Source organism: Nocardiopsis lambiniae (assembly GCF_031845465.1).
GTDB classification, from domain to species: Bacteria; Actinomycetota; Actinomycetes; order Streptosporangiales; family Streptosporangiaceae; genus Nocardiopsis; species Nocardiopsis lambiniae.
Genome location: NZ_JAVREP010000005.1, coordinates 1 through 57302, shown reverse-complemented (window position 1 = coordinate 57302; position 57302 = coordinate 1). Strand labels below are relative to the sequence as shown.

At 72.5% G+C, this 57302-nt stretch carries 49 protein-coding genes and 3 tRNA genes (1 of these 52 running past the window's edge); 23 read left to right on the top strand and 29 right to left on the bottom strand.

The window, feature by feature from the left end; all coding sequences use genetic code 11:
* On the top strand, positions 1 to 1295 hold the 3' portion of the coding sequence (locus tag RM479_RS09410) for a hypothetical protein (protein ID WP_311511349.1). Its footprint begins 370 nt before the window's first position; the window shows 1295 of its 1665 coding nt (coding positions 371-1665); the start codon falls outside the window, past its left edge; its stop codon occupies positions 1293 to 1295.
* A gap of 48 nt (positions 1296 to 1343) precedes the next feature.
* Here RM479_RS09410 and RM479_RS09405 read toward each other — a convergent pair whose 3' ends face one another.
* The gene (locus RM479_RS09405) at positions 1344 to 1985 is read right to left on the bottom strand and encodes a TetR/AcrR family transcriptional regulator (RefSeq protein ID WP_311511348.1); all 642 of its coding nucleotides are present in this window, start codon (positions 1983 to 1985) and stop codon (positions 1344 to 1346) included.
* 179 nt (positions 1986 to 2164) lie between these two features.
* Here RM479_RS09405 and RM479_RS09400 point away from each other — a divergent pair, with 179 nt between their 5' ends.
* Complete coding sequence (locus RM479_RS09400; RefSeq protein ID WP_311511347.1) at positions 2165 to 3340, top strand: acyl-CoA dehydrogenase family protein; 1176 nt, start codon at positions 2165 to 2167, stop codon at positions 3338 to 3340.
* A gap of 75 nt (positions 3341 to 3415) precedes the next feature.
* On the opposite strand, the gene RM479_RS09395 is transcribed toward RM479_RS09400, so the two are convergent.
* The 3 genes from RM479_RS09395 to RM479_RS09385 form a co-directional block, all read right to left on the bottom strand.
* Positions 3416 to 3790: an FKBP-type peptidyl-prolyl cis-trans isomerase gene (locus RM479_RS09395; RefSeq protein WP_311511346.1), complete on the bottom strand. Its 375-nt coding sequence runs from the start codon at positions 3788 to 3790 to the stop codon at positions 3416 to 3418.
* Between the two features lie 115 nt (positions 3791 to 3905).
* Positions 3906 to 5099 (bottom strand): mannose-6-phosphate isomerase, class I, encoded by a 1194-nt coding sequence (gene manA / locus RM479_RS09390; RefSeq protein WP_311511345.1) that lies wholly within the window; start codon positions 5097 to 5099, stop codon positions 3906 to 3908.
* A 296-nt stretch (positions 5100 to 5395) separates the two neighbouring features.
* The gene (locus RM479_RS09385; protein ID WP_274810236.1) at positions 5396 to 5947 is read right to left on the bottom strand and encodes a TetR/AcrR family transcriptional regulator; all 552 of its coding nucleotides are present in this window, start codon (positions 5945 to 5947) and stop codon (positions 5396 to 5398) included.
* 176 nt (positions 5948 to 6123) lie between these two features.
* On the opposite strand from RM479_RS09385, the gene RM479_RS09380 reads away from it, so the two are divergent.
* Positions 6124 to 7734 (top strand): MFS transporter, encoded by a 1611-nt coding sequence (locus tag RM479_RS09380; RefSeq protein WP_311511344.1) that lies wholly within the window; start codon positions 6124 to 6126, stop codon positions 7732 to 7734.
* A gap of 48 nt (positions 7735 to 7782) precedes the next feature.
* Here the strand turns inward: RM479_RS09380 and RM479_RS09375 are convergent, their stop codons facing one another.
* Positions 7783 to 8994 (bottom strand): molybdopterin molybdotransferase MoeA, encoded by a 1212-nt coding sequence (locus RM479_RS09375; RefSeq protein ID WP_397221740.1) that lies wholly within the window; start codon positions 8992 to 8994, stop codon positions 7783 to 7785.
* Positions 8995 to 9148: 154 nt separating this feature from the next.
* On the opposite strand from RM479_RS09375, the gene RM479_RS09370 reads away from it, so the two are divergent.
* The 3 genes from RM479_RS09370 (at position 9149) to RM479_RS09360 (ending at position 9422) form a co-directional block, all read left to right on the top strand.
* Positions 9149 to 9221, top strand: a tRNA-Gly gene (locus RM479_RS09370).
* Between the two features lie 41 nt (positions 9222 to 9262).
* Positions 9263 to 9333, top strand: a tRNA-Cys gene (locus RM479_RS09365).
* A 15-nt stretch (positions 9334 to 9348) separates the two neighbouring features.
* A tRNA-Val gene (locus RM479_RS09360) sits at positions 9349 to 9422 on the top strand.
* A 434-nt stretch (positions 9423 to 9856) separates the two neighbouring features.
* Here RM479_RS09360 and RM479_RS09355 read toward each other — a convergent pair.
* Together RM479_RS09355 and RM479_RS09350 are read right to left on the bottom strand one after the other, a co-directional pair.
* Positions 9857 to 11290, bottom strand: coding sequence for an FAD-binding oxidoreductase (locus RM479_RS09355; RefSeq protein ID WP_311511342.1), 1434 nt, complete (start codon positions 11288 to 11290; stop codon positions 9857 to 9859).
* 375 nt (positions 11291 to 11665) lie between these two features.
* Complete coding sequence (locus RM479_RS09350; RefSeq protein WP_311511341.1) at positions 11666 to 12559, bottom strand: helix-turn-helix domain-containing GNAT family N-acetyltransferase; 894 nt, start codon at positions 12557 to 12559, stop codon at positions 11666 to 11668.
* 94 nt (positions 12560 to 12653) lie between these two features.
* Here RM479_RS09350 and RM479_RS09345 point away from each other — a divergent pair, with 94 nt between their 5' ends.
* From RM479_RS09345 to RM479_RS09335, 3 genes are read left to right on the top strand one after another with little or no spacing between them, the layout of a single operon-like run.
* Positions 12654 to 14111 (top strand): FAD-dependent oxidoreductase, encoded by a 1458-nt coding sequence (locus RM479_RS09345; protein WP_311511340.1) that lies wholly within the window; start codon positions 12654 to 12656, stop codon positions 14109 to 14111.
* On the top strand, positions 14108 to 15364 hold the full coding sequence (locus RM479_RS09340; RefSeq protein ID WP_311511339.1) for an MFS transporter: 1257 nt from the start codon (positions 14108 to 14110) through the stop codon (positions 15362 to 15364). The genes RM479_RS09345 and RM479_RS09340 overlap by 4 nt, the downstream gene beginning before the upstream one ends.
* 29 nt (positions 15365 to 15393) lie before the next feature.
* Positions 15394 to 16443 carry a flavin-containing monooxygenase gene (locus RM479_RS09335; protein WP_311511338.1) on the top strand — a complete coding sequence of 350 codons (1050 nt, stop codon included), beginning with the start codon at positions 15394 to 15396 and terminating at the stop codon, positions 16441 to 16443.
* 10 nt (positions 16444 to 16453) lie between these two features.
* Here the strand turns inward: RM479_RS09335 and RM479_RS09330 are convergent, their stop codons facing one another.
* The 13 genes from RM479_RS09330 to RM479_RS09270 all read right to left on the bottom strand — a co-directional run bounded on the left by RM479_RS09330 (position 16454) and on the right by RM479_RS09270 (position 28232).
* Positions 16454 to 17521, bottom strand: coding sequence for an ArsO family NAD(P)H-dependent flavin-containing monooxygenase (locus tag RM479_RS09330; RefSeq protein ID WP_311511337.1), 1068 nt, complete (start codon positions 17519 to 17521; stop codon positions 16454 to 16456).
* A 102-nt stretch (positions 17522 to 17623) separates the two neighbouring features.
* Positions 17624 to 18706, bottom strand: a complete 1083-nt coding sequence (gene arsB, locus RM479_RS09325) for an ACR3 family arsenite efflux transporter (protein WP_311511336.1) — start codon at positions 18704 to 18706, stop codon at positions 17624 to 17626.
* On the bottom strand, positions 18706 to 19014 hold the full coding sequence (locus RM479_RS09320; protein WP_311511335.1) for an ArsR/SmtB family transcription factor: 309 nt from the start codon (positions 19012 to 19014) through the stop codon (positions 18706 to 18708). Before RM479_RS09320 ends, arsB begins: the two co-directional genes overlap by 1 nt.
* Before the next feature lie 73 nt (positions 19015 to 19087).
* Positions 19088 to 19828 carry a GIDE domain-containing protein gene (locus RM479_RS09315; protein WP_311511334.1) on the bottom strand — a complete coding sequence of 247 codons (741 nt, stop codon included), beginning with the start codon at positions 19826 to 19828 and terminating at the stop codon, positions 19088 to 19090.
* A gap of 56 nt (positions 19829 to 19884) precedes the next feature.
* Positions 19885 to 20238: a cation:proton antiporter gene (locus tag RM479_RS09310; protein WP_311511333.1), complete on the bottom strand. Its 354-nt coding sequence runs from the start codon at positions 20236 to 20238 to the stop codon at positions 19885 to 19887.
* A complete protein-coding gene (locus RM479_RS09305; RefSeq protein WP_274810249.1) occupies positions 20235 to 20492 on the bottom strand; it encodes a monovalent cation/H+ antiporter complex subunit F in 258 nt (85 codons plus the stop codon). Before RM479_RS09305 ends, RM479_RS09310 begins: the two co-directional genes overlap by 4 nt.
* Positions 20489 to 20866, bottom strand: a complete 378-nt coding sequence (locus tag RM479_RS09300; RefSeq protein ID WP_311511332.1) for a Na+/H+ antiporter subunit E — start codon at positions 20864 to 20866, stop codon at positions 20489 to 20491. Before RM479_RS09300 ends, RM479_RS09305 begins: the two co-directional genes overlap by 4 nt.
* Positions 20863 to 22371, bottom strand: a complete 1509-nt coding sequence (locus tag RM479_RS09295) for a monovalent cation/H+ antiporter subunit D family protein (protein WP_311511331.1) — start codon at positions 22369 to 22371, stop codon at positions 20863 to 20865. Before RM479_RS09295 ends, RM479_RS09300 begins: the two co-directional genes overlap by 4 nt.
* Entirely contained in the window at positions 22368 to 22676 is a 309-nt protein-coding gene (locus RM479_RS09290; protein WP_311511330.1) for a sodium:proton antiporter, read from the bottom strand. Before RM479_RS09290 ends, RM479_RS09295 begins: the two co-directional genes overlap by 4 nt.
* The gene (locus tag RM479_RS09285) at positions 22673 to 25507 is read right to left on the bottom strand and encodes a DUF4040 family protein (RefSeq protein WP_311511329.1); all 2835 of its coding nucleotides are present in this window, start codon (positions 25505 to 25507) and stop codon (positions 22673 to 22675) included. Before RM479_RS09285 ends, RM479_RS09290 begins: the two co-directional genes overlap by 4 nt.
* A gap of 262 nt (positions 25508 to 25769) precedes the next feature.
* Positions 25770 to 26000, bottom strand: a complete 231-nt coding sequence (locus RM479_RS09280) for a hypothetical protein (RefSeq protein WP_311511328.1) — start codon at positions 25998 to 26000, stop codon at positions 25770 to 25772.
* 106 nt (positions 26001 to 26106) lie between these two features.
* On the bottom strand, positions 26107 to 27525 hold the full coding sequence (locus tag RM479_RS09275; protein ID WP_397221732.1) for a TrkH family potassium uptake protein: 1419 nt from the start codon (positions 27523 to 27525) through the stop codon (positions 26107 to 26109).
* A complete protein-coding gene (locus tag RM479_RS09270; RefSeq protein WP_311511326.1) occupies positions 27522 to 28232 on the bottom strand; it encodes a response regulator in 711 nt (236 codons plus the stop codon). Before RM479_RS09270 ends, RM479_RS09275 begins: the two co-directional genes overlap by 4 nt.
* A 414-nt stretch (positions 28233 to 28646) precedes the next feature.
* Between RM479_RS09270 and RM479_RS09265 the strand changes: the two genes are divergently transcribed.
* Positions 28647 to 31190 carry a sensor histidine kinase gene (locus tag RM479_RS09265; RefSeq protein ID WP_311511325.1) on the top strand — a complete coding sequence of 848 codons (2544 nt, stop codon included), beginning with the start codon at positions 28647 to 28649 and terminating at the stop codon, positions 31188 to 31190.
* A 10-nt stretch (positions 31191 to 31200) separates the two neighbouring features.
* Here the strand turns inward: RM479_RS09265 and RM479_RS09260 are convergent, their stop codons facing one another.
* Complete coding sequence (locus RM479_RS09260) at positions 31201 to 32481, bottom strand: glycosyltransferase (protein ID WP_311511324.1); 1281 nt, start codon at positions 32479 to 32481, stop codon at positions 31201 to 31203.
* A gap of 2 nt (positions 32482 to 32483) precedes the next feature.
* Positions 32484 to 33098: a TetR/AcrR family transcriptional regulator gene (locus RM479_RS09255; RefSeq protein WP_311511323.1), complete on the bottom strand. Its 615-nt coding sequence runs from the start codon at positions 33096 to 33098 to the stop codon at positions 32484 to 32486.
* 340 nt (positions 33099 to 33438) lie between these two features.
* Between RM479_RS09255 and RM479_RS09250 the strand changes: the two genes are divergently transcribed.
* The 6 genes from RM479_RS09250 (at position 33439) to RM479_RS09225 (ending at position 40096) form a co-directional block, all read left to right on the top strand.
* The gene (locus tag RM479_RS09250; RefSeq protein WP_311511322.1) at positions 33439 to 34038 is read left to right on the top strand and encodes a TetR/AcrR family transcriptional regulator; all 600 of its coding nucleotides are present in this window, start codon (positions 33439 to 33441) and stop codon (positions 34036 to 34038) included.
* Positions 34035 to 34889: an ABC transporter ATP-binding protein gene (locus RM479_RS09245; protein WP_311511321.1), complete on the top strand. Its 855-nt coding sequence runs from the start codon at positions 34035 to 34037 to the stop codon at positions 34887 to 34889. The genes RM479_RS09250 and RM479_RS09245 overlap by 4 nt, the downstream gene beginning before the upstream one ends.
* Positions 34886 to 36403, top strand: coding sequence for a fluoroquinolone export ABC transporter permease subunit (locus RM479_RS09240; protein ID WP_311511320.1), 1518 nt, complete (start codon positions 34886 to 34888; stop codon positions 36401 to 36403). Before RM479_RS09245 ends, RM479_RS09240 begins: the two co-directional genes overlap by 4 nt.
* Positions 36404 to 36719: 316 nt before the next feature.
* A complete protein-coding gene (locus RM479_RS09235; RefSeq protein WP_311511319.1) occupies positions 36720 to 37820 on the top strand; it encodes a winged helix DNA-binding domain-containing protein in 1101 nt (366 codons plus the stop codon).
* A gap of 194 nt (positions 37821 to 38014) precedes the next feature.
* On the top strand, positions 38015 to 38593 hold the full coding sequence (locus tag RM479_RS09230) for an SRPBCC family protein (RefSeq protein ID WP_311511318.1): 579 nt from the start codon (positions 38015 to 38017) through the stop codon (positions 38591 to 38593).
* Between the two features lie 282 nt (positions 38594 to 38875).
* On the top strand, positions 38876 to 40096 hold the full coding sequence (locus RM479_RS09225) for a PucR family transcriptional regulator (protein WP_311511317.1): 1221 nt from the start codon (positions 38876 to 38878) through the stop codon (positions 40094 to 40096).
* 102 nt (positions 40097 to 40198) lie between these two features.
* On the opposite strand, the gene RM479_RS09220 is transcribed toward RM479_RS09225, so the two are convergent.
* On the bottom strand, positions 40199 to 41164 hold the full coding sequence (locus RM479_RS09220) for an LLM class F420-dependent oxidoreductase (RefSeq protein WP_311511316.1): 966 nt from the start codon (positions 41162 to 41164) through the stop codon (positions 40199 to 40201).
* Between the two features lie 777 nt (positions 41165 to 41941).
* On the opposite strand from RM479_RS09220, the gene RM479_RS09215 reads away from it, so the two are divergent.
* The 3 genes from RM479_RS09215 to RM479_RS09205 all read left to right on the top strand — a co-directional run bounded on the left by RM479_RS09215 (position 41942) and on the right by RM479_RS09205 (position 44225).
* On the top strand, positions 41942 to 42967 hold the full coding sequence (locus tag RM479_RS09215) for an ATP-grasp domain-containing protein (RefSeq protein ID WP_311511554.1): 1026 nt from the start codon (positions 41942 to 41944) through the stop codon (positions 42965 to 42967).
* Positions 42964 to 43752: a 3'(2'),5'-bisphosphate nucleotidase CysQ family protein gene (locus RM479_RS09210; RefSeq protein ID WP_311511315.1), complete on the top strand. Its 789-nt coding sequence runs from the start codon at positions 42964 to 42966 to the stop codon at positions 43750 to 43752. Before RM479_RS09215 ends, RM479_RS09210 begins: the two co-directional genes overlap by 4 nt.
* A 65-nt stretch (positions 43753 to 43817) precedes the next feature.
* Positions 43818 to 44225, top strand: coding sequence for a DUF1707 SHOCT-like domain-containing protein (locus RM479_RS09205; protein WP_311511314.1), 408 nt, complete (start codon positions 43818 to 43820; stop codon positions 44223 to 44225).
* A 100-nt stretch (positions 44226 to 44325) separates the two neighbouring features.
* On the opposite strand, the gene RM479_RS09200 is transcribed toward RM479_RS09205, so the two are convergent.
* Positions 44326 to 44820 carry a DUF3145 domain-containing protein gene (locus RM479_RS09200; protein ID WP_274810268.1) on the bottom strand — a complete coding sequence of 165 codons (495 nt, stop codon included), beginning with the start codon at positions 44818 to 44820 and terminating at the stop codon, positions 44326 to 44328.
* 278 nt (positions 44821 to 45098) lie between these two features.
* Here RM479_RS09200 and RM479_RS09195 point away from each other — a divergent pair, with 278 nt between their 5' ends.
* The 3 genes from RM479_RS09195 (at position 45099) to RM479_RS09185 (ending at position 48253) form a co-directional block, all read left to right on the top strand.
* A complete protein-coding gene (locus RM479_RS09195) occupies positions 45099 to 45638 on the top strand; it encodes an RNA polymerase sigma factor (protein ID WP_311511313.1) in 540 nt (179 codons plus the stop codon).
* Positions 45635 to 46045: a hypothetical protein gene (locus tag RM479_RS09190; protein WP_311511312.1), complete on the top strand. Its 411-nt coding sequence runs from the start codon at positions 45635 to 45637 to the stop codon at positions 46043 to 46045. Before RM479_RS09195 ends, RM479_RS09190 begins: the two co-directional genes overlap by 4 nt.
* 279 nt (positions 46046 to 46324) lie before the next feature.
* Positions 46325 to 48253 (top strand): CHAT domain-containing protein, encoded by a 1929-nt coding sequence (locus RM479_RS09185; RefSeq protein ID WP_311511311.1) that lies wholly within the window; start codon positions 46325 to 46327, stop codon positions 48251 to 48253.
* 4 nt (positions 48254 to 48257) lie between these two features.
* Here RM479_RS09185 and RM479_RS09180 read toward each other — a convergent pair whose 3' ends face one another.
* From RM479_RS09180 to RM479_RS09165, 4 genes are all read right to left on the bottom strand, one after another.
* Positions 48258 to 48911, bottom strand: coding sequence for an MBL fold metallo-hydrolase (locus RM479_RS09180; protein WP_311511310.1), 654 nt, complete (start codon positions 48909 to 48911; stop codon positions 48258 to 48260).
* Between the two features lie 100 nt (positions 48912 to 49011).
* Positions 49012 to 49833 carry an enoyl-CoA hydratase-related protein gene (locus RM479_RS09175; protein WP_311511309.1) on the bottom strand — a complete coding sequence of 274 codons (822 nt, stop codon included), beginning with the start codon at positions 49831 to 49833 and terminating at the stop codon, positions 49012 to 49014.
* Positions 49834 to 50115: 282 nt separating this feature from the next.
* Entirely contained in the window at positions 50116 to 50688 is a 573-nt protein-coding gene (locus RM479_RS09170; protein WP_274810395.1) for a DUF5998 family protein, read from the bottom strand.
* Between the two features lie 106 nt (positions 50689 to 50794).
* Positions 50795 to 53509 (bottom strand): bifunctional acetate--CoA ligase family protein/GNAT family N-acetyltransferase, encoded by a 2715-nt coding sequence (locus RM479_RS09165; RefSeq protein WP_311511308.1) that lies wholly within the window; start codon positions 53507 to 53509, stop codon positions 50795 to 50797.
* A 290-nt stretch (positions 53510 to 53799) separates the two neighbouring features.
* Between RM479_RS09165 and RM479_RS09160 the strand changes: the two genes are divergently transcribed.
* Complete coding sequence (locus RM479_RS09160) at positions 53800 to 54735, top strand: carbohydrate kinase family protein (RefSeq protein WP_274810396.1); 936 nt, start codon at positions 53800 to 53802, stop codon at positions 54733 to 54735.
* 102 nt (positions 54736 to 54837) lie between these two features.
* Here RM479_RS09160 and RM479_RS09155 read toward each other — a convergent pair whose 3' ends face one another.
* Positions 54838 to 57006, bottom strand: a complete 2169-nt coding sequence (locus RM479_RS09155; protein ID WP_311511307.1) for a RecQ family ATP-dependent DNA helicase — start codon at positions 57004 to 57006, stop codon at positions 54838 to 54840.
* Between the last annotated feature and the right edge of the window lie 296 nt (positions 57007 to 57302).

The window sequence follows — 57302 nt, the reverse complement described above, 5'->3', positions numbered from 1 at the left end:
TGGCGGCAGCGCTGGTGGCGGTGCCGGCCGTACTGGCGTTGTGGATCTCGGTCATCGCCCTGTCCCGGTTGGTGTTCCGCGCGCTGGGCGCGGCCATGCTCTCGCGGCTGGGCATGGAGATCGCCTCGGTGCAGTGGGGGTTGATCATGGCGCTGCTCTTCTTCGGGTGGATGGCGGTGCAACCCGCGTTGGCGGCGACGCTCGCACTGCGCGCGAACGGTCTGGGCGAGGGGACTACGGGCGCGGTCCTGGCGGCCCTGCCCACGTCGTGGCCGGTGCACGCGGTGACGGCGGCTGCCGCGGGCGCGTGGGGACCGGCGCTGGGGTGGCTGGCCGCCTCGATACTGCTGGCGTCGGTGCTGGTGGTGGTCACGTCGGCGCTGTTGGCGCCGCGGGTGACGGCGCGCGGGATGCGTCGGCGTCGGCGCCCCCTGGGTGCGCGACCGCTCTCCCGTCCGGCCCGTTCCCTGCTGCCGGACACACCGTTGGGCGCGGTGATCGGCAAGGAACTGCGTCAGTGGTGGCGCGATCCGTGGCGGGGTCTGGAGGTCCGCGCCTCGTTGTGGGCGGGACTGTTCATCGGACTGCTGACGTGGTCGAGCGACCTGTACTCGTCCTTCGCGCCGTTCGCCGGGGTGACCTGCGCGTTCATCATGGCGTTGTCCACCGCGAACATGTACGGCCACGACGGGACGGCGCTGTGGTTGACGGTGGTGGGTCAGAGGCCCGACACGGCGCGGGCGGACGTGCGCGGGCGTCAGATCGCGATCCTGGCGCTGGGCGTGCCGGGCGCGCTGGCGCTGAGCGTGCTGTTCATCGGGCTCACCGGTGCGCACTGGGCCTGGCCGTACGTCCTGACCGGCCTGTTCGCGGTGTTCGGGGCGGGTGCGGGGCTGTCCCTGCTGTTGTCGGTGGTGGCCCTGTCCCCCGGTGTGGACCCGCGGTCGCGGGTGGATGCCAACGACAGCGGCGACAATCAGGTCCAGGTGTGGCTGTCCCTGGCCGCCCTGCCGTTGTCGTGCGTCCCGACGGTCCTGGCCGCGGTGTTCCTCGGTGTGGCCGGGGCGCCCTGGGCGGCGCTCCCGGTGGGCGTGGCCAACGGTCTCCTGGTGGCGTTGTGGCTGGGGTGGATCGCGCAGCGCAGGTTGGCGGGCCGGCTCCCGGAGACGTTCACCCGCATCCGTTACGGGAAGGAGATCGCGCTCCGGTCGTTACCGGAACGGGGCTCGCTGCTGGACCGGCTGGAGCGCACGGCCATCACGGGCAACGGGGAGACCAGGCCGACGGGTTCGTGACCCGAAGGGCGCGGGTCGGGGTCGGGACGCGGGCGGGTCCCGACCCCCTCAGTCCTCGGGAGCGCTCCGGACCCTCTCGTAGACGCCGGTGAGGCCGTCGAGGAAGGCGGACAGGGCCAGCTCGAAGCTGTCCTCGTCGATCTCGGCGGCGTGCTCGGCGAGCCGGTGGGCCTGCGACAGGTTGGGGTAGCGGTCGCGGTACACGCGCACGTCGTCGTCGAAGCCGCGGGCGAAGGAACTGGTGGCCGACCCCAGGATCAGGTACTTGGTGGAGGCGCCGATCATCGTGGCGTAGCGGGGCGGCCAGCCGGCGCCCACGAGCCCGCCGTGGATGGCGTCGGCCCGGCGCAGCGCCTCCTCGCGGCGGCCGGGACCGGCGGCGATCACCGGCAGCAGGTTGGGGTGGGCGGTGATCGCGTCGCGGTAGGAGCGCGCCCAGGCGGTGAGTCCCCCGCGCCAGTCGCCGCCCCCGAAACCGGAGACGTCGATGCCCTCGGTGACCTCGTCGGCCACCTCGATGAGCAGTTCCTCCTTGGTCCGGTAGTGGCTGTACAGGGAGGCGGCCCGCACGTCGAGTTCCTGGGCGAGTTTGCGCATGGACAACCCGTCCAGCCCGTCCCGGTCGATGAGCGAGAGCGCGGCGCGGCGGATGGCCGGTCGGCTCAGGATCGGCGTCTTGGGTCGGGCCACGGATGGGGTCCCCTCTCCGATGCGTCGGGCACCGGGCCCTCCGGCGTCCGGCCCGATCATCGCACGGTGTCGGGTCCGACGTGCCCGCCTCGGGACTTCGGGACCTCCCCTTGCGTCGGCGGCGGTGATCATCGTACCCTCACATAACCGAACACTGTTAGGTTACTTGGGAGCAGGCCGTGATCGATTTCTCGTTGAACGAAGAGCAGCGCGCCGTCCGCGACTGGGTGCGGACCTTCGTCGAGCGGGAGCTGATGCCGCTGGAGAACGAGGTCCTGCGGCGTGAGCGCGAAGGACATCCCCCGGGCCTGAACAGGGAGGAGCGCATCCGGCTGCGCGACCTCGCCCGCAAGTCCGACTTCTGGGGTGTGGAGACCCCCACGGAGTACGGCGGCATGGGCCTGGACCCGATCACCGCCGCGATCATCGAGATCGAGCTGGGCCGGACGTTCCTGACCTTCAAGTTCGGCGGCGAGGCCGACAACATCCTCTACCACTGCAACGAGGAGCAGAAGGAGCGCTACCTGCTGCCCACCATCAACGGTGAGAAGCGCTCCTGCTTCGCCATCACCGAGCCGGGCGCCGGTTCGGACGCCAAGGCCATCCGGGCCCGCGCCGTGCGCGAGGGCGACGAGTGGGTCATCAACGGTGAGAAGACCTTCATCACCGGCGGCCACGAGGCCGACTTCACCATGGTCTTCGCCATCACGGACCCGGAGAAGGGCGCCAACGGCGGCGTGACCTGCTTCCTCGTCGACCGCGACATGGGCTGGACCTCCGAGCCCATCGACACCATGGGCGAGCGCCGCCCGGCCGCCCTGATCTTCCAGGACGTGCGCGTGCCGCACGCGAACATCCTCGGCGAGGAGGGCAAGGGCTTCGCCCTGGCCATGCAGTGGATCGGCAAGGGCCGCTACCTGCTGCCCGCCCGCGCCATCGGCAGCTGCGAGCGGCTGCTGGAGATGGCCATCGAGTACGCCAAGACCCGGGAGACCTTCGGCGCGCCGATCGCCGACCGTCAGGCCATCCAGTGGATGATCGCCGACTCCCAGGTGGAGATCGAGGCGCTGCGCCTGCTCGTCCTGCACGCCGCGTGGCAGGTCGGCGCGGGCCTCGACTCGCGTCACGCGCAGTCCATCGCCAAGCTCTTCGGCGGCGTCAAGGCCAACGAGATCGTCGACCGCGTGCTCCAGATCCACGGCGGCATGGGGTACACGCGTGAGCTGCCCATCGAGCGGTTCTACCGTGACCTGCGTCTGCTGCGCATCTTCGAGGGCACCGACGAGATCCAGCGCCGCACGATCGCCCGCGATCTGCTCAAGGGCCACGTGAAGGTGGGCGCAACCTTGAGCTGATGGTGGGAGCAGGGGAAGGGGCCCGTGCCGGTCGGACGCGGCACGGGCCCCTTCTCCGTGGGATCCGTGGATCCCCTAGCGGACGGCGACCAGGTCGCAGACGAAGATCAGGGTCTCGTTCGGGCCGATCGCGCCGCCCGCGCCACGGGCGCCGTAGGCCAGGTGCGGCGGGATGACCAGCTTGCGCCGGCCGCCCACGCGCATGCCCAGGACACCCTGGTCCCAGCCCGGGATGACCTGACCCGCGCCGAGACGGAAGCCCAGCGGCGCGCCGCGGTTCCAGCTCGCGTCGAACTCCTCGCCGTTGGAGAAGGCCACGCCGACGTAGTGCACGTCGACGGTGTTGCCGTGCCCGGCCTGCTCACCCTCGCCGACGACGAGGTCGGTGATCTCCAGGTCCGCCGGCGGCGGGCCCTCGACGAAGTCGATCTCCGGACGCTCCAGAGCCATGGTGGTACCTCTCCTGTGACACGTGGGAACAGAGGGGCCCAGCGTATCGGCGTCGGAAAGCGACTCGGCGCGGACGCCCCGAACACGGGGGTGACCGGCCGCCCTCGGCCCTCGCTCAGTCCGCGGTCGGGGCGCCGACCGTGGCGGCGACGACGTGTCCCTGCCCCTCGACCTTGATCGGACCGCTGTCGGCCTGGACGAACACCGACTCGCCGCGCTGGAGCTCGATCCGGTGGCCGACCTCGGGGATCAGTTCCACCCGGCCGTTCAGGGCCAGCACCACCGCGGGCCCCTCCCCCGGCAGGTGGGCGGTGACCCGCCCCGGGCCGATCTCGTGGAGGGCGAACTCCGGCGCACCCGGACGGAACTCCCGGCGCCCGTTCTGGAAGGACGGCTGGGAGTAGGGCACCGGCAGGACCGCGAAGTCGACGACGTCGAGCAGTTCGGCCGGGTCCACGTGCTTGCGGGTCAGTCCGGCCCGCAGCACGTTGTCGGAGCCCGCCATCACCTCCACGGCCGTGCCCCGGAGGTAGGCGTGCAGGTTGCCGGCCGGCAGGAACAGTGCCTGACCGGGCCAGAGGGTCACCCTGTTGAGCAGCAGGGACGCCACCGCTCCCGGGTCGCCGGGGTAGCGGGCGGCCAGCTCGCCGACGATGTCGGCGTGGGCGCACAGGGGGCGGACCCGGTCCCAGTCGGCCACGAATTCCCCGATGAGCCGTTCGCGTTCCTCACCGGAGAGGGTGAGCAGGCGGGTGAGCGCCGATCTCAGCGCGACGCCGTCGTCGTGGTGCGACAGGTCCTCGCGCAGCAGTTCGGCCAGTTCACAGGACAGGTCCAGCAGGTCGCGGTGGGCGGCGGCGGGCTCGCGGAAACCGCACAGGGCCTCGCAGGGTTCCAGGGCCAGCAGCAGTTCCGGCTTGTGGTGGGGGTCACGGTAGTTGCGGTGGGACGCGTCGATCGGGATGCCCCGGCGTTCCTCGGCGGCGAACCCGGACCGGGCCCGTTCGGCGTCCGGGTGCACCTGGAGGGAGAGCGGCTCGTCGGCCGCCAGGACCTTCAGGAGGAAGGGGAGCCGGTCGCCGAAACGGTCGGCGACCTCCTCGCCGAGGACCCGGGCGGGGTCACCGGCGATGAGCTCGGGCAGGGGGAGGGGGCCTTCCTCGCAGTGAACGGTGCTGGGGGCGCCGTGGTGGGCGCCGAGCCACAGCTCGGCCTGGGGGGTGCCGTCCGGCTCCAGGCCCAGCAGCCGGGGAATGGCCGTGCGGGCGCCCCAGGCGTAGGGTCGGACCTGGTTGGTGAGCCTGTGCATCCGCTCCCCGCTTTCCCGTCTGCGTGTTCTCACCCCGTGGAGGCTCCGGCGAGGTGGGAACAGTCTTGCGAACCGACCGTTCCCCGTCGACCCGGCGCACTCCACGTCCCCAGGTGGTGCACACTTCACCTCACGAGGTGGGCAGGCACCCGACAGCCTCGGGGCCTGGTGGCGGCTACGAAGTTACCGGGAAGTAAATCATGACCCGGGACACATTGTCAGCACCGTGGGCCGTTCACCGGCCGACATCCGGACGGTGGTCGCCGACGGGTGCCGGCCCCTCCCCGGATCGGGGCTCACCGCTTTCGGCGGACCCGGTCGGACTCGGCCACCAGACGGTCGATCATCCCCTGCCGGAGTTCGGGGTCGGCGGGCGGGAGGCCGGCGAGGTCCGACAGGTACAGCCCGTCGCCCGTGCGCAGGATGATCTCGGCCAGGATCGGGTCCTCCAGTTCCTCGTGCAGCAGCCGCCGCCAGCGGTCGAACAGGTCCTGCACGTGCGCGAAGGCCTCTTCGGGCATGTCCTCCTGACCGCGCAGCGCGGCGATGATCGCCCAGTAGAGTTCGCGCTCCTCCGAACTCTGGGGCAGCGAGGTCCGCAGGAAGACGCGGACCACGCCCTCCTCGCCCTCCGCCGCCTCGCGGAACTCCTCCTCCGCCAGGACGGACAGGCGCTCGATGAGACCGGTCAACATGGCGGCCTTGGAGGGGAAGTGGTAGAGCAGGCCGCCCTTGGACACCGAGGCGTCCCGGGCGACCGCCCCCAGCGTCACGGACGAGTAGCCCTCCCGGATGAGGATCCCCTGGAGGGCGTCGAGAATGCGGTCACGGGTCTTGGAAGCGTTCACGATTGACACTGTACCGGCTGGACGGTACTGTACCGGCTGGACGGTTGAAGAGTCCCGCAGTGCGTCTGCCGGTCGACCACGCTTCCCGTCCCGACGTGAAAGTCCCGGCCCGGAGCCCGCCCTCCCGCCGGGCCCGTGCCCGCAGGGCACGAGAACAGCGAAACGAACGAGGAGAGATGACTTCCGCCACGGCCGGAAACGGCCACGACCACGCGCGCCCCGCCCCGACCCTCGCCGGTCCCCGCGAATGGGCCGCGCTCGCCGTGCTGGTGCTGCCGGTGATCCTGATCTCGGTCGACTCGACCGTGCTCGGCTTCGCCGTGCCCGAACTGAGCGAGCGGCTCCGGCCCACCGCCGGCCAACTGCTGTGGATCGTCGACGTCTACGGCTTCGTCCTGGCCGGTCTGTTGATCACCATGGGCTCGCTCGGCGACCGCATCGGGCGACGACGCCTGCTCATGATCGGTTCGGCCGCGTTCGGCGTCGCCTCTCTGCTGGCCGCGTTCTCACCGAACGCCGAGACGCTCATCCTGGCGCGGGCCCTGCTCGCCGTCGCGGGCGCGTCCCTGATGCCCTCGACCCTGTCCCTGCTGCGCAACATCTTCCTGGACCCGCGTCAGCGCCTGCTGGCCATCGCCCTGTGGGCGTCCGGGTTCTCCGGCGGCGCGGCGTTGGGTCCCATCCTGGGCGGCTGGCTCCTGGAGCACTTCTTCTGGGGGTCGGTGTTCCTCATCAACCTGCCCGTGATGGCCCTCATCCTGATCCTGGTACCGCTGCTGGTGCGCGAGTCCCGCAACCCCGAGCCGGGGCGGCTGGACCTGCTCAGCGTGGTGTTGTCGCTGACCGCGATGCTGCCCGCCGTGTACGGGGTCAAGAAGCTCGCCACCGAGGGCCTGTCACCGGTCCCCGTCGCCTCACTGGCGATCGGTCTCATCCTCGGTTACCTGTTCGTGCGCAGGCAGAAGAAGCTGGACGAACCGCTCATCGACGTGAGCCTGTTCCGTCACCGTGTCTTCAGCGTGGCGGTGGCCACCAACCTGATGATCGTCTTCTCGCTGGTGTCCTCGCTGTTCTTCCTGACGCAGTACCTCCAGCTGGTGCTGGGCATCTCACCGATGCGGGCCGGGTTCGTCCTGATCCCCGGGCTGGTGCTGTCGGTCCTGGCCGGCCTCGTGGCGGTGCGCCTGGCCCGCCACCTGAGCCTGGCCGCCGTGGTCGGCGGTTCCCTGCTGGTCACCGCCTCGGGGTTCGCGGTGCTGATCATCGCCCCGGTGAACGACGTCACCCTCGGCGTGACGGTGGTGGCGACCGGCTTCGCGCTCATCGCGACCGGCGCCGGGTTCGCCGAGACGCTCACCAACGGCGCCATCATGTCGGCGGCGCCGCCCGAGCGCGCCGGCGCGGCCTCGGCGATCTCCGAGACCGCCTACGAGCTGGGCGCGGCCCTGGGCGTCGCCCTGCTGGGCAGTGTGCTGACGGCGTCCTACCGTTCGCACCTGACCGGGGTCGAGGACGTACCCCCCGGTGCGGTGGACGCCGCCCGGGAGACGCTGGGCGGTGCCGCCAACAGCGCCGCCGACCTGGGCGGGGCGACCGGCACCGCACTGATGGACGCCGCGCGCGCGGCGTTCACCAGCGGTATGCACCTGACCAGTGTCATCGCCGTGGTCATCGTCACGGCGGCGGCCCTCCAGGCGTGGCTGCTGCTGCGCGGTCGGGGCAACCCGGCGGTGGAACCGCCGGAACCGCCCGTGCTCGCCACCCGCGAGGAACAGCGGATCGGCTAGCTCGCCTGCGGCCCCGGAGGGACGAGCCCTCCGGGGCCGCCGCGCGTGTCAGGGCAGGCGGACGAGCTCCGCCTCGCCACCGCGCCACCCGGGCGGGATCACGGCGTAGGCGTCGGCCAGGGCGGCGCCGCGCAGGTTGGCGGGCCGGTCGTGCCCCACGGGCAGGGCCCGCTCCCCCTCCAGCCGGACGGCGACCAGCCGGGTGTCCCGGGGGTGGGCGGTCACCTCGCCGACCACGGGGGCCGGCACCGGCTCCCGGCTCGGGTCGGGGCGCCCGGACATCGCGGACAGCAAGGGGACCAGCAGGGTGAGGGCGGCCACGAGCGCGGCCCCGGGGTTGCCCGGCAGCCCCACGAAGAGGGTGTCCCCGGACCGGGCCAGCACCTGCGGGTGTCCGGGACGGCAGGCCACCCCGTCCACGAGGACCTCCGCGCCCACCTCGGCCAACGCCGCGCGCAGATGATCGGCGGGGCCCTTGGAGGAGGAACCGCACACCACGACCACGTCGGCGCGGGCCCCGGTGATCGCCGTCACCAGCGCGTCCCGGTCATCGCCCATGTGGCGGATCCCCTCCACCCGGCCGCCCGCCCACGCCACCAGGCCGGGCAGCATCGGGCCGATGGCGTCGCGCACGTAGCCCTCTCCCGACAGCCCTGACGTGGTGACCTCCTCACCGGTGACGATCACCGCCACCCGGGGCAGCAGGACCGGCAGTGTCTCGTGACCCAGGGCCGCGGCCAGACCCAGGACGGCCGGGCCCACGATCGCGCCCCGGGTGAGCACCGTCTCGCCGGGGGTGATCTCCTCACCGGCCCAGCGCACGTGCCGCCCCGTCTCGGCCGGGCCGGTGACCCGGCCCCCCGAGCGTTCGGCCAGTTCGTAGGGCAGGACCGCCTCGGTGCCCTTGGGCACCCGAGCGCCGGTGGCGATCTCCACCGCCTCGCCCGGGGCCAGCCCGGCGCACGCGACGGGCGCGCCGGCCAACCCCACGCCCACCGGCGACCAGGGGCCGGGACCCGACACCGCGAAACCGTCCATGGCGGCGGCGTCGAACGCCGGAAGCCCGGTCAGGGCGCGCACGTCGGTGCCCAGAACGGCACCCGACGCCTCCTCCGACGGCAGTTCGCGCACGGCGACGGACGCCCGTTCACCCGCACGTCGTGCCAGGTCCCGGGCAGACGTCCAGCTCCGCTGCCCTCCGTGGCCCGACCCGCACCCGGCCATGCCGTCGCCTCCTGTGATCCGACACCCTCGCCCCATTGTCCACCCGGGTACGTGACGACGGAGTTACCTCTTCCTCCCAGTGTGTGCGGGGTCCCGTTCCGATTCGATTTGCCGTCTGCCGACTTTCCGCTAAAGTTCTTACCAGCGGCAGGGCGACGGCCAAGGGAACGAGGTCGGCGCCGAGCAGCAAGCGGACGTGGCTCAGCTGGTAGAGCATCACCTTGCCAAGGTGAGGGTCGCGGGTTCGAATCCCGTCGTCCGCTCGGAGGAGACGCGGGGGCGCTCAGGCGCCTACGTGGAACTCGGTGGAGTGGCCGAGAGGCGAGGCAGCGGCCTGCAAAGCCGTCTACACGGGTTCGAATCCCGTCTCCACCTCCCATCGCTTCACGCGGGCGGTTAGCTCAGTTGGTTAGAGCGCTACCTTGACACGGTAGAGGTCACAGGTTCGAATCCTGTATCGCCCACTTCACTCCGGAACGACCTTGCTCGGGGGACTTCGTCCGCCTCGCCAGGTCGTTCCGTCGTTTCCTCTGGGGCACCCCCAGCCCCCGGCGCGGCTCGCCTCGCGGGTTCGAGTGACGTCCCGTCAGGTTCACCGGTACGACCGGTTCAGGGCATGTTCCGGAGGGATCCGGCACATGCCCTTCGCTGTGTCCGACCGTCGCTCGACCATGGCACCGGTCGCCGCCCCGCGTCCACCGCGTCGAGGAGAAGCGAACGGACCGGGCGACCCCGGCTCAGGACTCCAAGGCCTGGACGGCATCGGCCCGAGAGCGCCCGCCCGCGTCGGAGGCCGCGCTCAGGGGGCACGACGGTCCCACGGAAAAGGACCGGGGCACGATGTCAGGGCCCACCGTCCGTCCGTGAAGCCGATCGCCCCGGATCGCGTCCGGACGGGTCAGCCCCGGCGCGGCGGCGGGGCCACGGCCGCGGGCATCGCGCGGGCGGGACGGATGTTGTGGTTGCGATGGAAGACGTTGTCCGGGTCGTACGCGGTCTTGACCGCGCTGAGCCGGGCGTAGTTGTCCTCGCCGAAGCCGCGGACCACACGGTCCTCACCCTCGTCCCCGGTGAAGTTGAGGTACACGTCTCCCGTGGCCCACGGACGCATGTCCGCGCGGACGTCCTTCACCCACTGGACGGCGCGGGCGTCGTCTGCGGGGTCCTCCCACATCGCGAGCGGGTGCACGGCCCACTGGGCGGATCGCCAGGGCAACGGGTAGTCGGTCGGGGCCCGCCCGACGGCGCCGCCGAGCCGCCACATGGCGTGGGCCGTCGGGGAGGGGACCACCATGCCGTCGGCCCGTGCGCAGAACACGTCGATCGCCGTGTCGGGCAGCGATTCCAGGTGCTCCACCGACCAGTGGTTGCGGTACCCGGGCGGGTCGTCGAGTGCCTTCTGCATCTCGGCGTAGGGCATGTCGGTGATCATCTCCGCCGCCGGCCCCAGTCGGAGCAGCGGCGCGGCCAGGTCGCGCAGCATCGCCTCCCCGCCCACACAGGTGATCACCACCCCGCACACCATCCGGCCGACCAGTTCCTCGGGGATGAACGGCTCCGGCTGTGCGACGAGGTAGATCAGGCCGCCGCCGATCTCGTCGGGTGCCTGCGCCATGAGGTTCCGCCAGGTGCGCACGACCTCGGGTCCCGCCTCGGGCAGGAAGAGCAGCAGGCCCAGCGAGAACTCCGGCAGTGGGTACAGCCGCAGGTCCAGGCGGGTGGCGACGCCGAAGTTCCCGCCGCCGCCGTGCAAGGCCCAGAACAGTTCGGGGTTCTCGTCGGCGGAGGCGTGCACGAGGTCGCCCTCGGCGGTGACCAGGTCGGCGCCCAGCAGGTTGTCGCAGGCCAGGCCGAACTTGCGCTCGATCCACCCCGATCCGCCGCCGAGCACGAAACCGCCGACCCCGGTGGACGACACCCGGCCCCCGGTCGTGACCAGGCCGTGCCGCGCGGTCGCCTCGTCCATCTGGCCCATCACCGCGCCGCCGCCGACGCCGACCCGCATCCCCTCGGGGTCGACCACCACGGTGTGCATCCGGCGCAGGTCGATGACCAGGCCCCCATGGGTGAGGGACATCCCGGCGACGCTGTGCCCGCCCCCGCGTACGGCGATCTCCAGACCCTCCTCACGGGCGCACTCGATGCAGCGGCGCACGTCGTCGGTGCCCTGGCACTGGGCGATCACGCCGGGTCGGAGGTCGATCATCGCGTTGAAGAGGGTGCGTGCCTCCTCGTACCCGTCGTCGGTGGCGGAGTACACCCGGCCCTCGAAGCCGGACCTCAGGCGCGCCAGGGCGGTGTCGGATACGGGTTGTACCTTGAGCTGGGCCATCGCTGTCTCCCTCGGTGACAAGGGGCCCTTCCGGACCGGGAGGGGTGACGGTGCCGTCGGAGCGGGAGGCACCGTTTCGGCTCCTTCTCGCAGCGTAGGACGGAAGAGCGGTGCCGATCAGCACGCTTTGGCGGTTCGTTGCCGGAAACTGTTCCGAACCTGTGCGCCCGGACCGGTCGTCCTTGCTCCGCACCGGTCGGCGGCGTCCGCGTCCCAACACCGCCTTTGCCCGCCCAGGGGTCCGCCGTGGAGAACGCGTGCGGTGGGCTCCGATGCGCGCGGCGAGTGGGCGCGCCGGGACGGGCTCGGCCCGAACCACCGGCTCCCACGGTCCTCGACCCCCGTGCGGGGGTGCCGCGTTGTGCGGCGGTCGGGTCAGCAGGTCGTGCAGGCAGGGTCGTCCGCGCAGGCCGCGGCGCCGGGGCCGAACTCCTCTCCGCGGCGTTCCAGCAGGACGGTGTCGCGCCAGCGGTCGTGGTGGCGGGCGACGCGCTCGCGCACCCCGACGGTGCGGAAACCGGCCTGGTGGTGCAGGGCGAGGGAGGCCCGGTTCTCGGGGAAGACCGAGGTCTGGAGGGTCCAGAGGCCGCCTCGGTCCGCCTCGGTGACCTGTCGGTACAGCAGGGCCTTGCCCACACCCCGGCCACGTGCGTCCTCGGCGACGTACACCGAGGTCTCGGCGACCCCGGCGTAGACCTCGCGGGTGGAGACCGGCGAGGCCGCGGCCCAGCCCACCACCGCCCCGTCGAGTTCGGCGACCCACCGGTGATCGGGGAGCCAACGGCCCTTGAGCGCCTCGACCTCGGGCGCCTCGGTCTCGAAGGTGGCGTCGCCGGTGGCGATGCCCTCGGCGTAGATCTCCCGGACCCGTTCGAGGTCCGCGTCGACCATGGGGCGGGTGGTGACGTCGGCGGGCAGGTCGGTGGGGCAGCACGGGCGGGCGGCGAGCAGGCCCATGACCGCGTCGGCGGCGTGCGGCAGCCCGGTGCAGCAGGCGGGGTTCACGGAGACCCGGGTGGAGGTGCCCACCTTCGTGAGGGTCACGAACCCGACGTCGGCGAGTTTGCGCAGGTGGTGGGAGACGGTGGGTTGGCTGACACCCACGGCGTCCGCCAGATCCCCCACGCCGATCGAGCCGGGACGCGCGGCGACGGCGTGCAGCAGGCGCACCCGCATGGGTTCGGCCAGGGAGGCGAACCACGAGGCGTAGGTCTCGGCCTCGGAGGCGAGGAGCGCGGGTTCTGCGTGTTCGGGTCGTGTCGCGGTCATGCTCCACATTATCGACCACGATCTATGGTTGCGTCCATAGACGAGTATCGATAAAGTCCCCTTCCATAGACATCCGTCGATGAAAGGACGTGTCATGAGCGAGGGACTTCCCGTCGTGGTGATCGGAGCGGGCCCGGTGGGGCTGGCCGCGGCGGCCGAGCTGGTCGGCCGTGACCTGCCGGTCGTGGTGCTGGAACGGGGCGACCGGGCCGGGTCGGCGGTGGCCGCGTGGGGGCATGTGCGGTTGTTCTCGATGTGGCGCGACCTCGTCGCCCCCGCGGCCGAGAAGCTGCTCGCCGCCACCGGCTGGCGGCGCCCGGACGACGGCGGCTATCCCACCGGCGCCGAGTGGGTCGACTCCTACCTGGCCCCGCTGGCCACCGTGCTGGGCGACCGGGTGCGCCTCGGAGCCGAGGTGACCGGTGTGAGCCGCCTGGGCCGGGACCGGGTGGTGGACGCCGGACGCGAGGAGCGGCCCTTCACCGTGCGTGTGCGCACCCGCGACGGTGAGGAGCGTCTGCTCGCCCGCGCGGTCGTGGACGCCTCCGGCACCTGGGACTCTCCCAACCCCCTGGGCGGCGACGGCCTTCCCGCCCTCGGGGAGGCGGACGCCGCGGAGCGGGTCTCCCACAGGATCCCCGACACAGCCGACCCCGCGACGCGGGCACGGTACGCGGGGCGGACCACGGCCGTCGTCGGCAAGGGGCACTCGGCGCTGACGGCGCTGGTGGCCCTGGCCGCGCTCGCCGAGCGGGAGCCCGGCACCCGCGCGGTGTGGGTGCTGCGGCGCGGTGCCGTGGGCGACGCCTTCGGCGGAGGGGCCGCCGACCAGCTGGTCGAACGCGGCGCCCTGGGGCTGCGGGCCAAGGCGGCGGTGGAGGCCGGGCACATCGAGGTGGTGACCGGGTTCCGCACCGCCGAGGTGCGCCCGGTCGAGGATCGGCTGGTCCTGGTGGACGACGACGGCCGGGAGACGGGGCCGGTCGACGAGGTGGTGGCCCTGACCGGGTTCCGCCCCGACCTGGGGCCCCTGTCCGAGATCCGTCTCGGCCTGGACGCCACCCTCCAGGCCCCGGTGGGGCTGGCCCCGCTCATCGACCCCAACGCGCACTCCTGCGGCACCGTCTACCCGCACGGCGTCGCCGAGCTGTCCCACCCGGAGAAGGGGTTCTTCCTGGCGGGGATGAAGTCCTACGGGCGCGCCCCCACGTTCCTGGCCCTGACCGGGTTCGAGCAGGTCCGGAGCATCGCCGCCCATCTGGCCGGCGACCACGAGTCCGCCGCGCGAGTGGAGCTGACCCTGCCCGAGACCGGGGTGTGCGGTGGCGCGGGCCTGTTCGAGGAGCCCGCCGCCACCAAGGCCGAGGCGGGTGGCTGCTGCGGCCCCGCGGAGCCCGCCGCCGAGGAGGGTGCCCGCCGGGGTGACCTGCTCCTCCCCGCGTCGCTCTCGATCTCCGCCGGCCGCGGCGCCGTCGCCCCGACGGTCTCCGCCTCCGAGGACGGCTGCTGCGGCGGCGTGTCCGAGGCCGGTGAGCCGGAACGGGTCTCGTGACGGCCGTGCACGGCCGGGTCCCCGGCGCGCCCGCCCCCGTGGTCGGCGCGCGTCGGGGCCTGGCGGCCCTGTGCGTCACCGTCACCACCGGTTACGGGGTGCTGTTCTACGCGTTCCCCGTTCTGGTTCCGAGCATCGTCGCCGATACCGGATGGTCGCCGGTCTCGGTGACCGCCTGGTTCTCGGCCTCCCAGCTCGTGGCGGGAGCGGTGGGGATCCTCGTGGGACGCTGGGTGCAGGCCCGGGGGCCGCGGCCGGCGATGACGGCGGCGGCCCTGGTCTCCGTTCCCGCGGTGGCGGCCATCGCGCTGGCCCCGGACCTGTGGACCTTCGCCGCCGCCTGGCTGGTGGCGGGGGCGGCGATGGCCGGGCTGTTCTACCCTCCGGCCTTCGCCGCGCTGACCCACTGGTACGGGCGGGGCAAGGTGCGGGCGTTGACCGCGCTGACCCTGGCCGCGGGACTGGCCAGTACCGTCTTCGCCCCGGTGACCGCCCTGTTGGAGGGGATCTGGGGGTGGCGGGGCGCCTATCTGGTCCTGGCCGCCGTTCTGCTCGTCGTGGTGGTGCCCTTGCACGCCTTCGCCCTGCCCCGGGAGTGGACGGCCGGAGACGACGGGCGCGGAGATGGGCGCGAGGGCGTGCGCGCGGTGGTGCGCGGCCGGGTGTTCTGGACCCTGACGGCGGCCCTGGGCCTGGGTTCCTTCGCCGTCTACGCGGTCGTGGTCACCCTGGTCCCCCTCCTGGAAGGGCGGGGGTTCGGTACGACGGAGGCGGCCTGGGCCCTGGGGGTGGGCGGAGTGGGTCAGGTGCTCGGCCGCCTGGTCTACGCGCCCCTGGAACGGTGGACCGGTCCGGTGTCACGGGCCGTGGCCGTGCTGGGCGCCTGCTCGGTGACCACCGTCCTGCTGGCCCTGGTGCCCGGTCCACTGATCCCCGTTCTGGCCATCGCGGTACTCGCCGGTATGGCGCGCGGCATCCTGACCCTCCTCCAGGCCACGGCCGTCGCCGACCGGTGGGGGACGGAACACTACGCGGTCCTCAACGGCATCATGCACACCCCGCTCATGCTGGCCATCGCGGTGGCGCCCTGGGCGGGTGCCGCCCTCGCCGGTCCCTTGGGCGGGTATCCGGCGGTGTTCGTGCTCCTGGGGGGTCTGGCGGCTGCGGGGGCGCTGATCGCCTCGGCCACCAGGGTCCGGGGGCGGACACCCCCCTTCCCCCTCCCGGCCTCCCCTCCGGAGCCCTCACGGTAGGGCGATTCCGACATCGAAGGAACACACCCATGGAAGACTCCCCCCTCATCGTCATCGGAGCCGGCCAGGCGGGCCTGGCCGCCGCGTGGGCCGCGCATCGCGCGGGCGTGCGGGCCCTGGTCCTGGAGGCCTCCGACGGGCCGGGCGGATCCTGGCCGCACTACTACGACGGCCTGACCCTCTTCTCCCCCGCCCGTTTCTCCTCCCTGCCCGGCCTGCCGATGCCGGGCGACCCCGACCGGTATCCGCGTCGCGACGAGGTGGTGGACTACCTGCGCGACTACGCCGCCCGCTCGGAGATGGACCTGCGCTGCGGGCGGCGGGTGGAGAGGGCCGAACGCGACGGGAGCGGATTGGTCCTGACCCTCTCCGACGGGTCGCGTGCGCGCTCCTCGGCGGTGGTCAACGCGACCGGCGGCTTCGGCCGCCCCCACCGTCCGGATCTGCCCGGACTGACGGACTTCACCGGAACCGTGCTGCACGCCGCGGAGTACCGCTCCCCCGGGCCCTTCGCCGGCCGGCGGGTCGTGGTGGTCGGCGGTGGCAACTCCGGGGTCCAGATCGCCGCGGAGCTGGCCGGGACGGCCAGGGTCAGCCTGGCCACCCGGGCGCCGGTGGCCTGGACGGAGCAGCGTCCCCTGGGGAGGGACGTCCACTGGTGGTTCGTCCGCAGCGGCCTGGACGTCGCGCCCCTGAGCCGGCTCTGGCGGAGGATCCCGGTCCTGGTCAACGACGACGGCCGTTACCGGGCCGCGTTCGCCACCGGGAACCCCGACCGGAGGGAGATGTTCACCCGGGCGGAGGGCGACAAGGTGACCTGGCCCGACGGCACCGTGGAGAAGGTGGACACCCTTCTGCTCGCCACCGGCTACCGGCCCGCGCTGGACCACCTCGCCCCGACCGGGGCCCTGGACGCCGAGGGACGCCCGCTGCACCGCGGCGGGGTGTCCACCACGGTCTCCGGGCTGGGATACGTGGGGCTGGAGTTCCAGCGGAGCTTCTCCTCGGCCACCCTGCGCGGAGTCGGCCGAGACGCGCGCCACGTCGTACGCCGGCTTCTGCGCGATGCGCGCCGGTGACGCGCGGTCCTCACCCCTCGCGGAGGGAACCGACGACCTCCGCGACGGCGGCCTTGGCCGTGCGGCCCGCCCCGATGAGGGTGGCCGAGGCGGGGCCGGTCCAGTCCCCGTAGCCCAGCAGGTGCAGTCGGGGTTCGGCGCGGGAGCGGGTGCCCACCACGGGGATCCGCCCCCGCTCGTCGACGAGCCCCAGCGGGGCGAGGTGGTCCAGCACCGGGCGAAAGCCCGTGCACCACAGGATCACGTCGCAGTCCATCGTGGTCCCGTCCGCCCAGGCCACCCCGGTACGGGTGAGGTGGTCGAACATCGGCTCGGCCTTGAGGGCGCCGCGCTCACGGGCCTCGCGCACGCTCGGGACGACCACGATGTCCCCCAGGTCCGCGATACCGGCGGGACCCGGCTCTCCCCGGTCGGCCGCCTTCCGGGCGCCGGTGGCGATGGCGAAGAGCGCCCGCCCGTCGACGTCGTCGGGCAGGAACCGGGGCCGTCGGGCGGTGACCCAGGTGGTGTCGGCGACCTCGGAGAGTTCGGCGAGGATCTGGGCGGCCGAGTTGCCGCCGCCCACCACCACGACACGCCGGCCGGCGAACCCGTCGGGCCGGCGGTGGTCCACGGTGTGGAGTTGCCCGCCCTCGAAGACGTCCCGGCCGGGGATGTCGGGGATGTACGGCGACCGCCAGGTCCCGGTGGCGCTGATGACGTACCGCGCCGACCAGGTGTCCCCGTCGGTGGTCAGCCGCAACCGGTCATCGGCCCGCTCGACCCGGCGCACCCGGACCGGCCGGCGGACGGGCAGGTCGTAGCGGTGCTCGTATGCGCCCAGGTACCAGGCCACGTGGGCGGCCGAGGGGTACTCCCTCCCCTCCTCCTCGGGCATCCACCAGCCGGGGAGCATGCTGTGCGCGGCCGGGGAGAACAGGCGCAGGGAGTCCCAGTACTCGGGCCAGGAGCCTCCCGGCCCGTTCCCGGCGTCCAGGATGACGAAGTCCGCCTTGGCCCGGCGCAGGAAGTATCCGGCGGCCAGGCCGGCCTGACCACCGCCGATGACGGCGACGTCGACCGTGTGCTCGGTGTGCATGTCCGTTCCTTCGGGGATGATCGATGGCCGCGTCCGGCGGGAGGCGCCGAGGCGACGGAGCGGGGGCCGCGCACCGGCGGCCCCCGTCCTGGGACGTGATCGTCAGCGGAGCGCGGGGGCGAAGCGTTTGCGCCAGGCCAGCGACACGTACACCAGCCCCACCAGCACGGGCACCTCGATCAGCGGGCCCACGACCCCCGCCAGGGCCTGCCCCGAGGTGACCCCGAAGGTCGCGATGGCCACCGCGATGGCCAACTCGAAGTTGTTGCCCGCCGCGGTGAACGCCAGCGTGGTGGTGCGCCCGTAGTCCATCCCCAGCGCCTTGCCCAACGCGAAGGTACCGAACCACATCAGGGCGAAGTAGACCAGCAGCGGGATCGCGATGCGCGCCACGTCCAGGGGACGGCCGATGATGGTGTCGCCCTGAAGGGCGAACAGCAGCACGATGGTGAACAACAACCCGTACAGCGCCCACGGACCGATCCGGGGCAGGAACGCCGACTCGTAGCGCTCCCGGCCCATCCTCTTCTCACCCAGGGTCCGGGTGAGGAACCCGGCCGCCAGCGGGATCCCGAGGAAGATCACCACGTTGAGCGCGATCAGCCACGGGGACACGTCCAACCCGCCGGTGTCCAGCCCCAGCCAGCCCGGGAGCAGGTCCAGGTAGAACCAGCCCAGTACGCCGAAGACCAGTACCTGGAAGATCGAGTTGAGCGCGACCAGCACCGCGGCGGCCTCACGGTTCCCGCAGGCCAGGTCGTTCCAGATGATCACCATGGCGATGCACCGGGCCAGGCCGACGATGATCAGGCCGGTCCGGTACTCGGGCAGGTCGGCCAGGAAGATCCAGGCCAGCGCGAACATCACCGCCGGACCGATCACCCAGTTGACCACCAGGGAGGAGACGAGCAGACGGGTGTCGCGGGTGACGGTGTCCAACCGGTCATAGCGCACCTTGGCCAGGACCGGGTACATCATGATCAACAGGCCCAGGGCGATGGGGAGGGAGATCCCGCCCACCTCCATCGAGGCCAGGACCCCGTTCAGCCCGGGGATCAGACGGCCCAACCCCAGACCGACGACCATCGCCAGCAGGATCCACACCGCCAGGAACCGGTCCAGGGTGGAGAGCCTGGCGACGACGGACCCGTCCGGGCCCTTCGTGACCTCCTCGGCCGAGACCATCAGCAGGCCCTCCTGTTCACGGTACCGGCGGCGCGCGCGGTGGCGGCGAGGTCTCCCAGGGCTCCGGCGAGATCCTCCAAGGACTCGGGGCGCAGCCGGTAGTAGGTGAACCGGCCACAGGGCTCGGTCTCCACCACGCCGGCCTCACGCAGGACCCGCAGATGGTTGGACAGGTTCGTCTGCTTCGCGCCCGTCTCCTCCATGAGGTGGGTGGTGCACAGGGTCTCATCGGCCAGAAGGGTCACGATGCGCATCCGCAGGGGATCCGCCAGCACCTTCATGAGGTCAGCATCGACTGATATCAGCATTGGCTGATGATACCCCACCGGCCCACTCCGCCGCATGGCCCCGCGGCCTCCTCCTCGCGGGTAGGCCGGGCGATCAGGTGAGGATCAGCCACACCAGAGACGCCGAGCACAGGAGGAACACCGCCGAACCGATGAACTCCATCGTCCGGTAGGCGTCGCGCAACTGCGGTGCCGTCCTGGTGGAGAACAGCAGCCGCCCCTCCGGAGAGGCCGCGATCACGACACCCCCGTCCCAGGGGTACACGGTGCCGTGCACCACCAGGGGGGTTCCCGGCGCGATGGACCATTCCTGGTAGGAGTGTTCGAGCGCCGTGGGCACCGTTTCGGCGTCCGCCTCCGTTCCGGCATCGGCGGGGGCCCGCTCCTCCCGGGCGGCGACCCGGGAACTGTGGGTCAGGGCGATGCGGTCCATGGTGACCTCTCGGGGATAACACCGCGCCGCCCCCGTGCGATCGCGCAGCACGAAAGGGACACCGCTCTGCTCCGAGGAGAGCATCCTCAGGCGCGGGCTCTCGTAACGGGTGCCCGGCTCGGGCCGACGCTCCCACACCTCGACGCGGTACCACACGCACCTGGTGCCGGAGTAGGGGGCGGTCAGACATCCGTCGGAGCCGGCCTCGGCGACCCCGCTCACCAGGACGGGTGTACCGGCCTCGGGCAGGTCGCGCAGGGGTGGGGAGACCGCCCGTCGCAGGTCCTTGAGCCACGCGTGCGCTCGGAGGGCCCGGCGGAGCAGGAACCCGCTGAGCACCGTGGCCAGTAACGCGAGAAGCTGGAACGCGGTGCGGGCCTCGCCTACGAACACGTCATCCATGATCTTCGCCTCCTTCCCGGGCCCGGCGGGAACGGCCGCCGAGGCACGGGAACACGTCAGTCCTCGTGCGTGGGGTCGTTCGGGTCGGCCTCGGCGAGCGCGTCGTACCGGGTGTTCGGCGCGGCCGGGGTGCCGACCAGATAACCGGCCCTGGCCAGGGCGTTGCCGCCCACCGCGACGGTGGCGAGTTGCACGATCAGGGCCAGGCCGATCTTGAGGACGTTCTCCGGTGTGGGGAACCACGACAGGAGTCCGAGCAGGAGCAGGGCCGTCCCCAGGCCGGCGGAGATCGAGATCCCTTGCAGGCGCCCGTAGAAGTCGGGCAGACGGAGCAGGCCGAAGGCGCCCACGGCGAAGATGAACGCCCCGGTGATCGCGCAGACGACGGCGAGGACTTCGTTCGGGGTCATCGCTTGCCTCCGGAGACGAGTCGGGCCAGGGAGAGGGCCGCGAGGAAGCCGACGAGCGTGCACACGAGCACGATGTCGACGACCAGGGCGGAGTCCAGGCGCAGCCCCAGGACCGCGACGATGCCGACGAACCCGAAGAAGACCATGTCGGATCCGACTCCCCGGTCGGCCTTGGAGGGACCGATGAGGATCCGGTGGACGGCCACGACCATCGAGACCCCCAGGAGCAGCAGGGCGAGATCGACGGGGTTCATCGGGGCACCTCCGTGTCCGTGCGTGCGGGCGCCCCGTGGGGGCGGGTGATGCCCAGCAGGTAGTCCTCCATCCGATGGATGTCGTCGAGGAAGTCCTGCTCGCGGGCGGTGTACAGGCCGTGGATCCACAGGGTCGGCGGATCCAGGCGGGTGGCCATCGTGAACGTCCCGGGTGTCAGGGAGATCATGTTGGCGATGGCGGTGATCTCCAGGTCGGTCCGGGCGTTCAGGGGCACTTCGACGAAGGCGGGCACCGCGGCGCTGCCGGGGGTGAGGATGTCCCAGGCCACCCGGAGCGAGGAGACCACCACCCGGAAGCCGTAGAAGAAGGGGAACCACACGATCAGCGCGGTCCTGCGGAGAAGATCGGTCATCGGTTCGTCACCGCCTCGACGTAGGCAGAGGTGTCCAGGAGATGGGCCGCCGCCTGGGCGCTCAGATCGAGCAGGACCTGGGCGCCCAGGCCGACGCACAGGGTGACGCCCGTCAGCGCGACGGCGGGCAGGACCAGGGCGGGGCGGATCCGCACCGCGGCGGGGGCGGTGACCGTCGCCGTTCCACCACCCGGACCTCCCACGCCGGGTTCCGGGCTCGGAGGACGGCCCCAGAAGACCGAACCCCAGATCTTGAGCATCGACATCAGCGTGATGAGGCTGACGGCGATGGCCACCACGGCGACGGTCCGGTGCCCCGCCTCGAAGGCCGCGGCGACCAGGGTGAGTTTGGCGACGAAACCCGAGAAGGGCGGTAGCCCGGCCAAAGACAGCGCGGCCCCCAGGAAGGCGAGGGCCAGCAGCGGTTCGCCGCGGGCCAGCCCGCGCAGTCGTTCCAGGTCACCGGTGCCGTGGACGTGCTCCACGGCGCCGGTGGAGAGGAAGAGCGACGCCTTGACCACCATGTGGTGGACCAGGTAGAAGATGCCGGCCATGAGGCCGAGTTCGGTGAACAGGGCGACGCCGAGCAGGATGTATCCGATCTGGCTGACCATGTGGAACGCCAGGATCGACCGGGTGGTGGTCTCGCCCACGGCACCGAGGACACCGATGGCCATGGTCGCGGTGAAAACGACCAGTCCGATCCACAGCAGCGACGCCTGCCCCTCGAAGGTGACCGCGTACAGGCGATAGATCGCGTAGATGGCGACCTTGGTGTGCAGGCCGGAGAACAGGGCGGTGACGGCGGGCGAGGGCGCGGTGTAGGCGCGCACGAGCCATCCGTGCACGGGCACCACCGCCGACTTGATCGCCATGGCCAGCAGGACCACGCCCATGGCGACGGCGATCGTCGGCGACCGGCTCGCGGCGCCGGCCAGTTCGCCCTGGTGCACGGTCCCGGCGGTCCCGTACACCAGGGCCACCCCGGCGAGGAAGATCGTGGAGGTGAGCAGGTTGACGGCGACGTAGGTGCGCCCGGCCCGCAGACCGCGCAGGGTCCCGGCGATGGCCATCAGCCCGTAGGAGGGCAGCAGCATCACCTCGACGAACACGAACAGGTTGAACAGGTCTCCGGTGAGCAGCGCGCCGTACACACCCGCCGAGAGGACCAGGACGAGGGGCGCGAAGTAGCGGCGGTCGGCCTCGCCGGTGGCGATGGCGAAGAACGAGCACACCAGGACCAGCAGGGCGGTGGTGGTCACCATCAGGGCGCTGAAGGTGTCGGCCACGAAGGGGATGGACACCCCGGCCGGCCACAGGCCCACCTGGTGGGCGAGGACCCGGCCGTCGGCGGTGGTCCGGAGCAGGGCCAACCCTGCGAGCAGCGCGAGGGCGGAGGTGCCCGTCAGGAGGGGCCGGGTCACGGCACGCGAGGTGAACAGGGTCGACAACGCGGCGCTGACGAGGGGGGCGGCGACCAGGAGCGGCAGGAGCGCAGAGGTCATGAGTCGTCCTCCGTGTCGTCTCCCTTGCCGGTGGCGGCGAGGGTGAGCATGTAGATGGTGATGGAGAAGGCGATGACGATCGCGGTGAGCACGAACGCCTGGGGCAGCGGGTCGGCCAGGGGCTCGCCGACCCCCCGGTCCAGCAGGGGCTCACCACGGTGGAAGATCCCGCCCGCCGACATCAGCAGGAGGTTGACGGCGTGGCTGAGCAGGACGAAACCCAGGACGATGCGGACCATGCCGCGTTGCAGGATCAGGTAGACGGCACCGGCGGTCAGCACGCCGATCGTGATGGCCAGGGTCATCGGGTACCTCCGGTGGCCGATTCGTGCCGGATCGACTCGGGAACGTCCTGTTCGTCGGCCTCGGGTCCGGACCCCTTGGGCAGGCCCAGCTGATTGAGCGCGGTCAGCATCACGCCGACCACGGTCAGGTAGACGCCGACGTCGAAGACGAGCGCGGTGGTGAAGTGGTAGTGACCGCCCCAGGGCAGGGCGACGTCGGCGTGCAGGGGTCGCAGGAAGGAGCCGTCGGCGAAGCCGAGAAGGCCGCAGACGAGCGCGACGAGGATCCCCGCGGCGATGATGGCCGGATAGGCCAGGCGGATGCGGGCCACCGAGGCGCTGGGCGCGGACAGGTAGGCCAGGGCGAAGGCGGAGCCGCCGACGAGTCCGGCGATGAACCCGCCGCCGGGGGCGTTGTGCCCCCGCATGAGCAGGTAGATCGACCACACCATCAGCAGCGGGATGAGCACGCGGGCGACGGTGCGCATGATGACGGTGTTGTCGTCGGCGTCCCAGATCGGATTGGTGCGCGACGCCGAAGGTCGGGTGCCGCCCATCGCGGTGAGCCCCGCCGAGTGCAGGACGGCGATGATGATGAGTCCGGCCACCCCCAGGACGGTGAGCTCCCCCAGGGTGTCCAGGGCCCGGTAGTCGACGAGGACGGTGTTGACGACGTTGGTCCCGCCGGTGTCCTGGACCGCGTTCTCCAGCAGGTGTTCGCTCACCGCCGAGGGTTCCCTGCGGCCGGTGAGGAAGTGGGCCCCCGCGCCCGCGGCGACACCGGCCGGGATGGCGATGGCGGCGGTGGCGACCGCCCGCGAGGGACGGGCCCGGTGGAACTCGGTGGGGAGCCTGCGCAGCACCAGCACCGCCACCACCACGGTCAGGATCTCCACGAGGAGCTGGGTGAGTGCCACGTCGATGGCCCCCAGGAACACGAACCACACGGCGGTGGCGAACCCGGAGAGCCCGATGAGCGCGAGGGCGGCCATCCGCGACCGGGTCACCACGGCCGTGAGCACGGCGGCCGTGATCAGCACGAGCGGCAACCAGTCCAGAGCACGGGAGGTCGGTCCCGCGGGCGGCCCGTGGCCCGGACCCACGACGGCCATCGCCGAGGCGAACACGATGATCAGCACGAAGGGGACGGCCAGGTGCCGGGTGGGTGCGTCGGTCCGGGTGGGATCGCCCACGCGCACGCCCAGCGCGATGACGACGGAGTGGATCCGCTCGAAGACCGCGGTGCCGCGCACCGGCGGGAAGCGGCGTTCGGCAAGGCGCTCACCGGCGGAGGAGACCCGGATCAGCAGGGCACCGAGGATCAGCGCGAGCGCCGACATGCCCAGTGCCGGGTTCAGGCCGTGCCAGAGCGCCAGGTGGGCCTCGGCGGCGGCATGGGTGGCGTCGGCTGCCGCCCTCTCGACCATGGGATCGAGCAGGGGCACGGAGAGGCCGAGGATCAGGCCGGCCGAGGCGGTGACGACCGGGGCGAACAGGAGGAGGGCACCCGCTTCGCGGGGTCGTTCCGTGGCGGGGTCCCGTCTCTGTGCCCCCCAGAAGGTTCCGTACACGAAGCGGAAGGAGTAGGCGACGGTCAGCGCCGCGGCCAGCACCGCCGCGATGGCCGCGAACGGGCCGATCCATGGTTGGTGCGTGGTGTGCAGCAGGGCCTCGAACACGTTCTCCTTGCTGACGAAGCCGAGCAGCGGGGGCACTCCGGCCATGGACAGCGCGGCCAGTGCGGTCACGGCGGCGGTGACGGGCATCGTGCGGGCGAGTCCGCCCAGGCGGCGCAGGTCCCGGGTGCCGGTCCGGTCGTCGATCACGCCGACCGCCATGAACAGCGTCACCTTGAACAGGGCGTGGGCCAGGGTGTGCACGGCCGCGGCGATGAGCGCCTGCGGGGTCCCCACACCGATGACGGCGATGAGGAAACCCAGTTGGCTGACCGTGGAGTAGGCGGTCAGCTCCTTGAGGTCGTGACGTCGTAGGGCGAACAGCGCGCCGATGAGGGCGGTGGTCAGACCGAACACGATCAGCGTGGTCCCCCAGAACGCGTTGTCCGCGAAGGCCGGGGAGAACCGCATGGCGAGGTAGACGCCGGCCTTGACCATGGCCGCGGCGTGCAGGTAGGCGCTGACCGGGGTGCTCGCGGCCATGGCGTCGGGCAGCCAGTAGTGGAAGGGGAACTGGGCCGACTTGGTGAAGACCGCGACCACGACCAGTGCCGCCACGAGGGTGGCGAAACCGGTGTCCTGGGTCCAGGTGGGATCGTCCAGGATGACGCTGATCCGTGTGGTGCCCGTGCGCACCCACAGCAACACCACCGCGGCGAGCAGGGCCAGCCCGCCCAGGGCGGTGAGCAGGAAGGTGCGCACCGCGGGCCGCGCGGCCGAGGGCCCGGACAGGCCGATCAGGTAGAAGGAGCAGATGGTGGTCAGTTCCCAGAAGACGAAGAGCAGGACGAGGTCGTCGGCCAGGACCAGTCCCGTCATCGCCAGGGCGAAGGCGCTCATCAGCGTGTAGAAGCCGGTACGCCGCCCGGGAGGGAAATAGCGGGCGGAGTAGGCCATCACGAGGGCGCCCACCCCCAGGACGAGCACGCAGAACAGCCAGGCGAGGCCGTCCATGCGCAGGTTCAGACCCACCCCCAGGGAGGGCATCCAGGGGATGGAGGCCTCCAGGGCCGGTCCCCCGTTCCAGAGGTCGGGGCCCCGCACCAGGACCACCAGGGTGAGCAGGGCGAGCATCGCGGCCAGAGGCCATCCGGTGGCGCGTCCCGCGAAACGGGCGATCACGAAAGAGAACACGGTGATCACCGTGAGTAGGGCAAGGAGCAGCAACAGCAGCAAGCCGTCGGCCTTTCACGTCTCCCGCCGACTCCTCGGACGTGCGCGGGCACGCCGAGGAAGGCCGTGGCGTCGGACACGGCACGGTCGGCGATCAGTGCACGAGCATGCGGAAGGGCACGCGAAGGGTGCCGTGCGCACGACCGGGACGGGAGACTCCCGTTCCGTCCGTCACGGACGAGGTGACACCGGGATCACCGGTGCGTTGCCGGCGTGCGCGCGGAACAAGGATCGCGCGAAAGGAAGAAGTACCCGATAGGGCGGATCAGCGGCGTCCGGGAGGGCAGGCGCTGAGCTCACCGTGGGCGTTGGTGCCCCACGAGTTGGAGTAGCCGTTGGTGCCCAGCGGACGCGGATTGCGGACCGGGATCTCGTGGCGTTCGACGAAACGGTGTCGGCCGACGGAAGAGGGGACGGGTGGTTCCCTGAAGGGCGACCCGTCGGAGAGGGGCAGGGCGTGCACGGGATCGGGTGGCGAGGTCGTGTTGCGGACCATCAGCGCACCTCCCCGCTTAGACATCGCCATAAGGCCAGTTCAACCTTATCAGGTGACGACTTTCACGAGAAGGGCGCCCCCCGGATCACGTTCCGCGCCCTGCCGGTCAACCGACGATCGGACGCTCCTCCGGAAGCTCGTAGAGCCGCCCGTGCCGACGCAGCGCCAGGGCCGACGCCAGGGTGATGGGGCCGATGCGGCCGACGAACATCAGGAAGATCAGCACGCCCTGCCCCACGGGGGGAAGATCGGCCGTGATGCCCGTGGACAGCCCCACCGTCGCGAACGCCGACGTCGTCTCGAAGAGGATCTGATCCAGGGTGAACGGGCTGACCGTCATCAGGACCAGGGTCGCCCCCAGTACCAGCCCCAAGGCCGGCATCACCACCGTGGTCGCCTGTGAGGCCGTGCCGGCGGTCAGTCGGCGGCCCGCCGCGTGCACCGTCGGCTCGCCGCGCACGTTCGCGTAGGCCACCAGGATCAGCACGGCGAACGTGGTGACCTTGATGCCGCCCGCGGTGCCCGCGCTTCCGCCGCCGACGAACATCAGCATGTCGGTGACCAGCAGTGTCTGGGTCCGCATCGCTCCGAAGTCCAGGCTGTTGAACCCCGCCGTGCGCGGCATCACCGACTGGAAGAACGCGGTGAGGGCCTTGTCCGGCGCGCTCAGGGGGCCCATGGTCGCGGGGTTCGTCCACTCCAGGGCCAGGAAGGCGGCGAACCCGATGAGCAGGAGGGCCGCCGTCGTCCCCAGGGTGAGCTTGGCGTGCAGCGTCCAGTGCCGCCGTTCCCCTCGGCGGCGGGAGAACCGCCACAGCTCCACCCACACGGGAAAACCGAGCCCTCCCGCGATGACCCCCAGGGCGACGGGCACCGTGATCCAGGGATCGGTGGCGTAGCCCGTCAGGCTGTCGGAGTACAGCGAGAACCCGGCGTTGTTGAACGCGGAGATCGAGTGGAACACGCCCGTGTGCAGGGCGCCGACGAAGGACAGGTCGTAGGCGACCCACCAGCGCAGGGTGAGCAGGAGGGCGAGGGCGCCCTCGAACACGAGGGTCACCCACAGCACCCCCAGCACCAGCTGACGCACCTCGCCCAAGGAGACGCTCTTGGTCTCGGAGCCGGTGGTGACGGCCATGCGCAGTCCCATGCGCCGGCTCACCACCAGGGTGAGCACGGTGGCCATGGCCATGATCCCGAACCCGCCCACCTGGATCAGCGCGAGGATCACGGCCTCTCCGAAGGGGGACCAGTGGTCCGCGGTGTCCACCACCACCAGCCCGGTCACACTGGCCGCCGAGGTCGCGGTGAAGAGCGCGGTGAGGAACGGGGTGGCGGAGCCGTGGTCGGCGACGGGCAGGGACAGGAGCAGGGTGCCGACCAGGATGAGGGAGCCGAAGGCCGTGACCGTCACCAGCGGGGGACGCTTCCACGCCCCCGATCCGTGCGGTCTTCCCCCACCACGCGTCCCCGGCGGGTTCCCCCTCACCCGCCTCCACGGGAGCGGCGCCCCCACCGCTCTCATTCCCCTTCGCCGTTCTGGAAGCGGTACCCCAGTCCCGGGTCGGTGAGGAAGTACCGGGGACGCGGTGGGTCGGGTTCCAGGCGTTGGCGGATCTTGGTCATGAACACGCGCAGGTAGTTGCTCTCCCTCTCGTACTCGGGCCCCCACACCTCGTGCAGCAGCTCGCGCTGGGTCACCAGGCGCCCGCGGTTGCGCACCAGCACCTCGACGATGTGCCACTGACGGGGTGTCAGCCGGACCGGTTCTCCGCCCCGGGTGACCTGCTTGGCGGCCAGGTCGACGGTGAAGTGCTCGGTGGCCACGGTCGCCTCGGGGGCGGCGGCGTCGGCGGTGCGGCGCATGGCGGCCCGCACCCGGGCGAACAGCTCGTCCATGCCGAACGGCTTGACCACGTAGTCGTCGGCGCCCAGGTCCAGGGCCTGGACCTTCATCGCCTCGGTGTCGCGTCCGGACAGGACGACGACCGGGACCCGCGTCCAGCCGCGCAGCCCCCGCAGGACGTCCAGTCCGCTCATCCCGGGCAGGCCGAGGTCGAGCAGGACCAGCCCCGGGTGGTGGTGGGCGATGATCTTGAGCGCGTGCTCACCGCTGTCGGAGAGGTAGGCGGTGTAGCCGCGGGCCCGCAGGTTGAGCTCCAGCGTCTTGCGCAGGCGAGGGTCGTCGTCGACGACGAGCACCGTGGGTGGCGCCTCGTTCCCATCGCTCATGGTCGGTCCGTTCTTCGTGCGTTCGGTGCGGTGGGACGCGAGCCCACCGCACCGATGGTAGGTAGGGCACGGTGGCCTCGGCCGCCGCGCCGCGTGGTGTCAGGTCGTGGGAACATCCGGGGTGAGGGTGAGGAGGTCCGCCCCGTGCCCAGGCGGGGTCCCCGTGGTCGGAGCGTGGCGCGCCGGTGAGGGGCGTCGACCCGCTCGGGCTCAGGGGCGTACCGCCCGGTCGATCCGGTCGGCACGCCCCGCCGCCGCGGAGCTTCGAGACGATCGTGAGGCCCGGGCCGGTGACGGTGCCACCGGGATAGCGTTCCCTTAGCGCCCACCCCGGGGGATTTAGCGGACAATTAGCGCCATCAGACATCAGAACGCCCCTTGACCGGTGAGAATGAACCCGGAGGAGGCGGTGTGGTGACACGTGGCGAGTTGCGGGTGTATCTGGGCGCGGCGCCCGGGGTGGGCAAGACCTACCGCATGCTGGACGAGGCGCACCGGCGCCGGGACCGCGGCGCGGACGTCGTCATCGGCTTCGTGGAGTGCCACGGCCGGGTCCTGACCGAGGCGATGGTCGACGACCTGGAGACCCTTCCCCGCCGCAGGGTCTCCCACCGGGGCACCGTCTTCGAGGAGATGGACCCGGAGGCCGTGCTACGGCGCCGACCCCAGGTCGTCCTGGTCGACGAGCTCGCCCACACCAACATCCCGGGCAGTGGGAACGCCAAGCGCTGGCAGGACATCGAGGTCCTGCTGGAGGCGGGCATCACGGTGCTGTCCACCCTCAACATCCAGCACCTGGAGTCGCTCAACGACGTCGTCGAGCAGATCACCGGTGTGCGACAGCGTGAGACCGTCCCGGACGCCTGGGTCCGCGACGCCGACCAGATCGAACTCGTCGACATGACCCCCGAGGCGCTGCGCCGCCGTATGGCGCACGGCAACGTCTACGCACCGGAGAAGATCGACACCTCCCTGAGCAACTACTTCCGGGCGGGAAACCTGTCGGCGCTGCGCGAACTGGCGCTGCTGTGGTTGGCCGGACGGGTGGACGCCGAGTTGGAGCGGTACCGCTCCGAGCACGGGGTCACCGACACGTGGGAGGCCCGTGAACGGGTCGTGGTCGCGCTCACCGGAGGTCCCGAGGGGGAGACGCTCGTCCGGCGAGCCGCCCGGATGGCCCAGCGCGGGAAGGGGGCCGACCTGATGGCCGTCCACGTGGCCCGCAGCGACGGTCTCACCGGAGCCGATCCGGCCCTGCTGGCTCGGCAGCGCCTGCTGGCGGAGAGCCTCGGCGGCACCTACCACCAGGTCCTGGGCGAGGACGTCCCCAGGTCCCTCATCGCCTTCGCCCGCGGTGTCAACGCCACCCAGCTCGTCCTGGGGGCCGGCCGCCGCGGACGGATCGCCCGCGTGTTCTCACCCGGCATCGGAGCCACCACGACCGCCTTGTCCGGAGCGATCGACGTCCACCTGGTCACCCACGAACAGGCGGGGCTGCGCGAACGCGGTCGCGCGGTGAACCCCGTCTCACGGCGCAGACGCCTGGCCGCCTGCGCGCTGGCGCTGATGGCGCTGCTGTCCGTGGGTTTCGGGCTGGGGTTCAGCACGGACGAGACGAACCTCGCCAGCGGCGTCGTGCTGGTCTTCGCCACGGTCACCGTGGTGGCCCTGGTCGGCGGGCTGTGGCCCGCGCTGTTGGCGTCGGTGTGCGGTTTCGTCCTGCTCGACCTCCTGTACACCGAGCCCTATCTCACGTTCACGGTGGCGAGGCCGGAGAGCCTGCTGGCCCTGGCGGGGTTCGTGGTCGTGGCCGTCTCGGTGAGTCTGGTGGTGGACCAGGCGGCCCGGCGCACCCGGGAGGCCGCGCAGGCCGGGGCGGAGGCGCAGATCCTGGCCGCGGTGGCGGGGAACGTCCTGCGCGGGTCGCGTCCGTTGGAAGCGCTCATGGAACGGCTCCTGGAGACCTTCTCCCTCACCTCCGTCGCACTGCTGGAACTGCGATCCGCCGCGGGGGGACCGGACCACCGACGCGACCCCCGGGCCTGGGAGGTGGTCGCCTCGGCCGGTGAGAAGGAGTGTCGGGCCCCCGCCGAGGCGGACATCGACGTCCCCGTGAACGACCGGCTCACCCTGGTCCTGAGGGGCGGGGAACCCGAGGCCGGGGACCGCCGTGTCATCGAGGCCTTCGCGGCGCAGGCCGCGGTCGCCCTGCGCCAGGAGCGCCTGGCCAGGGAGGCGGCCACGCTCAAGCCCCTGGCCGAGGCGGACCGGATGCGCACGGCCCTGCTGTCGGCCGTCAGCCACGACCTGCGCGCGCCGCTGGCGTCGGCGAAGGCGTCCGTCACCAGCCTGCGCAGCAAGGAGGTGAGCTTCGGCGAGGAGGACCGGGAGGGCCTGTTGGCCATGGCCGACGAGTCCCTGGACCACCTCACCCGCCTGGTGGCCGACCTGCTGGACATGAGCCGCCTCCAGGCGGGGGTGCTGGGAGTGGGCCTGGAGTCCCTGTCCCTACGGGAATCGGTGTTCGCCGCCCTGGAACAGACGGACGAGGGGGGCGCGGCGGTCGACGTCGCCGTCGCGGAGGAACTGCCCGACGTGCTGGCCGACCCGGGGCTGCTGGACCGGGTGCTGGCCAACGTCGTCGGCAACGCCCTGAGGTTCAGTCCCGGGGACAGGCCGCCCACCGTGTCGGCGACCTGGGACGGGGACACCGTGGAGGTGCTGGTCGTCGACCACGGGCCGGGGGTGCCGGAGGAGGAGCGCGAGAGGATGTTCGCCCCCTTCCAGCGGTTCGGGGACACCGACAACGAGGCCGGCCTGGGGCTGGGCCTGGCCCTCTCCCAGGGGTTCGCGGAGGCCATGGGCGGCTCCCTCACCCCCCACTCCACACCCGGGGGCGGGCTGACCATGCGACTGGTGCTGCGCACGACCGCCGGGGACGGCCCGCCCTCCGGGTGAGGAGCCCCCGTCAGCCGACGCCCTCGCTCGCCAGGACCTCTTCGAGGATCCGCACCGCCTCCGCGGCACCTCCCTCGGCCCGGACCCGCTCGCCCAGGTCGGCGGCGCACGCTGCGATCTCCCCTCCGGTGAGCACCCGGATCAAGGCGCCCGCCAGGGCGTCCTCGGTCAGGCGACGGCCGTTCAACGGCGCGGGGGCGGCCCCGGCCGCGTGGACGCGCCCGGCCCAGAACGGCTGGTCGCCCCAGAAGGGACAGACGACCTGGGGGCGCCCCGAGGCCAGGGCGGCCCCCGTGGTCCCGGCCCCGGCATGGTGGACGACGGCCGAACAGCGCGGGAACAGCGACCCGTGCGGAGCCTGGTCGATGACCAGGACGTCCTCACCGTCCACGGTGGTGACACCTCCCCGGCCGGAGGCGAGTACCGCTCGGACCCCGGCCCGCCGAACGGCAGCGGCGACCATGCGCCCGGTGGCGTCGGGATCGGGGTCGGGCAGGCTGCCGAACCCGATGAACACCGGGGGGTCCCCGGCGGACAGGAACCCCTCCAGCGCCTTCGGGGGATCCCACGCGCCGTCCTCGGGGGCGGACCAGAAGCCGGTGGTGCGCACCCAGGAGGGGTAGCCGGCGTCGGCGGGCACCAGGTGGCGGCTGAAGGCGTGGATCACGGTGGCCGGGGTCCCGTCCGGGCGCACCAGGGGGTCGTGGGCGCCGGGCCGGGGCGTGAGCCCCAGGTCCCGGCGCAGGTCGTCGGCGACCTTGCGCTGGCCGCGCAGGGCCGTCTCCGCCAGCCGGTAGCTCAGCCGGTCGAACCGGGCGGGGACCCATCTCGGCCAGGGCACCCCGGGGGCGGGGAAGGCGCCGGTGGGCACCCAGGAGGGTTGCAGTGCCACGGGCACCGCGGGCACCCCCAGTCGCTCGGCGATGTGCGCGCCCGGCATGCCCGGGATGTGCACGACGATGTCGGCGCCGAGGTCGGCGGTCGCGGCCATGTCGGTGTAGACCGGGCGCAGGCGCGGGGTGATCTCGCGCAGCAGGGTGACGGTGTGGGCGGCTCCGCGCAGTCCGCGCAGCCCGGTCTCCCCCACCCCCGCCATGGCGGGGTCGTCCATGAGCGCGTTGGGGCCGTCGTCGACCGGGTGGTAGGGAACGCCGAACGCGTCGGCGAGCGGCGCGTAGGACTCGGGGCCGGCGACCGTCGCGGTGTGCCCGGCGGCGGACAGGGCGAGGGCCAGGGCCAGGAACGGCTGGACGTCCCCTCGGGTGCCGTGGGTGAGCAGTAGGGCGTGCACGTCTACTCCCTCCGTGCGGCGAGACCGCGCGCGACGACGTCGATCATCAGGTCGACGGTCCGGTCGTAGGCCGAGGGGTCCGCCAACCGGTCGGCGTTCATGGGCAGCAGCATGACCGACTGGAGCACTCCGACGATGGCGGCGGGGTCGGCGGACACCAGGTCGCCCTTGGCCAGTCCGGCGGCGACGAACGCGTTCAGCGCGTTGACCGGGTTGTCGGGGAACCCCGCGATGACCTCGGGGTCGGCCCGGCGCAGGACCGCGTCCATCTCCTCGGGGTGGGTCATGAGCCGTCGGTAGAGCGGGTCGGTGTCCAGCACCTCCAGGGTGGCGCGCAGGAAGCGCCGTAGGGCCTCCTCGGTGCCATCGACCGAGGTCAGGGCCTCGTCGATGACGCGCCGCTTGACCGCGGACATGCGGCGGAGCATCAGCTCCAGGTAGAGGGCCTCCTTGGAGTCGAAGAAGGCGTAGAAGCTGCTCTTGGCGATACCCGCCGGCGCGACCAGTTCCTCCAGGGAGGTCCTGCGCAGGCCCCGCGTGGTGAACAGGGTCCGTCCCGACTCCAGCAGCAGGTCGGTGATGCGGGCCCGTTCCCGTTCCGAGAACGCCGGTGGCATGTGAGTCCTCTCCTCCAGAGCGATGTGCCCGGTCATCGGGCGGCCGTCTCGGACCGCCGGTCGTCCGCACGGCCTCCCGTGAGGGGCGGGGTCGGGCCGGCGCGGTCGGGCCCGGGCCGGGAAGTCGTCGAGCAGGTCCATGGGGGGCTCTCTCCGTCGGTCGGGGCCTTGAAAACATAAGAACAGATCGCTTATTTGTTTTCAAGGCTCTTGGCGCACCCTCGGCGCCGCAGCCCCACCGGGACATGCCCACCTGATCCGACGCCGAGGGTGGCGGTCCACCCCCGGCCGCCATATGTTAGTGAGTAACACTTCCCGAGACCGACCGGACGGTGACCGTGTGAACGACAAGGCGCGCACCCGAGAACGCAACAGGGCCGCCGTGCAGGAGGTCGCGCTGCGGCTGTTCGCCGAGCAGGGGTACGAGGCCACCACCGTCGCGCAGATCGCCCGCGAGGCCGGGGTCTCCCACATGACGTTCTTCCGCTGCTTCCCGTCCAAGGAGGCCGTCGTGCTCGACGACGACTACGACCCCATGCTGGAGGAGCTGATCCGGTCCAGGCCCGTCACCGAGGACCCCGTGGAGCGGATCCACCGGGCCACGATGACCGGCCTCGGACAGGTCTACGAGCACGCGAGGGAGACCCTGCTGCGCAGGACGGAACTCCTGTTGTCGATCCCCGGCCTGCGCGCCCGCATCGGTGAGAACCTCGCCTCGGCCCGCACCGCCTTCGAGCGCGGGCTGACACCCGAGGGCGAGGAGCCCGGGGTGGAGACCCAAGCCGTCGCGGCCGCGTGCGCGGCGGCCCTGTCCACGGCCGTCATCGCCTGGTCCGAAACGGGCGGGGAGGCCGACCTGCCCGACATGATCGACCGGGTGTTCCACGCCCTGCGCGGCCTGCCCGCCCCGGAACCCCTTTCTCCCGAGGACAGCCCATGACCGCGCCCGCCATCACCGTCGAGGGACTCTCGGTCCGCTACCCGGGGGCCGCGTCCCCTGCGGTCGACCGGATGGACTTCACCGTCGGCCGGGGCGAGGTGTTCGGGTTCCTGGGCCCCAGCGGAGCGGGCAAGTCGACCGCGCAGAAGGTGCTGACGCGGCTGATCCGCCGTTACCGGGGCGATGTGAGCGTTCTGGGCAGGCCCCTGGAGGAATGGGGGCGGGACTATTTCGAGCGCGTGGGTGTGGGGTTCGAGCTCCCGGCCGGGTTCGGTCGGCTCACCGCCCGCGAGAACCTCGCCACGTTCGCGTCCCTGTACCGGGGACCGGTCGAGGACGTGGACGCGCTCCTGGCCGCGGTGGACCTGACCGAGGCCGCCGACCGCCGCCTGTCGGACCTGTCCAAGGGGATGCGCATGCGCCTCAACCTGGCCCGCGCGCTGGTCGACAGGCCCGACGTCCTCTTCCTGGACGAGCCCACCTCCGGACAGGACCCGGTGCGCGCGGCCCTGGTGCGCGACGTCGTCCGCGGGGCCGCGGAGCGGGGGTGCGCGGTCTTCCTCACCACGCACGACATGACCACCGCCGACCTGCTGTGCGACAGGGTCGCCTTCGTCGTCCGGGGGCGGATCGCCGCCGTCGACACCCCGCGCGACTTCAAGATCCGGTACGGACGCCCCGGGCTGGTCGCCGAACTCCGGGGAGGGGGCGTCCGGGAGGTCCCCGTGGAGTCCCTGGCCGAGGACGCCGAACTCCTGGACCTGATCGGGAGGGGCGCGGTGGAGACGCTGCACACCAGGGAGGCCTCCCTGGCCGACGTCTTCACCGAGATCACCCGGGAGCGACTGTGAGACGCCTGACCGCCGCCACCGCGCTGGAACTCCGTCTCCAGGCCCGGTACGGGATCGTCCCCGTCGCGGTCGCCCTGGGGGTCCTCTGGACCCTGGTCCTGCTCGCCGTGCCCGGCGGGGCCGCCGCCACGGTGGCCGCTCCGCTGTTGTTCCTGGACACCGCGGGGTTCGGTGCCCTCTTCGGCGCCTTCCTGCTCCTCTTCGAACGTGTCGAGGGGACACGGTGGGCACTGGCGGTGACCCCGCTGCGCCCCGTGGAGGGGGTGACCGCCCGGGTGGGGACGCTGACCGTCCTCGCCTCGTGCGTCGCCCTGCCCATGGTGGCGGCGGCGTTGCGCGACCGGCCCGCCGACCTGGTGTGGTCCGTTCCCGTCGCGCTCGGAGGGGTCGCGCTCACGTCGGTCCTGCTGATCACGGCGTGCCTGGCCCTGGGGGCGCGCCGCCCGGACCCGCCCCGGTTCCTCCTCGCGGTGCCGCTGGTGGTCGCTCCGCTGGTCGTCGTCCCCCTGGTGCACACCACCGGGGTCCTCGCGCACCCGCTCATGTACGCGGTCCCCACGACCGCGGGCGCCGAACTCATCCACCGCGGCCTGGCCGCGGAACCGACGGCCGCCTCCCCGGCCCTGGTGATCGGGGTCGTGTACGCACTGGCGTGGGCGGTGCTCGGCCTCTTCCTCGCCCTCCCCGACTCCGACCCCGAAGAGCGACCGGCAGGACCGCGCGCGCGGCGTCGGAGAGGCGGCGTCCCGGTACGGGCGGCCGGTCGGGGGCGGGTCCCCGCGATCGCCCGGCTGGCCCGCGCGGACCTCTTCGGAACCGGCCGCGATCCCCTCCTGCTGCTCCTGCTCTGCGGGCCGGTGCTGCTGGCCCTGGCCCTGCGGGTGCTGTTCGCGCCGGTCGCGGGGTTCCTGCTCGACTCCTTCGGGTTCGACCTGCGCGCCCACGCCCCGGCGGTCCTGGCGGCGCTCGTGCTGTTGCACGTGCCCATGATGTTCGGCGTGGTGCAGGGGCTGCGGGCCGTCGAGGAACGCGACGACGGCACCCTGCTCGTCCTGCGCGTCTCACCGGTGTCCGTGTCCGCGTACCTGGCCTACCGCATGGGGCTGGCGGGGTCGGCGTCCCTGGTGGGACTGCTCGTGGCACTGCCGCTGAGCGGCCCGGGGCTCGGCGGCGGGGCGTCCGTTCCGCCGGCCGCCGTTCTGGTGGCCGCGCTCCAGGCGCCGCTCCTGGTGGCGTCGATGATCGCGTTCACGGACAACAAGGTGGAGGCCCTGGTCGCGGTCAAGGTCATCGGCGCGGTCCTGGTCCTGTGCCCCGTGCTCGCCTGGTCCCTGCCCTCCCCCTGGAACCTCCTCCTGGCCGTGTTCCCTCCGGCGTGGTCGGCCCTGGCGCTGCCCGGTTACGACCCCGGCCCGTTGAGCGCCTGGTGGTGCCTGCTCGGAGGCTGCCTGACGAGCGGTGCGGTCGGTGCCCTGCTCGTCCGACGCGCCCGGGCCCGGGTGGAGAACGCGTGACGCCTTCGTCGGGCGGACGCCGACAGCCCGCACGGGACCGCCGTTCGTCCTTCGGCTCCGGAGTCGCACTGTGGTGGAGCGGGGGCGGGTGCCGCCGGAGCGGAGTGGTCCTCACGGACCCCCACGGGTGACCCGGCCGCGACGAGGGAGCCGTTCCGCGTGCGGTGGAGGTCACTACCCGACCTCTTCTCCCGGCATCGTGTTCCCGGAGCCGTGCGCCGCCGTCCGGCGGTGCCGGACACACCCGTCACGAAGGAGAGGACGCGTCCGTGAAGAGGCGAGCACGCACGGCCGATGAGCGCACGGCGGTGTCGGCATGACCGTTCTGAACGACCGGGCGCTCAACCGCGCCGCGCTCGCCCGGCAGGCGCTGCTCTCCCCGGCCGACACGCCGGTCCTCGACCTGGTGGCCCACCTCGGCGGCCTCCAGGCCCAGGAGCCGCAGGAACCGTTCGTCGGGCTCTGGTCCCGGATGCGGGCGTTCGAGCCGTCGTCCCTGTCGGATCTGCTGACCGGCCGTCAGGTCGTGCGGACCCACCTGATGCGCCGCACCGTGCACCTGCTGGCGGCCGAGGACGTCCTCGCCTGGCGGTCGCGCTTCGACACCATGCTGCGCCAACGGGTCCTGGCCACCTATCGGGGCGAGCTTCGGGGGGTGGACATCGATCGCCTCGCCGCCGAGGGGCGGGAGGTGATGGCCGACGGTGAGCCCCGGAGCATGAGCGAACTCGTGCGGGCCGTCGCCGGCGACCGGCCGGCACAGGAGAGGCGCGCGTTGGGCGAGATGCTGATACCCGCCCTGCTCCCCGTCGCGCAGATCCCGCCGCGAGGGTTGTGGGGCGCCAAGGGCGGGGTGCGCAACGTCCTGCTCTCGTCCTGGCTGGGCCGTGAGGTCGCCCCCCTCGCCCCGGAGGGTTCCGACCCGGTCGGGCGGGCCCTGGTACGGCGCTATCTCGCCGCGTACGGCCCCGCGACCTCGACCGATCTGCGCGCCTGGTGCGGCCTCGCCGGGCTGCCGGCCGCGGTGGCCGCGGTGCGCGGGGAACTGGTCTCCTTCCGCGACGAACACGGCCGGGAGCTGCTGGACCTTCCCGACGCGCCGCGCCCCGACCCCGGGACGCCCGCACCGGTGCGGTTCCTGCCGGCGTTCGACAACGCGATCCTGGGCTACCGGCACCGCGAGCGGATCATCGACGACGCCCATCGAGGGCTCTCGGTCGCCGGCGACCGCGCGGTACTGGTCGACGGCCGCGTGGCCGCGACCTGGACGACCGAGGGGGACACCGTCGTCGTCACCCCGCTGGTACGCCTCTCCGTGCGCGACCGGGAGGCCCTCGCCGAGGAGGGGGAGCGATTGGCGTCGTTCCTGTCCGACGGGGCCGACGACCGCGTGCGGATCGCCGCGTCCCCCGGCTGAGCCCGGTCACGCCCGAGAACCCGCCCGGTGTCGCCCTCGGAAGGGGTCGGCACCACCCACGACGAAGGACGTGCGCGCCTGCGCGTTGGCGCGAAGCGCCCCCGACCGGAACACTGACGTCGAGGCGTCGAACGGACCCGGGACACGGCCCGCCGGGTCCGCCTCTCCCCCAGGGCCCGAACGGAGACCGCCCCATGAGGATCAGCAGCGCATGCGTCGTCCACGCGCCCGTCGAACGGTCGTGGGAGGTGTTCACCGATGTGGAGTCCCTCGTGCCCTGCGTTCCCGGGGTACGGCTGGTCGGGACCGACGGCGAGCGCCACCTGGCCGAGGCGCGGATCAAGGTCGGCCCGGCCGTGGTCGCCTGCTCGGGGACCGTCCGCCTCGTGGAGAAGGACGAGGAAGCGCGCCGGATCGTCGTCGAGGCCTCGGGCCGGGCACGACGCGGCGAGGGGACCGCCGAAGCCGTGGTCACGGCCGCGCTGCGGGCGCACGGGGACGACACCGTCGTCTCCGTGGAGACCGAACTGACGCTCACCGGCGGGCTGACCCGCTGGAACCGGTCCGTGATCGGCGAGGTCGCCGACGGTCTGATGGACCGCTGCGCCCGCCGAGTGGAGAAGCGCGTCGTCCGGGACGAGGCGGTGTCGGCGCCGCCGGGTGGCGACGCCGCCCCCGACGGTCCCGGCGTCTGGGCCCAGCGGTCGTGGTCGGCGGCGGCCTTTCTCGTGGTGGCGGCGGGGATGGTCCTGGGTTATCTCCTGTTCGGCTGATCCACCCAGGCCGGCCCGGTCTCCGGTGAGACCGGAAGGGTCCGTCCCCGACCGGCCCCGGATCGTCCCGCGATCGGCCACGCGGAGCCGACACCGGGGACCGGTGTCGGGGCCTTACCGCCGGGTCCGCTGTCCGGGGGTCGGGATCGTCCCCGGAAGACGGTTCTGATGATATGGACGTGTCCCCCGTCACCCTGGCGGGGCGCACCCCCGATCTGGCGCACGGAGCACGCGCGGGCGTGCCACGGACGGCTCCGCCGTGCGTCCGCGCCGGAGGAGAGCATGACGCACCCGCTGCGGGAGACCGACCGTACGGATCCGTTCTCGGAGATCCCCCCGGAGGTGGGCGCCCGCCTGCGCCACCTGGTTCCGCCTCTGGTGGAGGAGGTGCTGGAGGGGATCCACCGCAGGATCGGGGAGGACGACGGCTCCACGGATACCGCCGGGACCGATGCCGCGCGGGGGATGCTCGACGCCGGCGTACGCGGGTTCCTGGCGCGTGTGGAGGCCGGGGGGTCCGCTCCCGACGAGGCGCTGCTCGCGCGGTTCCGGGCGTTCGGCGCCCGTGAGGCCGCGCGGGGGTACGGGCTGGACCGACTGCACACCGGGATGCGCGTGACCGCGGCCGTCGCCTGGCGGTGCCTGTCGGACGACGCCTCGCTGGCCCGGGAGTGGCTGGGGCCCTTGGGCGAGGCCATCCTCCTCTTCCAGGAGGAGATCGGCGCGGTCGCCGCCGAGGGGCACTCCCGGGCGGCTTCCACGGGGGCGGACGTCTTCCGGCGCCGCCGCTCCCGCCTGTTGGAGGCCCTGCTGGCCGGGGCGGGGCGGGATCCGGCCGCGGTGGCGGTGCTGGCCCGTGACGCCCGGTGGCGCCCGCCGGAGCGGGTGGCGGTGGCGCTGCCCTGTCCCGGTCCCGTGAAGGGCGCCGGCAGGACGGCCCGGTCCCCGGCCCTGCCCCCGGACGTCCTCGTCGACCCGGACCGGCCCGAAGCCTGTGCCCTGGTGCCCGACCCCGAGGGGCCGGGCCGGTTGCGGGCGTTGGAACGGTCGCTGCGGGGGTCATGCGCGGTGCTCGGTCCGAGTGTGCCCCTCGGGCGCGCTCCGGAGTCCTTGGAGCGCGCCCGTGAGCTGGCCGAGCTCGTGCGGGCCGGGGTGGTCCACGGCGAAGGGCTGGTGCGCTGGGACGACCACCTGCTCGCGCTGTTGCTGCGCCGCGACACCGCGCTGGTCTCCGCGCTGGCCCGGGCCCGGCTGGCGCCGCTGGCCGAACTGCGCCCGCCCCAGCGGGAACGGATGGCCGAGACGCTCCTGGCCTGGTTGGAGTCGGGGTTCAACGCCAACGAGGCGGCCGAGCGACTGCGCGTCCACCCCCAGACCGTGCGCTACCGGATGCGACGGTTGGAGGAGCTGTTCGGGGCGCGGCTGCGCGACCCCCGCGAACGCTTCGAGCTCGAACTGGTACTGCGCGCCCGCCGGCTGCCGGGGGTGATCGAGGAGGGCTGAGCGGTCTTCCTCGTGGACCCGCGCTCCGTTTCAATCCGTGCTCGGCGCGCCCGCAGGACACCGACGGGCACACGAACGACAGGCCCGGGATCGTCGGCCGGATCAGTCCCGCGGGGCCAGGGCCCGCACGACCCGCGCCGGGTCGGCGCCCGGCGGGCCGATCGGGGCCAGGACGGGGGTGGTCACCCCGTTGTCGACGTAGGCGCGGATCCGCTCCCGGCACTGTTCGGCGGGACCGTGGACGATCAACTCGTCCACCACCGAGTCGGGGATGGCGGCCAGCGCGCCCTTCCGGTCGCCCTCGTCCCAGGCCTTCCACATCGGGTTCAGTTCCTCGCGGCCCAGCCACTCGTGGAACGCCCGGTACACCGGGACGTTGAGGTAGGCCGAGATCGCCCAGCGGCCGATGCCCCGGGCGGTGTCGGCGTCGGTCTCGGGGATGACGAAGACACGGGCGACGATCTCCTTGTCCTCGCCGTACTCGCGGACGTGGGGCACGACCGTGCGCACGTCCTCCGCGGAGAGCCAGTTGATGATGGCGCCGTCGCCCTCACGTCCGGCCAGGCGCAGCATGCCCGGACGCAGGGCCGCGACGAACACCGGCGGGGCCTGTGGCGGGACGGCGCCGAGCGTGAAGCCCTTGACGGAGAAGGTGTCGTAGTCGGTCTTGACCCGGGCGCCGGTGAAGGCCTCGCGCAGGAAGCGCACGGTGTCGCGGACCTTCTTGTAGGGCTCTTCGAAGGGGATGGAGTTCCACCGTTCGACGATGACGTTGGAGGAGGTCCCGATGCCCAGGGAGAACCGGCCCGGCGCGGCGGCGGCCATCGTCGCCGCGCTCATCGCCAGGGTCGCCGGGCCGCGGGTGTAGGCGGGCACGATGGCGGTGCCCAGCCGCAGGTCCGGAGCCCAGACCGAGGCCAGGGCCAGCGGGGTGAAGGCGTCGGTGGCGCTCGCCTCGGCCGACCACAGGTCGGTGTACCCCTGGTCGGACATGCGCTCGATGATCGCCCTCTGGTCGAGGAGCGGGACTCCTTCGAGCGGAACGGTCATGCCCCAGCGAGTGGTCATGGTGGCTCCCTGTCGGTGCTCCGGACGCGGTGTCCGGGTCGTCTGTGCCGATGGCCACTGACCATACCGCCCGGTCGGTCTGTTGTCTGCGGGCGGCCCCGGCCGTGCGGTCGCCCCGGGCGTGGGGACCTCTGGCCGCATTCGCCCCGGGGCGGACCCCCGAGGGGAGGCGGAGGGATTCGCCGCGACCGGCTTCGACCCCGACGCGTCCACCGCCGACGGGTTCCGACACCGGACGGTGGCCGCCCCTCGGCTTCACCGAACCGGCCTCCGGTCCCGGCTCCGGCTCCGGCTCCGGCGCGGACGGTGCCCTGCCCACACGGACCGTCACTCCGAGTGATCATGCAGGGGGTCGTCGCCGCGCCGCGCGAGCCGCGCCGGCGCCTCTTCGCGGTGCACGCCGTCGGTGTCCCCGCGCCGTCGCCGAACGCCTCCGCGAGCCCGGCGTTCCGCGGGTCCACGCGGTTCTCACGCTCGACCGGACGCGCCGCCGTCACTCCGGTGTACGAGCGGAAACGGCCGTTCCCGGACCGTCGGGGGCGGGTGTCCTCTCCCCTGAGCGCACCCGCCCCCGGCCCTTCTTCCTCCCGGGGGCCGATGAGTACACGCGCGGAGGGGGCATCCGGTTCACCCGAGAGCCGGATTCGGCCATTACCGGTTCCGGCTCCCCCCACGAGGACTACTCTCGGTTCATCGCCCCGCTGCATCCCCCACGATCCGACCGACACGGCTGGAAGGGCTCGAACGGTGCCAGAGCAGTCCTTGAGGAAACCGACCATCGTAGTGACGACCGCGGGATCGGCCCCCACCCCCGGGACCATCCTTCATCTGCGCGCCCAAGGATTCCGTGTGGTGGCCACGGACGTCGATCCCGCCGCGCCCGGCCTGTACCTGGCCGACCGCGGGTACCTGGTCCCACCCGGCGACAGCGAGGCGTTCCTGCCCCGGATGCGGGCGCTGTGCGCCGAGGAGGAGGTCGTCGCCGTCATCCCCCTCGTCGACGAGGAACTGCTCCACGTCGGCGGCCTCGCCGAGGACGGTGTGGAGGTGCTGCTGCCCTTGCCCGGCTTCGTCGCCACCTGTCTGGACAAGTACCGGTTGATGTGCGAACTCGACGCCGCCGGTATCGGGGTCCCGCGGACCTGGCTCGCCTCCGAATGGTCGGTCGAGGCCGTCGAGGCCGCGGACCGGGGCCTGGTCGTCAAGCCCCGGAGCGGACGGGGCAGCCGCGGGGTGAGCGTCATCGACTCGGTCTCCGACCTGGCCCGGACCGTCGCCGAGAGCGGCTACGCCGCCGACGAGCTCATCGTCCAGGAACGGATCACCGGCCCGGAGTACACCGTGTCCGTGGTGGCCTGGCGCGACGGTGAGGTGCAGGCCGTGGTGCCCAAGGAGGTCGTCCTCAAGCAGGGCGTCACCAAGTACGCGATCACCCGCCGCCATGAGGCGGTGATCGAGACCTGCCGGGCGATCCAGAGCGCCCTGCGCGCCGACGGCCCCTTCAACGTCCAGCTGTGCCTGGACGAGGCCGGTGTACCGCGCGTGTTCGAGATCAACCCGCGTTTCTCCTCCACCGCCGCGCTCACCGCCGCCGCGGGGGTCGACGAGGTCACCGGGCTGCTGCGCCAGGCCCTCTCCTCCGGGCCCCGGCTCACCGACCGGTGGCGCGAGGGCGTCGCGATGGTGCGGCGGTGGACCGACGAGTTCATCGACGAGGAGCGGTTCACCTCCCACGGGATCACGCCCGCGCCCGTCGGCCTCACCCTGCCGCACACCCCGCACGCCCCGGTGGCGGGCCGATGAGCGACCACCCGCTCACCGACGCGGTGGCCGAGGCCGTCACCGAGGTCGGCGGCCTGTTGCGGGTGTGGCGCGACGACGCCGAGGCCCGGCGGGGCGTCTGGGAGGGGAGCCAGTTCAAGGCCGAGGCCGACGCCCGGGCCCACCGGGCGCTGTCCGAGCGCCTCACCGCCATCGACGCGGACATCCCCGTGATCAGCGAGGAGGACCCCGAGTCGCTCAGGCGGGAGCGACCGTCCCGGTACTGGCTGATCGACCCCATCGACGGGACCGCCAGCTACGTCCACGGTTTCCCCGGCTACGTGACGCAGGCCGCGCTCGTGATCGGCGACCGGCCCGAGATCGCCGCGGTGTTCGCCCCCGAGACGGGGGCCCTCTACACCGCCGTGCGCGGCAGGGGGGCCCGGCGCGACGGCCGTCCGCTGCCGCCCCTGCCGGCCGCCCCGCCCGGATACGGGGTGCTCACCGACAACACCCCCGAACCGCACGGGATCGCGGCACGGGTCCACGGGCGTTTCGGGTACGACGCCTACCTGGAGAGCGGCAGCATCTCCCTCAAGCTGTGCCTCATCGCCGAGGGGGCCGCGCACCTGTTCGTCAAGGACGTTCCGGTACGCGACTGGGACGTGGCCGCCCCCGGCCTGGTCCTGGAGGAGGCCGGAGGGCTGCTCACCCGACTGGACGGGACCCCGTTCGATTACCGGGGCGGCTACGAGCACACCGGTCTGGTCGGCGGAGCCGATCCGTCGACCTGCCGGACGGTCGCCCGATGGCTGGCCGCCGGTTGACCCTTTCCCCGCCCCCTGGGCGCGCGTATCGTGTGGACACCGCACCGCGCCCCGGGGGGTGGGAAGTGGAGAACCGGCACCGCGCACGCGCCTCCGACATCGAGCGCGAGCACACCGTGGAGCGGCTCACCTCGGCTTACGTGGAGGGCCGCCTCGACCTCGACGAGTACGAACGTCGCGTGGGGTCGGCGCTGCGCGCGGTGCTCGTCGGCGAACTCGACGATCTGACCGCCGACCTGCCCGCGCCGTCCCCGACACCGCCCCGGGCCGCCCCGGTGTCCGAACCCCGCTGGGACCACGCCGACGAATGGCGCTGGTGGCTGGGCATCGCCGTGCTCCTCACCGGGGTGTGGGCCGCGGTCAGCCTGGCGAACGGCGCGTTCGTGCCGTACTGGCCGCTGGTCCCCCTCGGGATATGGGCGGCGGTACTGCTGGCCTCGATCATCTGGCCCGAGGGCGGCGAACCGCTCTGAAGCCCTCCGCTTCCTCGGGAGGGCCGACGGGAACGGGCGTCCGCGCCGCCGAGGGCGAACGGCCCCCGGGCCGACTCGGCGCGCGGTCGCGGTACCGGCCCTAACCGACCGCGTGCAGCCAGCGGACCGGGGCCCCGTCGCCGGCGTACCGGAACGGCTCCAGCTCCTCGTCCCAGGCCCTGCCGGTGAGCCGTTCGATGGCGGTGGCCAGGTCGGTGCCGCCGGCCGCCGCCTCCTCCACCGCCAGACGCAGGCGTCCCTCCGGCACCAGGATCTCTCCGGCCGAGCCGGTGAGTCCGGTGAACATGCCGAGGGACGGCGTGTAGCTGTAGCGCACGCCGTCGCAGCCGGGCGACCCCTCCTCGGTCACCTCGAACCGCAGGCGCTGCCACGTGTTCAGCGCCGAGGCCACCGCGCCCGCGGTACCCGGCTTCCCCTGCCAGTTGAGCTCGGCACGGTGGTGGCCGGGTGCCGCCGGTTGGGCGACCCAATCGAGTTTCACGGGTACTCCTACGACACCCGCGACCGCCCACTCGACGTGTGGGCACAGCGCCGCGGGCGCGGAGTGGACGTACAAGACGCCACGTGCGGACACCGAACCTCCTGATACGAACGAGTGCGCTTCCCCGACGCCCTCGTACCACGAGAAGGTTGCATACCCGCCTGAATGCCTTTGCCCCATTGTGCCCCAAGGGCACCCTGAGGACCAGCGATCTTCCCGGGATTCCCCGGTGACCCCGACCCGTCCGGAGTAACGTGGGCTCCGAACGCGCGGGGAGTCCGATCATAGTGGGGGCGGGTTTGCCAGACCAGTCGCACGAGGACTCTGAAACCGTACTTTCAACCGGCCCCCGGCATGAAACCCCCCGACCATTGGCCACAACCGGACGCGGGGCCGACGACGCCGAACTCGTGCGGCGGGCCCTCCTCGGCGAGTATCCGGCCTGGCGGGACATCGTCGACCGCCACCTGCCGATGGTCAACGCCATCGCCCGTTCCTACCGCCTGTCCGCCCCCGACCGCGAGGACGTCGTCCAGACGGTGTGGCTCACCCTGAACCAGCATCTGCCCCGTCTGCGCGAACCCCGGCACCTCAAGGCCTGGCTGTCCCGGGTCACCCGGGACAAATGCCTGCGCCAGCGGGAGCGGGACGCCCGCCAGTACCCGACCGACCCGGAGACGTTCGCCCACATCGGCGGGGCCGCCCCCGATCCGGAGACCGAGTACCTGCGCAAGGAACGCGACGCGACCCTGCGCCGCGCGGTGGACGGGCTGCGGGACCCGGACGAGCGCCGGGCCGCGCTGCGCTACCTGGAACCGGAGTCGGTACCGCGCGCCGAGGACCCCCGGGTCGCCTCGAACCACCGGCGGCGCATGGTCCGCCGGCTCCGCGACAGCCTGGAGGACGTGTGAGCGGGACGTGGGCCTTCGAAGGAAGGGATGCGGCCCTGGCCGCCTTCGACCGGAGCGCGGACGGGACGGAGCTGGCCGAACCGGTCCGGGAGGGCGGACCGCGGACCGAGGTGATGCGCTCGACCGAGGACCCGGTGGTCGCGGAGTTGTCCTTCGGCTTCGAGGACGTGCGCATCGAGCTGCGGCTGCACGCCCGCGAACGGGTGCGCACGGTGTCCGGAACGGTCCACGGGGACTTCGCCTACGCCCTCCTGGAGGCCCGCCGGTCCGACGGCCGCCGGGAGGACGTGGTGTCGATCGAGGAGACCGGTGACTTCGTCATCACGGACCTGCGCCGCGGCCCCCTGTGCCTCATCCTCCGCAGGGACGACGCCCCGCCGATCACCACGGAGTGGTTCACCCTCTAGGCGCACCGACCGCGGAGGTCGGGTACGGCGTCCCCCCGCGCGGCGGGTCCGGAGGACTCGTCGGCACGGTCCCAGGAGTCACAGAACAGGCGGTTCCGAATGGGCATTGCACACCGGGGGTAACCCGCGATGAATCGTCGCCCTCACCCTCCCTTGCCCCCTTTTGCACAGTCGATCATCGGCCCTGACCAGGATATTTCGCGGCGCACCCTCCTCACACGCGCACCTCCGCTGCTATTCCTTGAAGCGTTCCTCCCCCCTGGCGAAAGGCGGTCGGACGTGTCCCACCGTTCCCCGGATCACCCCCCTGCCTCCGAACCCGGCGCCGATCGGCGGCCGGACCGGACCGGGCGCTGGGAGCGCTCCGGTCGTGTTCTCCTCCGACGGGTCGTCCTCGGGGTCGGCCTGGCCGAACAGGGCCTGTTCGACCGGACCGTGGAGATCCTCGACGACACCCACCCCCGGCTGCGCCGCCACCCGATGGTCGAGGAGGTGGAACCGGTTCTGCCCGGCTTCCTCGCCAACCTGGGATTGGCGCGGATCCTGTGCGGCGGGTTCGGCGCCGCCGAGGACCACCTGTCGGAGGCCCGTTCCCTGGCACGCGAGCGCGGGCTGGGGCTGTTGGAACTGGTCACCCGACAGAACCTGGGCTGTCTGGCCCTGCGGCGCGGCGACACCGCCACGGCGATCACCACGTTCGTGGACCTGGCCCACCGGCTCCCCGCGGATCGCCGGGAGGCCCTGTGCGCGGATCTGGCGGAGGCCCTGCTCGCGGAGGGCCGGTGGGAGGAGGCCGCCCGGACCCTGGCGGACGGCCCCTGGTCGCACGGACGTTCCTCGCAACCGGTCACCCTGTTGGTGGAGGCGAAGCTGCGCCTGTTGCGCGGCGACAGGCACCGGGCGACGGAGCTGGCCCGACGGGTCCGGTGCTCCCACGGCCCCGGTTCGCTGTGGTACCGGTTGGCCGACCGGGTGGAGCGCACCGCCGAGCGGTCCTGCCCGTCGCCGCTCTCCCGGGCGCGAACGGCGTTGGAGCTGCGCCGCCCCTTGAGCGCGTCGTTGCCGACTCCCCGGGTGACGGCCGCCCACCGGGCGTTGGACCGGTTGACGGAGTCGCCGTGGACGGCCGTCGACGATCGGCACGTCTCCCGTGCGGGGCTCGAAGCGGCGCTGTCCCGGGGGGATCTGTCCACAGCCGTGGAGTGGGCCGAACGGGTCGACCCGCCCACCGCGCCGGTCCCCCCTGCGTCGCCGCAGGTGGAGCGGTACCGGGAGGCGCTGGCCCGAGGGCGGGAACGGCACTGCCTGGTGCACGCCCGGCGTTGGGAGCTGACCCGTTACGCCCGTGGTGTGCCGGGGTCGCGGGCGCACGGTCCGGTCGGCGCCCGGCTGTCGGAGCTGTCGGAGGACCGGGCGTTCGTGCGTCTGGTGGGGGTCGCCGGCGATGTGGTGGCGCTCGTGGTGGTGAAGGGCGGGGTGCACGCCCGGTCGCTGGGGCCGGTCACCGTGGTCGCGCGGGCGCTGGGCGCCCCGGAGCGGACCTCCCTGCGGCCGTTGGCGCCGGTCCTGTCGCTGGTGGGCGACCTCCCGTTGGTCATCGCCGCCGATCCCCGGTTGGGCGATCCCCTCTGGGGCGCGCTGCCGGACCTGATCGGTCGCCCGCTCTCCCTGGTCCCCTCGGCCCGAGCGTGGATCGACCGTGCCGAAAGGCCGCTCCCCCGGTGGGAGCGGGTGCTACTGGCCTCCGGTCCGGATCCGTCGGGGGCCCTGCGGGAGACGGCGGAGCTGGCCTCCGTGCACCCGGGCGCCCGGTCGTTGATCGGGGAACGGGCCCGGGTCCGGGACGTGGTGGCCGGGTCCGCCGGCAGCGACCTGGTACACCTGTCGGGGCACGGGCGGATCTCGGAACGTTCCCTGTCGCTCTCCTCCGTCACCCTGGCCGACGGTCCGCTGCTCGCCTGCGATCTGGCGTCGGTGCGGCCCGCCCCGACGGTCGTGGTGATCACGGCCTGTCGTGCGGGGGGTTTCGCGAGTGCGCTGCTGGCGGCGGGCACCCGCGCGGTGGTGGCCAGCCCGGCCCCGGTACGCGATTCCGGGACCGGGCGGGCGGTGGCCGACTTCCACCGCGCGCTCACGGCGGGTGTCGCGGTGCCCGAGGCGGTGGCCGAACACCTCGGGCGACTCGGTTTCGTGTGTCTGGGGGCCTGACGGCTCACCAGCCCCGTTCGCGCCAGCTGCCCAGGGAGGGGCGTTCGGCGCCCAGGGTGGTGTCGCGCCCGTGGCCCGGGTAGACCCAGGTGTCGTCGGGCAGCGCGCCGAAGACGCGCTCCTCGACGTCGCCGAGCAGGGTCCGGAAGTCCTCGTCGGACCAGGTGCGGCCGACCCCGCCGGGGAAGAGGCTGTCACCGGTGAACAGGTGGGTGTGCCCCTGGGGATCGTCATAGCGCAGCGCGATCGACCCGGGTGTGTGCCCACGCAGGTGGATCACGGTGAGGTGGTGGTCACCGACGGGAACCTGCGAACCGTGCACGACGGGTTCGTCGACGGAGACGGGGAGTTCGGCGCCGTCCTCCGGGTGGGCCACCGTGCGGGCGCCGGTCTCGCCGACGACGTCGGCGAGGGCCTGCCAGTGGTCCTGGTGGCGGTGGGTGGTGATCACCCGGGCGAGCCCGTCGGAGCCGATGAGTTCGAGGATCCGGTCGGGCTCGGCGGCGGCGTCGATGAGGACGGCCTCACCGGTGGAGCGACAACGCAGCAGGTAGGCGTTGTTCTCCATGGAACCGACGGTGATCTTGGTGATGGTCAGGTGCGGTAGTCGTCGTAGGTCGGCTGGACCGCCGACCCTGGTATCTCCGGAGTAGCTCACCCGACCATTGTGACCTCTTCACAGGAGCGAACGCACCGGACTCCCCGCACGTTCGGACGCCCGGTGACCCGGGCGTCCGACGTCCGTGGACGTGCGTCCGTCACCTGGCCCAGCGTGGAGGGCGCTTCTCGAAGAACGACGTGCGGCCCTCGGCGGCGTCGTCCCCGGCGAAGAACTCGGCGGACAGTTCGCCCATGCGGACGAACGCCTCGGCCCTGCGGTCGGGGGCGGCGAGCGCGCCGGCGCCGAGTTCGCCGAGCAGTTCCTTGGTGCGCGACAGCGCCTTGGGGGCGGAGCCGCGGATGCCCTGGAGCACCGCGTCGAGGGCGTGGGCCATGTCGCGGTCGGGGACGGCCTGGGTGATGAGACCGGCCTTGGCGGCGGCGGAGGCGTCGAAGAGTTCCCCGGTGAGGAAGTAGCGGCTGAGCTGGCGCGAGTGCATCCGGGCGGACACCGGCACGGAGATGATCGCGGGCACCACCCCGATGCGCACCTCGGTGAAGGCGAACGTGGCGCTCTTGGGGGCCAGGGCGATGTCGGCGGCGGCCACCAGGCCGATACCGCCGGCGCGGGCGGCGCCGTTGAGGACGGCGATGACGGGCTTGGGGGCGCCCATGATCCGCTCGAAGATCTCGGGGAGTTCGGGGGCCGGTTCGACGGGTTCGCCGGCCAGTGCGGCACCGACCTCCTTCAGGTCGGCCCCGGCGCAGAACACGGGTCCGGTACCGGTGAGAACGACGGCGCGCACTTCGTCGTCGGCCATGGCGTCGGACAGTGCCTTGGACAGTTCCGAGCGCAGCCGCGCGGACAGCGCGTTGCGATTGCGGGGGGAATCGAGGGTGACCGTGGCGACCGCCCGGTCCACGTCGAGGCGAACCAGTGGCGTGTCGTCCTTGGTCGTCGGGGACGAGTGCTGCGTCATCGCAGACCGACCTTTCTCCGGGTCCATCTCCGCGGGTGCGGGGAGCGTGTGAGAACGCGCCCGCCGATGGGGTACGGCGTGCGCGAAAGCGTCTGGTTTGTGACCCGACGCGCCTCTCTTGTGGCGGAATGTACGAATCCGATCCCACCCTAGACGGACGGATTGTTAAGGCACCACGGCCGAGGGTCCCGTATTCGTTAAGTCCCTGTCACGGACCGAGGTCGAACGCGTGACAGGACGGGCCGGGGACCGCGACGGTCCCCGGCCCTGTGGACTCCGGTGTCAGCGGGTGGCCGCGGACAGCGTGTTGGCGAAGTGGAGCATGGTGGTGACGGCCTCGGCCCCGTCCGCGGCTTCACTGACCCGCAGGGTGAGCGGCTCGGCGGTGATGGCGCCGGTGTAGCCGTGGTCGAGCTCGCAGGTCTCGTCGGCGCAGGAGGCCGGTTCGAGGTCGATGTGCGCGACCGCGCCCCAGTTGACCGAGAGGTTGACGCTGAGGACCAGCTCGCTGGGCATGCTCCCGGGCGTGTACTGGGCCGGATTGGGCACGACCCGGGTGAGGGCGACCGACTGGATGTTCCCGAGCTGGATGCTGTCGGTGGTGGTGGACGCGTGCGAGGTGCCGCCCGGTTCGGTGGGTGGGTGCTCATCGGTGTGGCAGACGACGAGACGGGTGGCGGTCAGCAGCATCACGGTGATGTGCCGGCGCATCTCCATCGCCGGGTCGAAGGTCGCCTCGTGGTGCACGACGAACGCGTCGGCGTTCTCGTCGCCCAGGGCGGTGGCGACGGCGTCGATCACCAGCGCGGGGTAGTAACCGCTGCGCTCGATCTCCAGTCGCCAGTCCGTGGACACGGCGCGTGTTTTCCTCATGTCCCTATCCTGCCTCCTCTCCGTGACACTTCGCGACCGTTGGGCGAAACGGGATGCCCAGTGCCTGATCAGGACGCCACCTCCCCCATCAGAAGGTGACTCCCCGCAAACGGCGGGGACCGGCGTCGGGACGGACGTCGGGGGCCTCGCGCAACCACATGCGGGCGCCCAGCACGTGTGCGCCGGTGGCGTTGACCAGTACCGGGTCCAGGTCGACGTAACCGATCTCGGGGAAGGCCTCCACCAGCCGGGAGATCCGGATGAGGAGTTCCTCCAGGGCCTCCACGTTGGGTTGTTCGGCCAGCGAGGTGGCCCCGGCCGGCAGCCCGAACAGCAGGGGCGCGGCCCGCACGGCGTGGATGAGGTCGGCGGCGTCCATGTCGGTGAGCGGGGCCAACCGGAAGGAACGGTCGTCGAGGAGCTCTGCGGTGACGTCGGCCAGGCCGAAGGAGACCACCGATCCGAAGGACCGGTTGTCGCCGGCCCGCACCACGGTGGGCACCCCGGGGGCGACCATGCGCTGCACGACCAGGTCGGTGTCGCCGCCGAACCGGTCCTGGAGCGACAGGAAGGCGCTGCGCACGTCTTCGGGGGTGCGCAGGTCGGCGCGGACGAAGGTACCGCCGGAGCGCACCCGCAGGTCGGGCGAGTCGGCCTTGACCACGGCGGGGTAGCCGAGTTCCCCCGCGGCCACGACCGCCTCCTCCGCGGAGGCGACGGGGATGTCGGGGTAGACGGTGATGCCGTAGCAGGCGAGGAGTTCGCGGGTGTCCCGGGCGGAGATCGCGGTGTCCTCGTCGTAGCGTCGTTCGCCGCCGAACCAGGCGACCTCGTCACCGGAGCCGTTCTTGAGCGCGCGGGTGATGGTGGCGCGGGCCCGGGCCCCGTCGATGTCGGGGAGTTCGGGGTGCCGGCCGGGTTTGCGGTCGCGCCACTGGGTGTAGCGGGTCGCGTAGGCCAGCGCCCGCACGGCGTCCTCGGGGGCCGGGTAGGAGGGCACCGAACCGCGCAGGGTCTCGCCGCGTTCGCCGACGTGGCGCAGCTCCTCGGGGACGCCCTGGCGGGCGAGGTAGGTGGTGACGATGGGTTTCTCCGCGTCCAGGGAGCGGGCCCGCAGCACCCGGGCGACGTCGTCGGAGATGGGGTGCAGGGCGGGGACGAACACGACGACGATGGAGTGCACGTCATCGGCGGCCAGAGCCGTCTCCAGAGCACGGTCGAAGTCGTCGGCGGTGGCCTGCGGCCCCAGGTTGACGGGGTCGTGCGGCTTGAGTCCCTGACGCACGGCGGCGTCCTTGACCAGGAGTTCCAGGGAGTCGGAGTTGCCGATGATGCCGACCCGGGGCCCCTTGGGCAGAGGCTGGTAGGCGAAGACCTGGGCGGCGTCGAACATCTGGGTGATGTCGTCGACCCTGACCACCCCGGCCTGCTGGAACAGGGAGGTGACGGCGTAGTCGGGCAGGGCCAGGCCGCCGGCGGCGTGGCCGGTGGGGGTGGTCTGCGCGGATCCGCCGCTGCGCACGGCCACGACGGGCTTCTGCTTGGCCAGTCGGCGGGCCAGTCGGGTGAACTTGCGCGGGTTGCCGAGGGACTCCAGGTACTGGAGGACGACCTCGGTGGAGGGGTCCTCCTGCCAGTACTGCATGAGGTCGTTGCCGGAGACGTCGGCCCGGTTGCCCGCCGAGACGAACGTGGACAACCCCATGCCCCGCTCGGCGACGCGTTGGAGGATGGCCCGTCCCAGGGCGCCGGACTGGGAGAAGAACCCGATGGGTCCGCTGCGCGGCAGGTCGGGCGAGAGCGTGGCGTTGAGGGACACCGCGGGGTCGGTGTTGGCGATGCCCAGGCAGTTGGGTCCCACGACGCGCATCCCGGCGGCGCGGGCGGTGCGCACGAGTTCGTCCTGACGGGCACGGCCCTCGGGACCGATCTCCCCGAACCCGGAGCTGACCACGATCAGACCGTGCACGCCCTTCTCCGCGCACTGTTCGACGACATCGACGACCATGTCGGCGCGGACGGCGACCACGGCGAGGTCGACCTGGTCGGGGATGTCCAGGACGGAGGGGTAGGCCCGCACGCCCACGACGGCCCTGGCCTCGGGGTGCACCGGGTAGACGGGACCTTGGAACTCGCTGTCGAGCAGGTTGCGCAGGGCGGTCTGGCCGATGGTGTGGGCCGTGCGGCTGGCCCCGATGACGGCGACCGACCCGGGGAAGAGCAGGCGCGCGATGGAGCGCGACTCGGCGCGCTGTTCGCGGGCCCGCATGACCTCGGTGGAGTCGTCGGTGGGCTGGATGTCGAGGGTGAGCCGGATGACGCCCTCGTCGAAGGTCTGCTGGGCGGTGTACCCGGCCTCGCGGAAGACGTTGATCATCCGCCGGTTCTCGGGGAGCACGTCGGCGATGAACCGGCGGACGCCGCGCTCGCGGGCGGCGGCACCGATGTGCTCCAACAGGACGGAGGCCAGGCCACGGCCCTGGTGGGCGTCCTCCACGACGAAGGCGACCTCGGCCTCCTCCGGGGCCACCTTGTCGTAGCGCACCACGGCGACGAGGGCGTCGGAGATGGTGGCGACCAGGGCGACCCGGTCTTCGTAGTCGACCGTGGTGAAGCGTTTGACGTCACGGGCGGAGAGCCGCGGATAGGGCGCGAAGAACCGGTAGTAGATGGTCTCCGGGGAGAGCCTGGCGTGGAACTCGCGCAGTAGGTCGGCGTCTTCAGGGGTGATGGGGCGCAGGTGCGCGGTGCCTCCGTCGGTGAGAACGACGTCGGCTTCCCAGTGGTTCGGGTAGGACTGCACGAGTGCGAGACTAGACGACAAACGGTCGAATCCGGGGAAAGTCGATGCGGTCGGCGCGAAAACACCTCCTCGGGACACCCGGGGCCGGAGGATCGCGGGTCGGATCCGCAGGAGACCGCTCCGGGTCCGGATACCCTTGTCACGAGGGGGCTCCCGTCCCCGACGGGAGCCCGGTCCACCACGTGTCCGGGGTGCCGTCACTTCGTTACACGCCGCTGACGATTCACCTGTTAACGTCGTGCGGGCACGAATTCTCATAACCCTCGGTGGTGGCTGGCGATATGACACGAGTGGTCGTGATCGGTGACCTGATGACCGATGCCGTCGCGCGCGCGTTCCACCCGTTGGCCCGCGGCAGCGATACTCCGGCCTCGGTGGTGATGTACGGCGGTGGTTCCGGCGCCAACATCGCCTCCTGGCTGGCCGTGGAGGGCACCGACACCACGTTCGTGGGCCGCCGGGGTTCCGACATCACGGGGCGCACCCGTGAGATGGAGCTGATGGGGTACGGGCTCGACTCGCGCATGGTGATGGACCCGGAGTGCCCGACCGGGACCTGCGTGGTGATGATCACCCATCGGGGTGATCGGACGATGTTGAGCGACCCGGGTGCCAACGCCCGGTTGCAACCCGAGGACCTGCCCCGCGACGTGTTCGGCCCGGACGGGCACCTGCACGTGTCCGGGTACACGCTCATCAACGCGGACTCGCGGCGGGCGGCCCGGGTGGCACTGCGGATGGCCCGGGAGAGCGGGATGTCCATCTCGGTCGACGGCGGTTCGCACGCCCCCCTGGAACGGGCGGGCGCGGAGAACTTCCTGGACTGGACCCAGGGCTCTCGGCTGCTGTTCGCGAACATGGCCCAGGCCAAGGTGCTGACGGGCCGAGAGGACGCGGACGCGGCGGCCAAGGTGCTCACCGCCTGGTACCCGAACGTCGTGCTCAAACTGGGCGAGGAGGGCGGCCTGTGGGCCTCTAAGACCCGTGAGGACGTGGTGACCGCCCCGGCCGCCCCGGTGGACCCGTCTCCGGGCTCGGTGGGCGCCGGCGACGCGTTCATCGCGGGTTTCCTGCCCGCCTGGTTGGCGGGCCGCCACCCCAAGGAGGCGCTGGCACGGGCCCACCGCCTGGCGGCGCGCGCCCTGCACCAGCCGGGCGCCCGCCCGGATCTGGGCGACGGCCAGCCGGTACGGCGCGGCGCCCCGCGCGGCCAGCGCATCCGCTGACCCCGATGTCCCCCTGCCGGGGCCCGACCACGCCGGTCGGGCCCCGTTCTCGTGCGCCCGGAGCGCGGGAGGTCGAGGTCCGACCGGCTGACCGCCGGCCGGTCAGCCGCCGGTGGTGGCGAGGGTGAGGGGCAGTACGGCGGGGGCTCCCAGATCGCGCAGGAGGGCGGCGCCGACGGTGAGGCTCCATCCGGTGTCGGTGTGGTCGTCGATGAGCAGGACGGGGCCCGGGGTGGCCGCCTGGAGGTCCGCCATGGCCTCGGCCAGGCCGTCCCCGGGGACGAGGGCCTCGTGCACCTGCGCCAGACGCATGGCGCTGTTGTGCCGACGCGCTCCCGGGCCCTCGGGGGTGCGGTAGGCGAGGGAGCCGACGGGGGCGAGCCGGCCCAGGGCGCACAGGCGGCGGGCCAGGTCGGCGATCATCCGTGGTCGGGTGCGCGAGGGCATGATGACCGCGCCGACGGGCCGCCGCTCCCAGTCCCAGGCGGCCAGGACGCGGACCAGGCCCTGCAGGACCCGGTCGCTCACGGGTTCCTCCGGGGCCTCCTCCGCGAGGAGCGCGCGCAGCTCGCCGCCCCAGCCGATGTCGGTGAACCGGCCCAGCGCGCGGCCGGGCGACGCCTGACGGTCGGGCTTGATGCGCCCGGTGAGGGGGACTCCGAGGGTGTCCATGCCGGTGGGCCATTGGCGGCGGGGTTCGATGGGCACGCCGGGGCGGTCCAGGTGGGCGGCGGCCGCGTCGCGGCGGCCGGGGTCGACGTCGACGGACCAGGTACGGCCGGTGCACACGTCACAGCGTCCGCAGGCGGTCGCCTCGGGGTCGTCGAGCTGGTGGCGCAGGAACTCCATCCGGCAGGTGCCGTCCAGGGCGATGTAGTCGAGCATCGCGCGCTGTTCGCTCTCGCGGGCCTTGGTGACCGCCTCGTAGCGTTCCGCGTCGTAGCTCCAGGGGTTCCCGGTGGCCTCCCAGCCACCGCGCACCCGGCGCACCGCCCCGTCGACGTCGAGGACCTTGAGCATCTGTTCGAGGCGGCTGCGGCGCAGGTCCACCCGGGTCTCCAGGCGGGCGACGGACAGGGGTCCGCCCTCGGCCAGCGCCGCCAGGGTGCGGCGCACCGTCTCCTCCGGCGGGAAGGACAGGCTCGCGAAGTACTCCCAGATGCGGGTGTCCTCGCGCCCGGGGAGCAGGACGACCTCGGCGCGCTCGACACCGCGCCCGGCCCGGCCGACCTGCTGGTAGTAGGAGATGGGCGAGGAGGGGGCGCCCAGGTGGACGACGAACCCGAGGTCGGGTTTGTCGAACCCCATGCCCAGGGCGCTGGTGGCGATCAGGGCCTTGACCCGGTCGGCGAGCAGGTCGTCCTCGGCCTCGCGGCGCTCGTCGGGATCGGTCTGCCCGGTGTAGGCCCGCACCGCCATGCCCTGTTCGGACAGGAAGCGGGCGGTCTCCTCGGCGGCGGCGACGGTGAGGGTGTAGACGATCCCGGAGCCGGGGATCCGGGGCAGCTGCTCGGCGAGCCAGGCCAGGCGGGCGGTGGGTTCGGGCAGGTCCACCACCGACAGGTGCAGGCTCTCCCGGTCCAGCGGGCCGCGCAGGACGAGGGTCTCGTCCCGGTCGGCGCCGGCCCGGAGCTGTTCGGCGACGTCGTGGGTGACGCGCTCGTTGGCGGTGGCGGTGGTGGCCAGGACGGGGACGCCGTCGGGCAGGTCCAGGAGCAGGGAGCGGATGCGCCGGTAGTCGGGGCGGAAGTCGTGGCCCCAGTCGGAGACGCAGTGGGCCTCGTCGATGACGACCAGGCCGGCGCCGGCGGCGAGTTCGGGCAGCACCCGGTCCCGGAACTCGGGGTTGTTGAGGCGTTCCGGACTGACCAACAGCACGTCGACGCGGCCGGCCTCGACGTCGGCGTAGACGGTCTGCCAGTCGGTGGTGTTGGCGCTGTTGACCGTGCGGGCGTGGATGCCGGCGCGGTCGGCGGCGGCGATCTGGTTGCGCATGAGGGCCAGCAACGGGGAGACGATGACGGTGGGGCCGGCCCCCTGGGCCCGCAGGAGGGCGGTGGCCACGAAGTAGACGGCCGACTTTCCCCATCCGGTGCGCTGGACGACCAGGGCGCGGCGCCGGTCGGAGACCAGGGCGTGGATCGCGGTCCACTGGTCCTCGCGCAGCCGGGCGGCGTCCCCGGCCAGGGCGCGCAGGTGCGCTTCGGCGCGCTCGCGCAGATCCCCGCCGACGGGGGCGGGGGTGACGGTGGGGTCAGGGGTGGTGGCCATGTCTCCTTGGTACCAGAGCCGACCGACGTCCGGGCCGTCGTCCACAGGTCGACCCTCGCGCGCGGGCATGGGACACCCGGTGGACCCGAGAGTCGACAACGGTAACAAAAAAGAAACTTTCCAGCTTTCCTCCGTTGCGCCCCTCAGGCCGGGTCCGGAGACTCTTGTCACGGTTCCGCACGAATGGGAGCGCTCCCATTCGTGCGGGCCGCCCCGCTGCAATGAAGAGAGGCGCACCGAATGGACCGGCAACTCCCAGGACGACCACCCTCCCCCCCACCCCCCCCCCCACCCCC

Excerpts from the sequence above, each read along its gene's own strand:
- RM479_RS09335 (WP_311511338.1), top strand. The coding sequence starts at position 15,394 with ATGGAAGACTCCCCCCTCATCGTCATCGGAGCCGGCCAGGCGGGCCTG.
- RM479_RS09245 (WP_311511321.1), top strand. The coding sequence starts at position 34,035 with ATGACCGCGCCCGCCATCACCGTCGAGGGACTCTCGGTCCGCTACCCG.
- arsB (WP_311511336.1), bottom strand. The coding sequence starts at position 18,706 with ATGGTCTCGGCCGAGGAGGTCACGAAGGGCCCGGACGGGTCCGTCGTC.
- RM479_RS09330 (WP_311511337.1), bottom strand. The coding sequence starts at position 17,521 with ATGCACACCGAGCACACGGTCGACGTCGCCGTCATCGGCGGTGGTCAG.
- RM479_RS09295 (WP_311511331.1), bottom strand. The coding sequence starts at position 22,371 with ATGACCTCTGCGCTCCTGCCGCTCCTGGTCGCCGCCCCCCTCGTCAGC.
- RM479_RS09315 (WP_311511334.1), bottom strand. The coding sequence starts at position 19,828 with ATGGATGACGTGTTCGTAGGCGAGGCCCGCACCGCGTTCCAGCTTCTC.
- RM479_RS09355 (WP_311511342.1), bottom strand. The coding sequence starts at position 11,290 with ATGGCCCAGCTCAAGGTACAACCCGTATCCGACACCGCCCTGGCGCGC.
- RM479_RS09395 (WP_311511346.1), bottom strand. The coding sequence starts at position 3,790 with ATGGCTCTGGAGCGTCCGGAGATCGACTTCGTCGAGGGCCCGCCGCCG.
- RM479_RS09220 (WP_311511316.1), bottom strand. The coding sequence starts at position 41,164 with ATGACCACTCGCTGGGGCATGACCGTTCCGCTCGAAGGAGTCCCGCTC.
- RM479_RS09230 (WP_311511318.1), top strand. The coding sequence starts at position 38,015 with ATGAGGATCAGCAGCGCATGCGTCGTCCACGCGCCCGTCGAACGGTCG.
- RM479_RS09375 (WP_397221740.1), bottom strand. The coding sequence starts at position 8,994 with ATGGGGCGAGGGTGTCGGATCACAGGAGGCGACGGCATGGCCGGGTGC.
- RM479_RS09275 (WP_397221732.1), bottom strand. The coding sequence starts at position 27,525 with ATGAGAGCGGTGGGGGCGCCGCTCCCGTGGAGGCGGGTGAGGGGGAAC.
- RM479_RS09155 (WP_311511307.1), bottom strand. The coding sequence starts at position 57,006 with ATGGCCACCACCCCTGACCCCACCGTCACCCCCGCCCCCGTCGGCGGG.
- RM479_RS09235 (WP_311511319.1), top strand. The coding sequence starts at position 36,720 with ATGACCGTTCTGAACGACCGGGCGCTCAACCGCGCCGCGCTCGCCCGG.
- RM479_RS09310 (WP_311511333.1), bottom strand. The coding sequence starts at position 20,238 with ATGACCCCGAACGAAGTCCTCGCCGTCGTCTGCGCGATCACCGGGGCG.
- RM479_RS09280 (WP_311511328.1), bottom strand. The coding sequence starts at position 26,000 with ATGGTCCGCAACACGACCTCGCCACCCGATCCCGTGCACGCCCTGCCC.
- manA (WP_311511345.1), bottom strand. The coding sequence starts at position 5,099 with ATGCACAGGCTCACCAACCAGGTCCGACCCTACGCCTGGGGCGCCCGC.
- RM479_RS09175 (WP_311511309.1), bottom strand. The coding sequence starts at position 49,833 with ATGACGCAGCACTCGTCCCCGACGACCAAGGACGACACGCCACTGGTT.
- RM479_RS09320 (WP_311511335.1), bottom strand. The coding sequence starts at position 19,014 with ATGCTGATATCAGTCGATGCTGACCTCATGAAGGTGCTGGCGGATCCC.
- RM479_RS09300 (WP_311511332.1), bottom strand. The coding sequence starts at position 20,866 with ATGACCGATCTTCTCCGCAGGACCGCGCTGATCGTGTGGTTCCCCTTC.
- RM479_RS09255 (WP_311511323.1), bottom strand. The coding sequence starts at position 33,098 with ATGCCACCGGCGTTCTCGGAACGGGAACGGGCCCGCATCACCGACCTG.
- RM479_RS09305 (WP_274810249.1), bottom strand. The coding sequence starts at position 20,492 with ATGAACCCCGTCGATCTCGCCCTGCTGCTCCTGGGGGTCTCGATGGTC.
- RM479_RS09225 (WP_311511317.1), top strand. The coding sequence starts at position 38,876 with ATGACGCACCCGCTGCGGGAGACCGACCGTACGGATCCGTTCTCGGAG.
- RM479_RS09345 (WP_311511340.1), top strand. The coding sequence starts at position 12,654 with ATGAGCGAGGGACTTCCCGTCGTGGTGATCGGAGCGGGCCCGGTGGGG.
- RM479_RS09350 (WP_311511341.1), bottom strand. The coding sequence starts at position 12,559 with ATGACCGCGACACGACCCGAACACGCAGAACCCGCGCTCCTCGCCTCC.
- RM479_RS09270 (WP_311511326.1), bottom strand. The coding sequence starts at position 28,232 with ATGAGCGATGGGAACGAGGCGCCACCCACGGTGCTCGTCGTCGACGAC.
- RM479_RS09210 (WP_311511315.1), top strand. The coding sequence starts at position 42,964 with ATGAGCGACCACCCGCTCACCGACGCGGTGGCCGAGGCCGTCACCGAG.
- RM479_RS09380 (WP_311511344.1), top strand. The coding sequence starts at position 6,124 with ATGACTTCCGCCACGGCCGGAAACGGCCACGACCACGCGCGCCCCGCC.
- RM479_RS09290 (WP_311511330.1), bottom strand. The coding sequence starts at position 22,676 with ATGACCCTGGCCATCACGATCGGCGTGCTGACCGCCGGTGCCGTCTAC.